The organism is Mycobacterium sp. 1465703.0, from assembly GCF_001672975.1.
Lineage (GTDB): Bacteria > Actinomycetota > Actinomycetes > Mycobacteriales > Mycobacteriaceae > Mycobacterium.
In genome coordinates this window covers 1-57,671 of the sequence record NZ_LZKU01000184.1, presented here as the reverse complement: position 1 = coordinate 57,671, position 57,671 = coordinate 1, and the positions used below count along the sequence as shown (strand labels likewise).

55 protein-coding genes and 1 pseudogene are annotated in these 57,671 nt (G+C 66.1%); 29 read left to right on the top strand and 27 right to left on the bottom strand.

Translation table 11 applies throughout. The features are described from left to right. Positions 1-89 precede the first annotated feature (89 nt). Genes A5625_RS17060 through A5625_RS17035 form a run of 6 tightly spaced genes read left to right on the top strand, consistent with a single transcriptional unit; the run spans position 90 to position 6,385 of the window. On the top strand, positions 90-1,445 hold the full coding sequence (locus A5625_RS17060) for an amidohydrolase family protein (protein WP_066996243.1): 1,356 nt from the start codon (positions 90-92) through the stop codon (positions 1,443-1,445). Between the two features lie 2 nt (positions 1,446-1,447). Beyond that, positions 1,448-3,778 carry a CoA transferase gene (locus A5625_RS17055; RefSeq protein WP_066996240.1) on the top strand — a complete coding sequence of 777 codons (2,331 nt, stop codon included), beginning with the start codon at positions 1,448-1,450 and terminating at the stop codon, positions 3,776-3,778. A gap of 1 nt (position 3,779) precedes the next feature. After that, on the top strand, positions 3,780-4,121 hold the full coding sequence (locus tag A5625_RS17050; protein WP_066996237.1) for a hypothetical protein: 342 nt from the start codon (positions 3,780-3,782) through the stop codon (positions 4,119-4,121). Positions 4,122-4,146: 25 nt separating this feature from the next. Beyond that, complete coding sequence (locus A5625_RS17045) at positions 4,147-5,307, top strand: thiolase family protein (RefSeq protein WP_066996234.1); 1,161 nt, start codon at positions 4,147-4,149, stop codon at positions 5,305-5,307. Beyond that, positions 5,304-5,738, top strand: a complete 435-nt coding sequence (locus tag A5625_RS17040; protein WP_066996231.1) for a Zn-ribbon domain-containing OB-fold protein — start codon at positions 5,304-5,306, stop codon at positions 5,736-5,738. The genes A5625_RS17045 and A5625_RS17040 overlap by 4 nt, the downstream gene beginning before the upstream one ends. Further along, a complete protein-coding gene (locus A5625_RS17035; RefSeq protein ID WP_066996228.1) occupies positions 5,735-6,385 on the top strand; it encodes a PadR family transcriptional regulator in 651 nt (216 codons plus the stop codon). The genes A5625_RS17040 and A5625_RS17035 overlap by 4 nt, the downstream gene beginning before the upstream one ends. On the opposite strand, the gene fadD1 is transcribed toward A5625_RS17035, so the two are convergent. From fadD1 to A5625_RS17020, 3 genes are all read right to left on the bottom strand, one after another. After that, entirely contained in the window at positions 6,324-7,958 is a 1,635-nt protein-coding gene (fadD1, locus tag A5625_RS17030; RefSeq protein WP_066996225.1) for a fatty-acid--CoA ligase FadD1, read from the bottom strand. The two genes, A5625_RS17035 and fadD1, sit on opposite strands and share 62 nt — an antisense overlap. Positions 7,959-8,360: 402 nt before the next feature. Continuing rightward, positions 8,361-9,131, bottom strand: a complete 771-nt coding sequence (locus A5625_RS17025) for an SDR family NAD(P)-dependent oxidoreductase (protein WP_066996276.1) — start codon at positions 9,129-9,131, stop codon at positions 8,361-8,363. 59 nt (positions 9,132-9,190) lie between these two features. Next, positions 9,191-10,021: an alpha/beta fold hydrolase gene (locus A5625_RS17020; RefSeq protein ID WP_066996222.1), complete on the bottom strand. Its 831-nt coding sequence runs from the start codon at positions 10,019-10,021 to the stop codon at positions 9,191-9,193. A gap of 67 nt (positions 10,022-10,088) precedes the next feature. Between A5625_RS17020 and A5625_RS17015 the strand changes: the two genes are divergently transcribed. Further along, the gene (locus tag A5625_RS17015) at positions 10,089-10,697 is read left to right on the top strand and encodes a TetR/AcrR family transcriptional regulator (protein WP_066996219.1); all 609 of its coding nucleotides are present in this window, start codon (positions 10,089-10,091) and stop codon (positions 10,695-10,697) included. Between the two features lie 53 nt (positions 10,698-10,750). On the opposite strand, the gene A5625_RS17010 is transcribed toward A5625_RS17015, so the two are convergent. From A5625_RS17010 to A5625_RS16960, 11 genes are all read right to left on the bottom strand, one after another. Next, complete coding sequence (locus tag A5625_RS17010; protein WP_066996217.1) at positions 10,751-11,311, bottom strand: TetR/AcrR family transcriptional regulator; 561 nt, start codon at positions 11,309-11,311, stop codon at positions 10,751-10,753. 75 nt (positions 11,312-11,386) lie between these two features. Beyond that, on the bottom strand, positions 11,387-12,676 hold the full coding sequence (locus A5625_RS17005) for a lipase family protein (RefSeq protein ID WP_066996214.1): 1,290 nt from the start codon (positions 12,674-12,676) through the stop codon (positions 11,387-11,389). A gap of 196 nt (positions 12,677-12,872) precedes the next feature. After that, complete coding sequence (locus A5625_RS17000) at positions 12,873-13,682, bottom strand: polysaccharide deacetylase family protein (protein WP_066996211.1); 810 nt, start codon at positions 13,680-13,682, stop codon at positions 12,873-12,875. Between the two features lie 260 nt (positions 13,683-13,942). Beyond that, positions 13,943-15,334 carry an alpha/beta hydrolase family protein gene (locus A5625_RS16995; RefSeq protein ID WP_066996209.1) on the bottom strand — a complete coding sequence of 464 codons (1,392 nt, stop codon included), beginning with the start codon at positions 15,332-15,334 and terminating at the stop codon, positions 13,943-13,945. A gap of 175 nt (positions 15,335-15,509) precedes the next feature. Next, positions 15,510-17,822: a cation-translocating P-type ATPase gene (locus tag A5625_RS16990; protein WP_066996205.1), complete on the bottom strand. Its 2,313-nt coding sequence runs from the start codon at positions 17,820-17,822 to the stop codon at positions 15,510-15,512. After that, entirely contained in the window at positions 17,819-18,031 is a 213-nt protein-coding gene (locus A5625_RS16985; RefSeq protein WP_066996203.1) for a heavy-metal-associated domain-containing protein, read from the bottom strand. The genes A5625_RS16990 and A5625_RS16985 overlap by 4 nt, the downstream gene beginning before the upstream one ends. A 64-nt stretch (positions 18,032-18,095) precedes the next feature. Further along, positions 18,096-18,866, bottom strand: coding sequence for an SDR family NAD(P)-dependent oxidoreductase (locus A5625_RS16980; RefSeq protein WP_066996199.1), 771 nt, complete (start codon positions 18,864-18,866; stop codon positions 18,096-18,098). Then, positions 18,866-19,687 carry a mycofactocin-coupled SDR family oxidoreductase gene (locus A5625_RS16975; protein ID WP_066996196.1) on the bottom strand — a complete coding sequence of 274 codons (822 nt, stop codon included), beginning with the start codon at positions 19,685-19,687 and terminating at the stop codon, positions 18,866-18,868. Before A5625_RS16975 ends, A5625_RS16980 begins: the two co-directional genes overlap by 1 nt. Before the next feature lie 18 nt (positions 19,688-19,705). After that, positions 19,706-20,770 carry a hypothetical protein gene (locus tag A5625_RS16970; RefSeq protein ID WP_066996193.1) on the bottom strand — a complete coding sequence of 355 codons (1,065 nt, stop codon included), beginning with the start codon at positions 20,768-20,770 and terminating at the stop codon, positions 19,706-19,708. A 15-nt stretch (positions 20,771-20,785) separates the two neighbouring features. After that, entirely contained in the window at positions 20,786-21,919 is a 1,134-nt protein-coding gene (locus A5625_RS16965; protein WP_066996190.1) for a sulfotransferase, read from the bottom strand. A gap of 34 nt (positions 21,920-21,953) precedes the next feature. Beyond that, positions 21,954-22,829 (bottom strand): SDR family NAD(P)-dependent oxidoreductase, encoded by an 876-nt coding sequence (locus A5625_RS16960; RefSeq protein WP_066996273.1) that lies wholly within the window; start codon positions 22,827-22,829, stop codon positions 21,954-21,956. A 138-nt stretch (positions 22,830-22,967) separates the two neighbouring features. Here A5625_RS16960 and A5625_RS16955 point away from each other — a divergent pair, with 138 nt between their 5' ends. Together A5625_RS16955 and A5625_RS16950 are read left to right on the top strand one after the other, a co-directional pair. Continuing rightward, the gene (locus A5625_RS16955; protein WP_066996187.1) at positions 22,968-23,933 is read left to right on the top strand and encodes a LysR family transcriptional regulator; all 966 of its coding nucleotides are present in this window, start codon (positions 22,968-22,970) and stop codon (positions 23,931-23,933) included. Positions 23,934-23,970: 37 nt separating this feature from the next. Next, positions 23,971-24,441, top strand: coding sequence for an SRPBCC family protein (locus A5625_RS16950; protein ID WP_066996186.1), 471 nt, complete (start codon positions 23,971-23,973; stop codon positions 24,439-24,441). On the opposite strand, the gene A5625_RS16945 is transcribed toward A5625_RS16950, so the two are convergent. Further along, complete coding sequence (locus A5625_RS16945; RefSeq protein WP_066996184.1) at positions 24,442-25,002, bottom strand: pyridoxamine 5'-phosphate oxidase family protein; 561 nt, start codon at positions 25,000-25,002, stop codon at positions 24,442-24,444. Between the two features lie 166 nt (positions 25,003-25,168). On the opposite strand from A5625_RS16945, the gene A5625_RS16940 reads away from it, so the two are divergent. The 4 genes from A5625_RS16940 to A5625_RS16925 all read left to right on the top strand — a co-directional run bounded on the left by A5625_RS16940 (position 25,169) and on the right by A5625_RS16925 (position 29,777). Further along, a complete protein-coding gene (locus A5625_RS16940; RefSeq protein WP_066996269.1) occupies positions 25,169-25,783 on the top strand; it encodes a TetR/AcrR family transcriptional regulator in 615 nt (204 codons plus the stop codon). A 68-nt stretch (positions 25,784-25,851) separates the two neighbouring features. After that, complete coding sequence (locus A5625_RS16935) at positions 25,852-26,367, top strand: DUF417 family protein (RefSeq protein ID WP_066996182.1); 516 nt, start codon at positions 25,852-25,854, stop codon at positions 26,365-26,367. A 36-nt stretch (positions 26,368-26,403) separates the two neighbouring features. Further along, entirely contained in the window at positions 26,404-28,203 is a 1,800-nt protein-coding gene (locus A5625_RS16930) for an NAD(P)/FAD-dependent oxidoreductase (protein WP_066996179.1), read from the top strand. After that, positions 28,200-29,777 carry an NAD(P)/FAD-dependent oxidoreductase gene (locus A5625_RS16925; RefSeq protein ID WP_066996176.1) on the top strand — a complete coding sequence of 526 codons (1,578 nt, stop codon included), beginning with the start codon at positions 28,200-28,202 and terminating at the stop codon, positions 29,775-29,777. Before A5625_RS16930 ends, A5625_RS16925 begins: the two co-directional genes overlap by 4 nt. A 17-nt stretch (positions 29,778-29,794) precedes the next feature. On the opposite strand, the gene A5625_RS16920 is transcribed toward A5625_RS16925, so the two are convergent. Further along, entirely contained in the window at positions 29,795-31,195 is a 1,401-nt protein-coding gene (locus A5625_RS16920) for a DUF2252 domain-containing protein (protein WP_066996173.1), read from the bottom strand. A gap of 153 nt (positions 31,196-31,348) precedes the next feature. Here A5625_RS16920 and A5625_RS16915 point away from each other — a divergent pair, with 153 nt between their 5' ends. Both A5625_RS16915 and A5625_RS16910 read left to right on the top strand, forming a co-directional pair. Beyond that, positions 31,349-32,413: a sulfate ABC transporter substrate-binding protein gene (locus A5625_RS16915; protein ID WP_156748303.1), complete on the top strand. Its 1,065-nt coding sequence runs from the start codon at positions 31,349-31,351 to the stop codon at positions 32,411-32,413. Positions 32,414-32,431: 18 nt separating this feature from the next. Then, on the top strand, positions 32,432-34,207 hold the full coding sequence (locus A5625_RS16910) for a SulP family inorganic anion transporter (RefSeq protein ID WP_082984436.1): 1,776 nt from the start codon (positions 32,432-32,434) through the stop codon (positions 34,205-34,207). On the opposite strand, the gene A5625_RS16905 is transcribed toward A5625_RS16910, so the two are convergent. From A5625_RS16905 to A5625_RS16885, 5 genes are all read right to left on the bottom strand, one after another. Then, positions 34,204-35,040 (bottom strand): SDR family oxidoreductase, encoded by an 837-nt coding sequence (locus A5625_RS16905; protein ID WP_082984435.1) that lies wholly within the window; start codon positions 35,038-35,040, stop codon positions 34,204-34,206. The genes A5625_RS16910 and A5625_RS16905 overlap by 4 nt on opposite strands. A gap of 63 nt (positions 35,041-35,103) precedes the next feature. After that, on the bottom strand, positions 35,104-36,408 hold the full coding sequence (locus tag A5625_RS16900; protein WP_066996162.1) for a sodium:proton exchanger: 1,305 nt from the start codon (positions 36,406-36,408) through the stop codon (positions 35,104-35,106). 232 nt (positions 36,409-36,640) lie between these two features. Further along, complete coding sequence (locus tag A5625_RS16895; protein ID WP_066996159.1) at positions 36,641-37,459, bottom strand: SDR family NAD(P)-dependent oxidoreductase; 819 nt, start codon at positions 37,457-37,459, stop codon at positions 36,641-36,643. Then, positions 37,460-37,873, bottom strand: a complete 414-nt coding sequence (locus A5625_RS16890) for a nuclear transport factor 2 family protein (RefSeq protein ID WP_066996157.1) — start codon at positions 37,871-37,873, stop codon at positions 37,460-37,462. Continuing rightward, a complete protein-coding gene (locus A5625_RS16885; protein WP_066996154.1) occupies positions 37,870-38,913 on the bottom strand; it encodes a zinc-binding dehydrogenase in 1,044 nt (347 codons plus the stop codon). Before A5625_RS16885 ends, A5625_RS16890 begins: the two co-directional genes overlap by 4 nt. 124 nt (positions 38,914-39,037) lie before the next feature. Here A5625_RS16885 and A5625_RS16880 point away from each other — a divergent pair, with 124 nt between their 5' ends. From A5625_RS16880 to A5625_RS16870, 3 genes are all read left to right on the top strand, one after another. Further along, a complete protein-coding gene (locus A5625_RS16880) occupies positions 39,038-39,904 on the top strand; it encodes a helix-turn-helix domain-containing protein (RefSeq protein WP_066996151.1) in 867 nt (288 codons plus the stop codon). 96 nt (positions 39,905-40,000) lie between these two features. Further along, complete coding sequence (locus tag A5625_RS16875) at positions 40,001-41,389, top strand: MmgE/PrpD family protein (RefSeq protein ID WP_066996148.1); 1,389 nt, start codon at positions 40,001-40,003, stop codon at positions 41,387-41,389. Positions 41,390-41,449: 60 nt separating this feature from the next. Then, the gene (locus A5625_RS16870; RefSeq protein WP_066996263.1) at positions 41,450-42,214 is read left to right on the top strand and encodes a DUF2127 domain-containing protein; all 765 of its coding nucleotides are present in this window, start codon (positions 41,450-41,452) and stop codon (positions 42,212-42,214) included. Positions 42,215-42,233: 19 nt separating this feature from the next. On the opposite strand, the gene A5625_RS16865 is transcribed toward A5625_RS16870, so the two are convergent. Continuing rightward, a complete protein-coding gene (locus tag A5625_RS16865; RefSeq protein WP_066996145.1) occupies positions 42,234-42,851 on the bottom strand; it encodes a PaaI family thioesterase in 618 nt (205 codons plus the stop codon). Positions 42,852-42,942: 91 nt separating this feature from the next. Between A5625_RS16865 and A5625_RS16860 the strand changes: the two genes are divergently transcribed. Then, entirely contained in the window at positions 42,943-43,788 is an 846-nt protein-coding gene (locus tag A5625_RS16860) for an SDR family oxidoreductase (protein ID WP_066996260.1), read from the top strand. A 383-nt stretch (positions 43,789-44,171) separates the two neighbouring features. Next, the gene (locus A5625_RS16855) at positions 44,172-44,783 is read left to right on the top strand and encodes a bifunctional 2-polyprenyl-6-hydroxyphenol methylase/3-demethylubiquinol 3-O-methyltransferase UbiG (RefSeq protein ID WP_066996142.1); all 612 of its coding nucleotides are present in this window, start codon (positions 44,172-44,174) and stop codon (positions 44,781-44,783) included. Here the strand turns inward: A5625_RS16855 and A5625_RS16850 are convergent. Then, a complete protein-coding gene (locus tag A5625_RS16850) occupies positions 44,718-45,308 on the bottom strand; it encodes a CGNR zinc finger domain-containing protein (protein WP_066996258.1) in 591 nt (196 codons plus the stop codon). The genes A5625_RS16855 and A5625_RS16850 overlap by 66 nt on opposite strands. Before the next feature lie 148 nt (positions 45,309-45,456). On the opposite strand from A5625_RS16850, the gene A5625_RS16845 reads away from it, so the two are divergent. The 4 genes from A5625_RS16845 (at position 45,457) to A5625_RS16830 (ending at position 49,046) form a co-directional block, all read left to right on the top strand. Next, positions 45,457-46,152: an SDR family oxidoreductase gene (locus tag A5625_RS16845; protein ID WP_066996139.1), complete on the top strand. Its 696-nt coding sequence runs from the start codon at positions 45,457-45,459 to the stop codon at positions 46,150-46,152. A 250-nt stretch (positions 46,153-46,402) separates the two neighbouring features. Next, positions 46,403-46,855: an SRPBCC family protein gene (locus tag A5625_RS16840; protein WP_066996255.1), complete on the top strand. Its 453-nt coding sequence runs from the start codon at positions 46,403-46,405 to the stop codon at positions 46,853-46,855. 145 nt (positions 46,856-47,000) lie between these two features. Further along, positions 47,001-48,050 carry an FtsX-like permease family protein gene (locus tag A5625_RS16835; protein ID WP_066996252.1) on the top strand — a complete coding sequence of 350 codons (1,050 nt, stop codon included), beginning with the start codon at positions 47,001-47,003 and terminating at the stop codon, positions 48,048-48,050. Between the two features lie 3 nt (positions 48,051-48,053). Beyond that, a complete protein-coding gene (locus tag A5625_RS16830; protein ID WP_066996136.1) occupies positions 48,054-49,046 on the top strand; it encodes an ATP-binding cassette domain-containing protein in 993 nt (330 codons plus the stop codon). Between the two features lie 4 nt (positions 49,047-49,050). Here the strand turns inward: A5625_RS16830 and A5625_RS16825 are convergent, their stop codons facing one another. From A5625_RS16825 to A5625_RS16815, 3 genes are all read right to left on the bottom strand, one after another. Continuing rightward, the gene (locus A5625_RS16825; protein ID WP_066996134.1) at positions 49,051-49,800 is read right to left on the bottom strand and encodes a class I SAM-dependent methyltransferase; all 750 of its coding nucleotides are present in this window, start codon (positions 49,798-49,800) and stop codon (positions 49,051-49,053) included. 138 nt (positions 49,801-49,938) lie between these two features. Continuing rightward, complete coding sequence (locus A5625_RS16820) at positions 49,939-51,315, bottom strand: adenylate/guanylate cyclase domain-containing protein (protein WP_066996131.1); 1,377 nt, start codon at positions 51,313-51,315, stop codon at positions 49,939-49,941. 51 nt (positions 51,316-51,366) lie between these two features. Continuing rightward, the gene (locus A5625_RS16815) at positions 51,367-51,960 is read right to left on the bottom strand and encodes a TetR/AcrR family transcriptional regulator (RefSeq protein ID WP_066996128.1); all 594 of its coding nucleotides are present in this window, start codon (positions 51,958-51,960) and stop codon (positions 51,367-51,369) included. A gap of 199 nt (positions 51,961-52,159) precedes the next feature. Here A5625_RS16815 and A5625_RS16810 point away from each other — a divergent pair, with 199 nt between their 5' ends. From A5625_RS16810 to A5625_RS16790, 5 genes are all read left to right on the top strand, one after another. Then, positions 52,160-53,119 (top strand): oxygenase MpaB family protein, encoded by a 960-nt coding sequence (locus A5625_RS16810; protein WP_082984434.1) that lies wholly within the window; start codon positions 52,160-52,162, stop codon positions 53,117-53,119. Between the two features lie 161 nt (positions 53,120-53,280). Beyond that, entirely contained in the window at positions 53,281-54,045 is a 765-nt protein-coding gene (locus tag A5625_RS16805; RefSeq protein ID WP_066996125.1) for an SDR family oxidoreductase, read from the top strand. Positions 54,046-54,057: 12 nt separating this feature from the next. Continuing rightward, entirely contained in the window at positions 54,058-54,906 is an 849-nt protein-coding gene (locus A5625_RS16800; protein ID WP_066996122.1) for an NmrA family NAD(P)-binding protein, read from the top strand. Positions 54,907-55,023: 117 nt separating this feature from the next. After that, positions 55,024-56,124, top strand: coding sequence for an AMP-binding protein (locus A5625_RS16795; protein ID WP_066996119.1), 1,101 nt, complete (start codon positions 55,024-55,026; stop codon positions 56,122-56,124). A 36-nt stretch (positions 56,125-56,160) separates the two neighbouring features. Further along, positions 56,161-57,525, top strand: coding sequence for an aldehyde dehydrogenase family protein (locus A5625_RS16790; RefSeq protein ID WP_066996246.1), 1,365 nt, complete (start codon positions 56,161-56,163; stop codon positions 57,523-57,525). 27 nt (positions 57,526-57,552) lie between these two features. Here A5625_RS16790 and A5625_RS30205 read toward each other — a convergent pair. Beyond that, a pseudogene (locus A5625_RS30205) lies at positions 57,553-57,671 on the bottom strand (cutinase family protein); the annotation flags it as partial.

Below are 57,671 nucleotides of genomic sequence, written 5' to 3'. Positions count from 1 at the left end.
CGCGTTCATCGACGCCCGTCCCGCCGCGGTTGACACTGTGATGGACACCATTATCTACTAGTCCCTATCAACGGCTCGAGGAGCGCGGCATGAACAAGGACGATCTCATTCTGATCAGCGTGGACGATCACATCGCCGAGCCGGCCGACATGTTCGACGCCCATGTTCCCGCCGCGTACAAGGACCGCGCGCCGCGGGTGGTCCTCGAACCCGACGGCATCCAGCAGTGGTATTACGGCGAGATCCGCGGGCGCAATATGGGCCTGAACGCCGTCGCGGGAAAACCGCGCGAAATGTACAACATCGACGCGTCGCGCTATGACGAGATGCGGCCGGGTTGCTTCAACGTCGACGAGCGGGTGCGGGACATGAATGCCGGCGGTCAACTGGCGGGGCTGAACTTCCCGAACTTCACCGGCTTCTCCGGTCAGGTCCTCAACCAGGGCCCCGACCGCGAGACGAATCTGGTGATGATCAAGGCCTACAACGACTGGCACGTCGACGAATGGTGCGGGGCATACCCGGGCCGGTTCATCCCGTGCGGCATCCTGCCGCTGTTCGACGTGGCCGAGGCCGCCAAGGAAGTCAAACGCCTCGCCGACAAGGGCTGTCACGCCGTCACGTTCTCGGAGAACCCAGAAGCGTTGCAGATGCCCAGCATTCACACCAAGTACTGGTATCCGTTGTTCGAGGCGGTGTGCGAAAACAAGACGGTGCTGTGCACGCATGTGGGTTCGGCGTCGCGGTCTCCGCAGGTGTCGACGGACGCCCCGCCCAGTGTGCAAATGACCGCCTCGTCGATGATGAGCATGTTCACCTTCACCGAGCTGATCTGGGCGCAGTTCTGGGCAGACTTCCCGCAACTGAAGTTTTCGCTGACCGAAGGCGACGTCGGCTGGATCCCGTACTTCCTGTGGCGCGCCGAGCACGTCTACAACCGTCACTCGGGTTGGACCCTGGCGACCTTCCCGCCCGGATACAGCGGACCCACCGACGTGTTCAAACGTCACTTCTACACCTGCTTCATCAGCGACAAAGTCGGCGTGCAGAACATGGATTGGTTCAACGAGGACATGCTGTGCTGGGAGTCCGACTTCCCGCACTCCGACAGCAACTGGCCCTTCGCGCCGGAGGACATCATCGCCACCATGGGCCACCTCGACGACTCGGTGATCGACAAGATCACCCACGAAAATGCCATGGCGGCATACTCATTCGACCCGTTCCGGTACATCCCGAAGGAGCAGGCACGGGCCGGCCAGCTGCGCGCGCAGGCCGCCGATGTCGACGTGGTCACCCATGTCGGGCGCCAGGCCAGCCAGCGTGACCGTGACGCGTGGACGCGGATGACGCGGTTCGCCCTGCAGGCACAGGCCTCGGCGCAGGCTCCGGTGACGGTCGAGGCTGCCGGTATCGCCGGGCGCGCCGCCACCCTGGGCAACTGAGCGTGGCAGCCGAGGCGCCGTTCGCCGACTGGCGCGTGCTGGAGTTGTGCAACGGCCTGGCGGCGGCCTACTGCGGCAAGATGTTCGCCGACGCCGGCGCCGACGTGGTGAAAATCGAAGCCCCGCAGGGGGATTCGATGCGGGGCTGGTCGGCCGGAGGGCCTCCGGGGGCGTTGTTCGGATATCTGGCGGCGGGCAAGAAGTCGGTCGTCAATCACGGCCAGGCCGAGATCGCCTCGCTGCTGGCCGGCGCGAACATCGTGCTCACCGACCTCACCGACGGGTGGACGCTCGACGACATCACCGCGCACACCGCCGCTTCGGCCGTGGTGGTGGCCGTAACACCGTTCGGGACCACCGGGCCCTACGTCGACGACCAGGTCGTCGCCAACGAGTTCATTCTGCAGGCGTTGTGCGGCTCGATCGCCGGTCGCGGCTGGCCGGACGACGAGCCGGTGCAGGCCGGTGGCCGGCTTGGCGAGTGGCTAGCGGGCACGTTCGCGGCGGCGGTGGCTGCGGCGACGGCCCGGCACGCCGTCCGAAGCGGCCGCGGCGAGATCATCGATGTGTCGACGTACGAGGCCATGGCGATCGCCATGGGCGGTCTGTCCGCCATGTCGGCCAGCGTGCTGGGCGCCGATTCGCTGCTGCACGAACGGAGTCTGGAACTGCCATCGATCGTCCCGACGGCCGACGGCATGGTCGGGTTCTGCACCATCACCGCCCAACAGTTCCAGGACTTTCTGGTCATGATCGAGCGTGCCGATCTGGTCGACGACGCCGATCTGGCATCGTTCACCGGCCGGGTCGAGCGCCGCGACGAATTTCTGGACATGGTCACCGCGTGGACCCGGAGCCGAACCACCCAAGAAATCGTCGATCTCGCGGTCGCATTCCGAATTCCCGTGGCGCCCATCGCGTCACCGGAGGTGCTCCCCAAGATCGACCATTTCGTGGAACGCGGCGTCTTCGTCGAATCGCCGGCCGGCGTGCTGGCGCCGAGGGTGCCGTATCGCAGCGATGCGATAACCACCAGGGCGCCCGGGGAGCCGCCGCACCTTGGCGCCGACAACGGCTGCGTGCAGTGGGGGCCGGGGCGACCCCCGGCGTCTGCCGGCGCCGACGCACTACCGTTGGCCGACGTCCGGGTGACCGACTTGACCGCGTTCTGGGCCGGCCCGGTCGCCACCCAATTGCTGGGCGCCCTCGGCGCCGACGTGATCAAGATCGAGGGAGTACGCCGGCCCGATGGCATGCGGTTCTCCGCCGGCCGCCCGCCCGACTGGGACCACTGGTGGGAGTGGGGCCCGGTCTTCTTGTGCAGCAACAACAACAAGCGAGGCGTCAGCATCGAACTCGGCACCGACGCCGGACGACAGCTCGCGCTGGAGCTCATCGCCGCAAGCGATCTCGTTGTGGAGAACTTCTCTCCAAGGGTGATGGCGAACTTCGGCTTGGAATGGGAAGCGGTGCGAACGGCCAACCCGCGGGCGATCATGGTCCGGATGCCCGCATTCGGCCTCGACGGCCCGTGGCGCGATCGTGTCGGCTTTGCGCAGACGATGGAGCAGGCGACGGGTATGGCGTGGATGACCGGGCACGCCGACGGCCCACCGGTGATTCCACGCGGCGTGTGCGACCCGATCGCCGGCCTGCACGCCGCCTTCGCCGCCGTCGCGGCGCTGGTGATCCGCGATCGTCACGGCGCCGGAATGCAGGTGGAAGCGACCATGGTCGAGGCCGCACTGAACGTGGCCGCCGAAATGCTGGTCGAGTATTCACGCAACGGAATCATCATGCGCCGCAACGGGAACCGCGGTCCCGGGCCCGGCCCCCAGGGCGTCTACCGCTGCCGCGGTAACGACGAGTGGGTTGCGCTGGCCGCGATGGATACCGCCGCCCGGGAGTCGTTGGCCGGGCTGCTCGGGCACCCGGTCCTCGACGAAACCGCCTGGAACGCAAGCGCCGACGACATAGACAAACTCATCTCCGCCTGGGCCGCCGGGCACTCGGTGACCGAGGCTGTCGACGTGCTGCGCGCGGGCGGGATCTCCGCCGCACGCGTCACACCGGCCGCGGCCCTGCTGACCGATCCGCAACTGCGCGCCCGCGGCTTCTGGGAGACGGTCGACCATCCGGTCGCGGGATCTTTCCTGTGTACCGGAATGCCTTTCGCGTTCGTCGGCAAGCCGCGGCGCTGGATCCGGCGGGTGCCGCCGCTCTACGGCCAGCACACCTGCGAGGTGCTGAGCGATGTCCTGGGACACAGCGAGGATGACCTGGCCGAACTGCGGCGATCGGGAACCATCAGCACCCGGCCGGCCGGGTTGTGAGATGGCGGTCAGCCTGTGTGTGCCGCCCCGCGCTGGGGAGCTTTGCGCGCCGGTGCGCTTCTTGGTGCGCCGCGACTCCGTGGTGATGGAGTTGACCGCGCGTCACCGGATCACCAGCGTCGACTGGGACGAGGACGAGCGCGCGGTGGCGATGGTCGTCGAGATCACCGACCCGCAGACGGCACGGCCGGTGGACGTGCGAATCGATGTCGTGGAAAAGGACGCGGTGGCCGACAGCGAGAACCGCGATGCGCACGCCACGACCATCGGCACCATCACCCGCGACGGGCGACAATACCAGGTTCGAGGCACCTACCTGGGTGTCGTTGCGGACGAAAACTGAAGGGCCATAAGGGAATGGGATATCGGTGACGGTAGCGAGGCGCACCGCGGCAATCGTCGGGGTGCATAACACCCGGCAAGGGCGGCGGCTGGATGGCGAGACCTCACGCGGCCTGGCGATCAAGGCGATCCTTGGCGCGCTCGACGACGCCGGTCTGACCCTCGACGACGTCGATGGCATCAGCGCCAGCCCGCAGTCGACCTCGTTGATCTACGACCTACGGATCGGGCCGGCCTGGCAGGGCTTGGCTTTTGGGGTCGGCATGATCACCGAGGCGGTCACCGCCATCGAACACGGCATGGCCGACGTGGTGGTGCTGGTCGCGGCGCAGGCCGGCGAATACCGAGATCACGAGGCCACGGCGCCGTGGACGCGGCCCGAGAACGAATTCGTCGCGCCCTGGGGCATGTTCACCACCGCCGAATTCGCGCTCATCGCGCGGCGGCACATGCATGTCTACGGCACGACGCGCGAGCAACTTTCGCTGGTGGCGGCGACCATCCGCAACAACGGCTCACGCAATCCCGAAGCCGTCTACTACGATCGTGGACCGTTCACACCGGCGGACATCACTGCCTCACGGCCCATCGCCGATCCGTTCCATCTGCTGGATTGCGCTACCACCTCCGAAGGCGGTTGCGCAATCGTGGTGGCCAACATCGACGCCGTCGACATCGCGAGCCAACCCATCTACGTACTGGGCAGTGGCGCGGACTTCCACGGCCCGTCGTATCAGCACCCGCCTGCCTATGACCTCGCCGGTCGGCGCAACGATCACGTCAACGGTGTGGTGGGCCGGCGCGCGGCCGACCGTGCGTTCAACTATGCCGGCTTGCGCCGTACTGAGGTCGACGTGCTGGAACTCTACGATCCGTTCTCCTTCGAAATCATCCGCCAGCTAGAGGCATTCGGCTTTTGCGGCGACGGGGAGGGCGGACCGTTCGTCGCTGACGGCCGCATCGCCATCGACGGCAGCCACCCGATCACAACCGACGGCGGGACGATGTCGTTCAGCCACGCGGGCGCCAATCCGCAGATGATGCAACGGGCTATCCGGGCCGTGCAGCAGCTACGCGGACAGGCCGGCGATCTCCAGGTCCCCGATGCGCATGTCGCATTGTGCAGCAACGGGGGCGCGGGCGCCCTGTTCACCACTGTGTTGATTCTGGGAGACGAAACACGATGACGTCAGATCCGTTGCGGCCCCAGGCCGGACCGGTTCCACACGCGAGCAGCCACGTCAGCGGCCCGTTCTGGGAGGGGTGCCGATCCCACCAACTGCGCTACCAACTTTGCGACGCATGCGGACTTGCCAACTTCCCCCCGACCGAACACTGCCGCCAATGTCTTTCGGATCGGATCATCTGGCAGCAGGGCAGCGGCCGCGGCGAAATCTACAGTTGGACAGTCGTTTATCGGCCGGTCACCGCCGAATTCGAACCACCGTACGCACCGGCGATCATCACCATGGACGAGGGCTATCAGATGCTGACCAATGTCGTCGGCGTGCCACCGGAGGACCTGGCCATCGGCATGCGGGTGCGGGTGGAGTTCCATGCTGTCGGACCTGACGTGACGCTCCCGTACTTCACCGGCGCGGAAACTGACAGTTCGTGAGCCCCAGAACCAGCAACGGCCTGCCGGTCACCGCCTATCTGGTCCTAGGGGTGCTGGCGGGCAATGACGAGCAACTGACCGCCGGCGAGATCAAGATGCGCGCCGAACTGTCGGTCGGCCACTTCTATTGGTCCCCATCGGTCAGTCACGTGCGGCGCGAACTGACCCGTCTGCTGCAGCGGGGGCTGGTCAGCGAGATCGGCGCACAATCCGGCAAGCGCGCGATCACCCTCTACGAGACCACCGATGCTGGTCTGGATGCGCTGCGCCGCTGGGTCCAGCACTTCCCGGGCCAGGACCAGGTGGTCATCAAACACCCGGTCATCCTCAAAACCTGGCTGGCCCGCGGCCAGGATCCCGAGCACGTCCTCGACGCGTTGGACCGGCATCTCGAAGCGACCCGCGCCCGGCTGGACGAGGCGTTGTGGTCGCGGCAACGGGCGGCCGAACTCGGCATCACCGAGGACCCGGACCAGCGGCACTCGTTCGCCGTACTGGACTACGCGATTCGCGGCCTGTACGCCGAGATTTCCAACATCTCCCAGCTGCGCGACGAGATCGCCGCTGGCACAACACGAGACCCGGTCAAACGGGTGCGACGGTCGAAGGGTCAGATCCGCCGTCGGGCACCAAGGAGCCGGCCCTGACCGTGTAGGCCGTGCCCCGCGGCTCGCGTTCCCACAGCATTTCGCCCGGCCCGACGGTCGTACCCTGAGCGATCAACTGGCGCTTGAGCACTTTGTGGGTGGCGGTGCTCGGCAAGTCGGCCGCGATCCGGACGTAACGGGGACGGGCCTTGGGGGACAGGTCGGGCTGCGCGTCCAGGAACCTCTCGAATTCGGCCGCGGTCAGGGTGTGACCATCGTTGAGGACGATGGCGGCCATCACTTGATCGCCGACGTGACCGTCCGCGACGGCGTAGACTGCGACGCGGCTGATCGCACTGTGGCGCAACAGAATCCGCTCGATGGGCGCCGCGGCCAAATTCTCACCATCCACCCGCATCCAGTCGGCGGTGCGGCCGGCCAGGTAAATCCAGCCGTCGGCATCCCGGTAGGCCAGATCGCCGGACCAATACATGCCGTGGCGCATGCGTTCGGCGTTGGCGTCCGGGTCGTTGTAGTAGCCGGTGAAGAAACCCGAGCCCGCGGTGTTGACCAACTCGCCGACCGCTTCGTCGGCGTTGAGCAGCGCCCCGTCGCTGTCGAACTGGGCCACCGCACATTCGGTGACGGTGTCGCTGTTGTACACCGCCACCCCGTCGGCTCCGCGACCGATGGATCCCTTCGGCGTGCCGGGTTCGCGAACGATGATGACGGCGTTCTCGGTCGACCCGAAGCCGTCCTCGACCTGCACGCCGAACCGGCGGCCGAATTCCTCAATGTCTTTGTCGTTGGCCTCATTGCCGAACGCCACCCGCAGCGGATTGTCGGCGTCGTCGTCGCGTTCGGCGGTGGCCAGAATGTAGGCCAACGGCTTTCCGACGTAATTCATGTAGGTAGCGCCGTAGCGGCGGACATCCTCGAGGAAACTGCTCGCCGAGAACTTCGCCGGCACGATCGCCGCACCGGAGCACACTGCGGGCGCCCATCCGGCGACGACGGCGTTGGAGTGAAACAACGGCATCGACACGTAACAGGTGTCTTGGTCGGTGAGGGTAAACCGGTCGGCCAGGCTGAGACCGGCGACGGTGGCCATGAAGTGAGATACCTGCACCGCCTTGGGATTTCCGCTCGTCCCCGAGGTGAAGATCATCATGAAGGCGTCCATCGCGGTGACCTGCCGGTGCGGTTCCAGCTCCCCGGCGGCGTCGATGAGCTCAGCCCATTGCGGCGTGGAGGTGTCGAGGATCCGCGTGTTGGCCAGGTCCAGTCCATCCAGCAGGGGTCGATGTTCGGCGTCGGTCACCACGAACTGACAGTCGGAGCGCCGCACATCGGCGGCCAGCGCCTCGCCACGCCGGGTGTTGTTCAGGCCGCACAGAACGTAGCCCCCGAGCCCGGCTGCCGCCATCTGGCTCAGCATCTCGGGTGTGTTTCCCAGTAGGGCGCCGATGTGCATGGGCCGTTGCGGGTCGGCGGCGGCCAACAGAGCGGCGGCGCGGGCTGCCGCCCCGGCCAGATACTGACGCCAAGTCCATTGCACGTCACGGTATTTCACCGCGATCGATGGGTCGGACAAGCGCTTCTGCAGCAGCGCTTGAATCGTGTCGTCAGCCATCGATCCGATTCACCCTTACTCTGCCTTATCCTACGAGACGAGACGGTCCGTCTTATACTAGCGGCCGGCCGGGCGGCGCAAAACCGCGGTAATTGTTGAGCGCCGTCGGGAGCCGGCGGTCCAGAGGCGCGCACCACCGCATGTTGTAGAAGTTGTCATGCTGATTTCTCTCAGGATTCCCTATCAAGGACCGCGTGTACAGCGGCTCCGGCTACCTTCAGCGGCCATCATTGCTTCATGCTGTTTGAGTTGCACAGGTCGCTGATCCTGCTCCGGAATCGAGCACGCGAATATCGTCGCGAGGCCGCACAATCGCGATCAGCCCGCTCCTTGAGCCGGCGCCATGGTGGCAGCCGGCCGTCCGCATCGAAAGACAACCACCAAAGCTGATGCGGCGCAGGGCTATCCGCCCACCATCATCAGGCCGCCGTCCACGGCCAGCAGTTGTCCGGTGATGAACCCCGAGCCTGGGCCGGCCAGAAAAACCAGCATTGGTCCGACGTCGCGGGCGGGCTCGCCCAGTGTGCCGCCGAGCGGGATCATCATTTGCATCTGCTGATCGATCATGGCCGCGGCGTCCGGACCGAGGAATTCGCGGAGGCGGTCGGCGCCCGCCGTCTGCACCGCGGGCGCAAGGGCGTTGACGGTGATGTTCTCGGAGGCCCAGGCCTTGGCGGCCGACCGCGTCCACGCCTGCACCGCGCCCTTGGTCGCGGCGTAGACGGCCGAGATCGGGCTTCCCATCACGGCTTCGGAAGATCCGAAGTTGATGATCCGGCCCCCCTTGGGGTTTTGGTCCTTCATCACCGCGTAGGCGGCCTGGTTGGTGAGGATGGTCGCCTTGATGTTGGTGTCCAACAGGAACGAGATCTCGTCGGCGCCGATGTAACCGGGAATCCCGGCTTGCCACAGGCCCGCAGCGTTTACCAGAACGTCGAGTCCACCGAGGCGATGCGCGGCCTCGTGGACCATCGCCGAGACGGCCTCGGCATCGCGCACGTCGCACTGCAGCCACTCGGCCGTCAGGCCGTCCGGCGGTGGGGTCCGGTGATAGGTCGCGGCCACCTGGGCACCCGCCGTCGTGAGAACTGCCACGGCGGCCGCACCGATGCCGGTGGCGCCGCCGGTGACCAGGATTCGCTTGCCGAGCAGGGGAGACGTCGCGTCTGACATGGCCACGACGGTACCGCGAGCGTGGCGCGGGACCGCCTTGGCGTCATGAAGCCCGATGGTCAGGTGCGCACCGCGATCGTCGACAGCAGATCGGCGAGCCGGTCGGGCTGATCGATCATGGAGAAGGTCCGTGCCCCCTCGATGACTTCGAGACGGGCGTTGGGGATGGTCGCGGCCAGCCGCGCCCCGTCTTCCTGCTCGAAGAAAACGTCATCGGCCGACCACGCGATGAGCGTCGGCTTGTCGAAGTCATACAGTCGTGCCGCCACCGTCGTCGTCACCTCGGTGCGCAGCGAAAGCGTGAACTGACGCAGGTCTTCGGCGACGGCCGGATCCGAGAGCCCCGGGCGCACCCAGATCTCGGTGAGCTCGTCGATGTTGCGATGCGCCAGGCCGTCGAAGGCGCGCTTGCGCACGGCCGGCACCCGCATGGCCTGGGCCACGGCCCGGAACGTCGTCTTGGACTTCGCCGCCAGGATCACCGGCTTGAGGATCGGTGGCGGAAAGTGTTCGAACGCATCGCAACTCGTGAGCACCAACGCACCCAGCCGCTCGCGGTGGTGCACGGCCACCAGCTGGGTGACGACGCCGCCGGTATCGTTGCCGACCAGCACCACGTCCTGCAGGTCCAGCGCGTCGAGCACCTCGGCGACCATTCCGGCGACGCCGGTGATGGTCCGGTCGGCGCCGCGGCGCAGCGGCTCCGGATGCGCGCCCAGCGGCCAGGTCGGTGCGATGCACCGCAGACCGCGGGTGGCAAGGCGTTCACTGACCTGACGCCATAGCTGCCCGCCCATCATGTATCCGTGCACAAAGACGACGGGCCTGCCGTTCTCGGGTCCGGTTGCTTCGTAATGGATGGTTCCGGCACTAATGTCGATCGTCGACATAGCAAACTCCTCATTCAGAGATACACTTACAAACAGGCTGCCTGTTCGTAAGTTACCAACAGGTTGTATGGAAAGCAAGAGACGAACCCAGGAAGAGCGCTCCGCGGCGACGCGTGACGCGCTGATCTCTGCTGCCCGCAAGCTGTGGGGGCTGCGGGGCTACGCCGAAGTGGGCACACCGGAGATCGCCGCGGCCGCCGGAGTCACCCGCGGCGCGATGTATCACCAATTCGCCGATAAGGCGGCGCTATTCCGCGAGGTCGTCGAGACCGTCGAGCAGGACGTGATGACGCGGATGGCCGTCGTGGTGGCCGAGTCCGGCGCCAGCGCACCGGCGGAGGCCGTTCGGGCCGCCGTCGACGCGTGGCTCGACGTCTCCGGTGATCCCGAGGTGCGTCAGCTGATCCTGCTGGATGCGCCCAGCGTGCTCGGCTGGGCCGAATTCCGTGATGTCGCACAGCGATACAGCCTGGGTATGACCGAGCAGCTGCTCACCGAGGCGATCCGGGCCGGCCAGTTGGCCGAGCAGCCGGTGCGGCCGTTGGCGCACGTGCTGATCGGCGCGCTTGACGAGGCGGCCATGGTCATCGCCACCGCCGACGACCCGAAGCAGACCCGTCGCGAAACCGGGGAGGTCCTGCATCGGCTGATCGATGCGATGTTCGAGGTGCGGTGATCGGCGCTAGCGGTCGCCGTTGGCCGAAAGTCGCAGGACCAGGCCAACTTCGGTCAGGTCTCGCGGACCCGCGCGACGCCCGCGATGACACCTTGGATGAGCAGGTCCAGGTGCTCGGCATCGTCGACTGCCGGTTGCCCCGCAACGAAGGTCAGCATGATGCCGTTGATGAACGCCAGGGTGGCGATCGCCTGGTCGTCGATTAAAGCCGGATCCGCAGCGCTGTCGTCCGGATGCCATTGGGTGACGACATTGCGGGCCAGCGTGTAAAGCCTGTTCGCGGACTCGTCGAGGATGGCCGCCAGTTCCGGGTCCCGGCCGGCGAGCAGCGCAAGTTCGTAGCGCGCCTTGGCGCGGGTCAGCCACGGTTCGTTGTTGACGTACATGACGATGCGGGCCAAACCCGCGGTGCCGGTGAATTCGGACTCGTTGTCCTCGGCGAGTTCGGCCATCATCGAGAAGTCGGCGACGTCGAGTTCGGCCAGCCGGGTCGCCATGGCGTGCACCAGCGCCTTGCGGGTCCGAAAGTAGAACGACGTGGTGCCGGACGGGACGCCGGCGTGGCCGTCGACTTTTGGGTGACTGATGCCGTGGATTCCGTTGCGGCCCAACAGCTCAATCGCAGCGTCGGCGAGCTGGCGGCGCCGCTCGGGCGCGTTGTGCTTTCTACGTGCAGCGATGCGTCCAGTCTAGAACTGACCGCAGTTCGGTGCGGTGGGTTCCCCATTGAAGCGGGCGGCGATCCATTGCATGGCCGGTTCCCCGTCGACCAGCATCGGCAGCGCGTGGTTGATGATGAGCTTGTTGAGGAAGGGCGGCTCTTCGTTGGTGCGGAATTCCACATCGGCGCCCTGGGCACACCAGTCGCGGCCGAGTTGATTGGCCGCGGTCCACGGCACCAGCGGATCATAACGATTGCTGTCGATCATCACCGGAGCATTGGGTTTGTAGCGACCGATCCGCTGCGCGTCGAACAGCGTGTTGAACGGCTCCTCGTCGACCAATTTGTAGATGTCTTCGGTGAAATAGGGCTGCAGGTGGCGAAACATGAAGTCGAGCAAGGTCTGGCCCACACATTGGCGGGACACCGATTCCAGCATTGCCAGCCCGCGCGGCGTCATCTTGGACCGAATGGTGTCGGCGAACTCCGGATAGGCGGCCATCACGCTGTTGAGCGCGTACCCGACCACCCCGACCAGAACGCTGCCGTCGGCGTAGGGAAAGAGTTCCTTGAGGTCGGCCGGCGGCGCCCCGGCGTAGGTGCCCACGATGTGTAGGTCGGGCGCATACCGCGAGGCGAGTTCGGCGGCCGAGGCGGAAGCGCCGCCGCCTTGCGAATAGCCCCAAAAAGCCACTGGCCCATGCGGATCCAACGATGTCTCGGGCAGCCGCAGGGCAGCGCGGGCGGCATCGAGCACGGCCTGCCCTTCCGCCACCCGCCCGACATAGGTGTGCATCGACGGAGTGCCCAGGCCCTGGTAGTCGGTCATCACGATGGCGAAACCGCGTGCCACCATGGTGGCGACGAACAGCTCCTCGTAGTTGAACATGATGTCCCAGCCACCCGAATAGTGGATGCCCTGGTTGAACATTCGCGACGGGGCGCACTGATTGCCCTGGCCCTGAGTCCCGGGTGCGTAGCTGATCAACGGTCGCTGTCCGCCGCCGGGCCACTCGTTGTAGGGCTCAAAGTAGGTGCCGGTGACCGCGATTGGGTTTCCCCGGGTATCGGTGCTGCGGTACATGATCCTGGTGCCGGTGGCCATGATCGCCCCCAGCTGACCGGAGGGCTCCAGCACCAGCCGCGACGGCTCGGCACGAATCACATCGCCCGGCTGGCCCGGCGGCAGTGGATCCGGCGGGAGGTAGAAGTCCGCATACTGCGGTTCGTCCCCGCCATCGGCCCGCGCGTTTCCGACTCCGACGAGTGTTGAAGCAATTACCAGTAGTACTGCGAAAACGCCCCCGACCCGATGCATTACGGAACGGTAACAATCACGGGCGAGCTAAGGGAAGAGGATCTCTAAATTTTTAGAGATTGGTGTTTCGCCGCGGAAGTTTTCGACTGAAGAATGACGGTGTCGAATCGACGCCGCAGCCCACAGGGAGGTACGTCAAACGTTGTAACGCAGCCGCTTTGGCGACGAGGACGGACAGAAAGTGGACGAGCCGCAGTTACGGTGTCTTGAGGAATACGTCGTTGAGCGTGACGGAGCGAAGGTTCCGATCTCGAATGATGTCGACCAGTTGCGGGTAGACGTGCGTCACCGGCAGATGATTGAGATGCCCGATCACGATGGCCTGTGGGGTGAAGTATTGATCGGCCATCTGCAGAATGTACTCCTCGGTGATCAAGGTCGAATCCGACAACGAGCCCGACCATAGGGTGGGGACCTTGTAACCGAGGTCGCCGGCGACGGCATCCACAGTGGCGTTGCGCTTTCCGTACGGCGGCCGCCAATAGGGTTTGGCGCCAATGCCATAGGTCTTTTTCAGAAACTCGTCGTTGCGGGAGAGCTGTTCGGCGGCTTGCTCTTTTGTCAGTTTGGTCATGTCCGGGTGCGACCAGGTGTGGTTGCCGAGCTGGATTTGCCCGCTGTCGACCAGCGGTCGGAGCAGGTCGACGTTCTCGGTCCACGAGTCGTAGATGCCATTGACGAAATAGGTCAGCCGCACGCCGGTGTCCTTGGCGAATTGGGTGTAGGCGCGCACCACTTCGCTGTTGACACCGTCATCGACTGTCAGCGCCAGCAGATCTCCTTCGCCGGGGATCTTCATCAGTGCGCCCCCGCCCGGCAGTGGTATGCGGGCACCGGGTGGTGGTGGCGGCAACAGTGCCTGCGGGGCGGTGGGCCCTGAAGTCGGTATGCCGGCTGTCGGCGTCTGGGCGAAGGTGCGCGGTTGCGGGTCGACGATGAGCCGGGCAGCGCCTACGCCGGCGACGACTGACGCCGCCAGCGATCCGAGGAACTGACGACGGTTCATCGTTGATGCGGGACCGCGTCGAGCAAATGGTGAGACGCCGTGCGGAAATGCGAATTCGACCCGCTTATTCGCAAATAGATCGTGGCGCATGGCGCACCAAGCGCGTCCCCGCAGGAACCGCCCTCGGTGTACAACATCGGAGCCACAGCAGCGAACCGTACCATTTGCGGCGCCAATCCCTCGGCTCTGTTACGGGTGGGTCAGCTGTGAATTATCGCCGACCCGGTGTTCACCGGTGAACGCGAGCCGACCAGCCGGAATCAACGCGGTACCCCGGCGCCTGGTAGCGGCAGCTGCACGGGTTCGGCGTTGGGTGTGCCCAGCGTTGAAGCCAGCCACGGCAATGCGGTGGCAAACGCCTGGGCGGCGAACGGCCAGTCGTGTTTGCCCGGCTGAGTGACCACCGCGCAAGTGATGCCGTTGGCGGTGCCGACCGCACACAGCGAGTTCGCCGCGACGTCCTGGCCTTCGGGGTTGGCGTCAGGGTCGCCGCTGGACGCGACGAGGGCCGGATTGCCTTCCTGAGCGACGTTGCGGGCCCCCTCCGATCCGGGCACGTCGAACCATCCCGAGAGGCCGTCGTAGTGACCGTGCTTCGTCATGACCGTGACCGGGTCGAAGGCCGCCCACGCGTCATGATTGCCGCCGAACAACCGGGCAACGGTTTGATCTTTCGAGCCGCCGTTGGGCCCGCGGTCACCCGCGATGTCCACGAACGCGCTGAACAGCTCGGGGTGCATGACGGCCAAGTCCACGGCGCAGGTACCGCCCATCGACCATCCGGCCACACCCCAGTTGGCCCGATCAGCGCTGACGCCGAAGTTCGACACCACGAACGGCTTTATGTCCTTGGTCAGGTGATCGGCGGCGTTGCCGCGGGGGCCGTTGACGCACTCGGTGTCATTGTCGAACGAGCCGGTGGGATCGACGAACACCAGCACCGGGGAGAACCCGTGATGCGCGGCGGCGAAGTTGTCGATGGCGGTGAAGGCGCCACCGGGGCCCAGCCAGTCAGCCGGGGTGTTGAAGGCTGAGCTGATCATCATGACCGCTGGCAGCCGAGGTGGTGGGTTGGTGTTGAACCACGCGGGCGGCAGATAGACCAGTTCGCGGCGGTGCTGAAAGTGGGAGCCGTTGTCGTCGATATCCACCGGCACCACCACGCCCTTGGTCGGCTTGGTTCCGGCGACCTGCATTTCGGTGACCCGCAGCCGGTCGATCTGGTCGGGCAACGGCACCGACGTCAGCTGATTCCACGCGGCAAGTGCGGTGGGGAAGTAGCCGACCCAGCCGTTCAGCGCCATGCCCGCACACAGGACGCACAACGGTATGGACAGCACCGCCACCCCGCGGCGCCACCAGCGGGTGCCTCGCCAGCCGACCAGGAAGACCGCGGCGGCCAGCCCGCTCATCGCGATCCACAGCCACAGTGCCGTCGGTGCCGGGTCTCCGGCTACGCCGAGCGACGTGATGTACCAACGCGACAGCAAGGTCACCGCGATTGCCGCGATCAACGCCACCGGCAGCACTCGCTTCAGCCAGCTTCGCGCACGCCATTGGATCGCTACGACCAGCACGAGCAGCGCCAAACCCTGCACGGCCGGCGGAAACCAGCCATGCAGCAAGGACAGCTGTCCGAAGAACTGCTCCAACGGTCGTGACCTTTGCTAGATCGATCGCTGAACGAGGGTGGGGGTGACTGTCAATCGGCCGGTCGGGGGTCACCGAAGGCCGCGGCCGGACCAACTATCCCATACCAATGCGCGCCACCAGCCGACCGTTCGTGCGTGTAGACCGACCAGATCCGCGCGGTCCGGACCGGTTGGCTCACGCGTCGTCGATGACGCTGGTGAACGAGCGCAGCCGCAGGCTGTTCCCCACGACCAGGACGCTGGACAGCGCCATCGCGGCGCCGGCGAACATCGGGTTGAGCATGCCGAGCGCGGCGAGAGGTATCGCGGCGAGGTTGTATCCGAACGCCCACAGCAAGTTGGTCTTGATGGTCGCCAGCGTTCGCCGCGAGAGCCGGACCGCGTCGACGGCGGCGCGCAGGTCACCGCGCATCACGGTGAGGTCGGCAGCCTGAATCGCGACGTCGGTGCCAGTGCCCATGGCCAGGCCCAGATCGGCGGCGGCCAGCGCAGCGGCGTCATTGACGCCATCGCCGACCATGGCGACCACCTTGCCCTCGGATTGCAGACGTTTGACGGCGGCGACCTTCTCGGCGGGCGTCGCCTCGGCGATGACCTGCGTGATGCCGAGTTCGCCGGCGATGCGGGCGGCGACCTTGGTGTTGTCGCCGGTGAGCAGCACCGGCGTGAGGCCCAGTTGGGTGAACCGCCGGACCGCCTCGGCGCTGGACGGCTTGACGGTGTCGGCAACCACCAGGACGCCCCGGGCCAGGCCGTCCCAGCCGACGGTGACAGCGGTCTTACCCTCGCCCTCGGCGCGGGCCCTGGCGGCCGACAGCATGGCGTCGAGGCGCAGGCCGTGTTCGGTCAGCAGGCTCTCGCGCCCGACGACGACGGCTCGACCGTCGACCGCGCCGTACGCGCCCCTCCCGTTGACCCCGGTGAAGCCGGCGGGGGTGGGGAGCGCACCGAGCTGCGCCCGGGCGCCTCGGGCGATCGCTTGTGCGATGGGATGCTCGGAGGCGTCTTCCAGGCCCCCGGCGTAACGCAACAGCGTGCTGCGGTCCGTCTCGGCCGCGGCGATCACGTCGACCAGCGTCATCTCGCCGGTGGTGACGGTGCCGGTCTTGTCGAGCACGATCGTGTCGACGCTGCGAGTGGACTCCAGGACTTCAGGCCCGTTGATGAGCACGCCGAGCTGGGCGGCGCGTCCGGTACCGACCAGCAGCGCGGTCGGGGTCGCGAGTCCCAGCGCGCACGGGCAGGCGACGATGAGGACCGCGACGGACGCCGTCAGGGCGGTGGTGAGCGAGAAATCCGCCGCGAGCCAGCCGGCCAGGGTCGCCGCCGCGAGGGCCATTACGACGGGGACGAACACCGTCGAGACGCGGTCGGCGAGACGCTGGGCGCGGGCCTTGCCGGATTGGGCCCGCTCGACCAGCCTGGCGATCTGCGCGAGCCGGGTGTCGTCGCCGACGCCGGTGGCACGCACCACGAGCCGACCGCCGGCGTTGACGGTGGCGCCGATGACAGCGTCACCCTTGCCGACCTCCACCGGGACGGACTCGCCGGTCAACATGGCGGCGTCCACGGCCGAGGACCCCGCGACAATGACCCCGTCGGTGGCGATCCGTTCCCCGGGACGCACGACGAACTCGTCACCGACCGCAAGCTGTTCAATCGGGATGCGGGTCTCGATCCCGTCACGTAGCACAGCGACGTCCTTGGCGCCCAATGTGAGCAGCGTGCGCAGTGCGGCACCGGCCGTCCGCTTAGACCGTTTCTCGAAATACCGGCCGGCGAGGACGAACAGCGTGACGCCCGCGGCGACCTCGAAGTAGACGTGACAAGGGGCGCCGTCGCGCCCGACGGTCAGCTCGAAATCGTGCTGCATGCCCGGTTGGCTGGCCGAGCCGAGAAACACCGCGTAGAGGGACCACAGGAATGCCGCCAGAGTGCCGATCGACACCAGGGTGTCCATAGTGGCGACGCCGTGTTTGAGGTTGGCCCAGGCGGCCGCGTGAAAGGGGTGCCCGCACCACACGACGACCGGCGCGGTCAGGGCCAGCGACACCCAGTGCCAGTGCTCGAATTGCAGGGCGGGCAGCATCGGCATGGCGATGACCGGTCCGGCCAGCATGATCGCGGCGATCAGTCGCCACCGCAGCGACGTCAACTCGGGGTCGCTGGGTGCCGTCGCCACCGGAGTCGCCTCGTCCGGGTTGCGTTCCGGCGAGCGTTGTGGGGTGGCGGCTGCGTAGCCGGCCTTTTCGATCTCGGCGATGAGAATCCGCGTGTCGTAACCGGCGGGGACCGTTACGGCAGCCTTTTCGGTGGCGTAGTTGACGGTCGCCTCGACGCCGTCGAGTTTGTTGAGTTTCTTCTCGATCCGGGCGGCGCAGGAGGCGCAGGTCATCCCGGTGATCTCCAGCTCGATCTGAGGCGGCGCGGCTGAGGCGGTGTTATCCGGAAGAATGCCCTCGTTGAGATGCCTTGGGGGCGTGCTCATGCGACCAGGACGGCCTCATAGCCGGCCTCGTCGACCGCGCCAAGGACGGCGTCCGTGTCGATGGGCTGCGCACTCGTGACGACGAGCGTGCCGGTGGCGGCGTTGACCGTCACGCCGTCGACGCCCGGGATCTGGACCACTTCGCTGTGGACTGCGGCCTCGCAATGCCCGCAGCTCATTCCGCTCACCCGATATTCGCTGGTGGGCATGCCGCTCCTTCTCGATCCCCCGGCAGGTCTTGACCAGACCATTCTGCCTGCTAGGTGTAGCGGGCTATTGCCGCAGGTGCGATCCGCCGCCGATGTACCAGACCTGACCGGTGATCCACTCGGCCTCGTCGGACAGCAGGAACGTGCTGATCGCGGCCAAATCGTCCGGTTTACCCAGCCGCGTCGTCTTGCCGAAGGTCAGGAAGGCCTGCTGGAGGGCGAGGTCGTTTTGCCGTTCCTGGGTCTCGCCCATCACCAAGCCGGGCATGACGCCGTTGCTGCGGATGTTGTGCTTGCCCCAATTGACCGCCACGTGCCGGGTCAGGTGGTTCACCGCGGCCTTCGAGGCGCCATAGGCGACGTGTGCCGGGTCGCTGCCCAGGGCGGCGCCCGAGGAGGTGTTCACGATGCTGCCCCCACCGTGGTCGAGCAGATGGGGCAGGACCGCGCGGATGGTGCGGACGTATCCCAGCAAGTTGACGTCAAGGGTGCGATGCCAGACGTCCATCCCGGTATCGAGGATTGTGCTGTCGCGTCCCAGGTTGTCCTCGGAGAGATCGGCGCCCACATTGTGCAGACCATGCAGGGCGCCGAACTCGGTGATGGTGGTCTGGACGAGGCGTTGCACGGACCGTTCGTCGGCAAGGTCGAATTCGATCGCGATGGCCCGGCCGCCGGACGCCGCGATCTGTTCGGCCGTGGCGGTGGCGCCGGCGATGTTGTTGTCCCCGATGGCCACCGAAGCGCCTTCGGCGGCAAGGCGTTTGGCGGTGGCCGCACCGATTCCGGTAGCGCCTCCGGCGACCAGGAATGTCTTGTCGGTCAGGCCGCGCATCAGACGTAGCCCACTCCGATGTCGACCGAAACCTGGGTTGCGGTAACCAATCTGGATTGGTCCGAGGCCAGCCATGCCACCGCGTCGGCGATGTCTTCGGGCTGCGCGATACCTTCGGGCAGCAGTGGTTTGTGCATGCCCCGCAGGTGCGGGTAGTCGTCGGCGGCCGCTTGGAGCGCGTCGCGCATCCGGCCGGTGCCCATCGGGGTGGCGACCGCTCCGGGGTTGAGGCTGTTGACGCGGATGTTGTAGCGGCCGAGTTCGGCGGCGAATGCGCGGGCCATCCCGACGACGGCGTGTTTGCTTGCGGTGTAGTGGATCATGAACGACTGCATTTTGATACCGGCGGCCGACCCGATCAGGATGATCGAGCCGCCGCGATCACCGTCGATGATTTGTTGCACGCCGGCCATCACGGTGTTCCAGGTGCCGATGACGTTGGTGTCTATGGTGTCCCGGAACGCCTGCGCGGTGATCTGGTTCCACGGCGCGGGACTGCAGATCCCGGCGTTGGCGACGATGACGTCGAGCCGGCCCAGTTCGCCCACCGCCTTGTCGACGGCGGCGGCCAGTGCGTCGAGATCGCGGATGTCGGCCTCGGCGGCGATGACCTTGCGGCCGTTGGCATTCACCAGTCGCGCGGTCTCGGCCAGGTCGTCGGGCGTCGGCGAGTCGTACGGAACGCTGGGCGGCAGCGGCCCGGCGATGTCAACCGCAATGATGTCGGCGCCCTCGGCGGCCAGGCGTACCGCGTGCGCGCGGCCCTGCCCACGCGCGGCGCCGGTGATCAACGCGACCTTTCCCGAAAGTGGCTGGCTCATAAGTGGTGGGGGTTCCTTTCAGTCGCGCGCGATCTTGTCGAGCGGGTTGGAGCGTTCCAGCATGCCGTAGGCCACTTCGCCGTCCCAGGTATAGCGCACGCCGGCTTGCTGCACGGCGGGGAACTGGGCCATCTCCTGTTTGAGGGCGTTCATGGAGTACATGTCGTCGTTGTGATTGATGTCGTGAGTGGAAAAGACTGTTACGCCGTCGATTTCGACGCGGCCGTCGGCGGCCTCCAGCACCAGCGGCACCTGTTCGCCCAGCGCGCGCAGCCGTGTCAGCCACGGCGCATGCACCGCCCGGGCCGGGACCAGGCCGCCGTCACCGGTGAAGATGAATCCCTCGTTGAAGGTGGGCTGGCCATCGGAGCGCGGTGGATAGGCGATATAGCCGAACGCGCGGCCACTGCCGAACACGGCCGACTGCCAGCAGTGCCCCCAGAAGCCGGCGAGCCTGCGGACGCCGGTGCGACGAATGCGCAACCCGCTGCCGGTGAACGTGTGCCGCTGGTCGGCTACCCGGAATTCGCCGGCGGCGGTGAACAATTGCTCGTAACGCGGGCCGCCCATGATGGCGCCGACGGAGGTGGTTTTGAGCTGGGTGTCGGCATCGCGCTGCAATGCGCCCTGAATCCACGGGGGTACCGCCATCTTCGCTTCGACGTGGAAGCTGATGTCGACCGTCGGGCCGTCTTTCTTGCCCTCGACCAAATCGGTGGACGAGGTCTCTACAGCCGGTCCGGCATAGGACATGGTCCAGGTGTCGAACGGCTCGATGCACTCAAACGCCAGGCCGCCGGCACCGAGCACGGTGGGCCGCCCGCCGGCACCGCGGGTGGGCAGCGACGGCCCGTTGGCGCGCAGTCGGTAGACGCGACCGTCAGGAAAGGCGGCATTGACCTGAATGTCGTGGGAATCCCAATTGGCGCCCACCGCCTCGATTCCGATGCGCGGCAACCCGATCGCGCCACGGTCATCGACAACCCAGAAGCTCACCGAGTCACGCATCTCCGGATCTTCGGGGCGTTGCGCCAGCACGTACTCGCGGGATGCGTCGATGCCGCCGGTGAGGTCAACAGCCATTGCTCTGGTCACTCCTTAGCTTCTGTGCGCCGTCCACCGCCGGGCGCTGTCCACATAACGTGCGAACCGGGGCCGCACCTCGTCGAGGTCGATGCCGAATTCCACCGGGTCGGCGTGTGTACTCGGCTCGCGCTCCGCGGCGGCATGCTCCCACCAACTTTGCATCCGCGCCTCGAACTCCGCACCCACCGGGGCGCCCAGCCAGGTGTACAAGCCGACGACCTCGCCGATCGGGTCGGCCTGCATGGCGCGAAAGTCGATGTCGTAGAACCGATCTTCTGCACCATCGGCACGGAAGCGCAGCGCCCGCTGCATCCCCAGCGACCAGTGTTCGACGTTGAGCCTACCGATGTACCGGCGGTCGATTTCGCTGTTGAACGATCCGATGATGTCGGCATACAGATCGGCCACCGACAACAGCACGTCGGTGGGATCGCGATGGGTCATCACGAAGCGCGCGTCGGGGAACACCGCGTTCAGGGCGTCGAGCCACAAGACGTGTGACGGGCATTTGAGCCGCCACGGCCGCACCGGCTCACCCCACTGCAGTAGCTGCATCACCCGACGCTGATATCGGAAGGTGGAGGTGAGGTCTGCGTGCTGCACCAACCACGCTGAGTATGAGGGTATTTCGGCGAATGACTGAAAAATGTGCGATTTGAAATCGAGCGCCATCAGCTCGTGGCACTCCATCGGGCCATGAGTGTCGGCTGGGACGTGATAGCGCGTGCCGACCATCTCACCCCTGTCGGGCGGCACCCGCGGGTCTACGCCGCGCACCGTCGAGGGTGGCGGACAGGGTTGTGAAGACTCCCATCGCCGCAGGTATCGCACATCGGGATCCTGCGCCAGCAGCATCGACAGCGCGGTGGATCCGGTCCGGGGCAAGCCCAGGCCCACCAATGGTGCCCGGATGGGCACATCGGCGATTTCCGGGTGTCGTTGAAACCAATCCTCGACCTGGAGTCGGTGCGCGAGATACCCCACGATTCGTTGATGCAGAAAGGCTTCGCCGGGCTCGTTCAGGTGCGCCTCGTCACGCAATGCGGCCAGCAGAACATCCAGGCCCTCGGTGAAAGAGGCGTCGCCGAAGTCGGTCAGGCCGGTCTGCGTGGTGGCCTCACCCATCACGCCATCAGTGGTCAGCACGGCATCTCCCTGATGAAAGTTGCTGGGGCAGTGGTCAACCCATCCACTGGCCGCCGGCGACGTCAATGGTCTGCCCGCACATGTAGTCGGCCGCCTCGGAGGCCAGGAAGGCGACCATGTTGGCGGCCTCCTCGGGCAACGACGCGCGCCCGAGCTGGACCTGGTGGGTGATCGCTTCCTGGATGGCGCCGCGGCCGGCGCGCTGCCTGTCGTCCTGGGGATCGAGCAGGTACTGGCGCATCTCCGGTTTGATCATGATGCCCGGTGCCACGCCCAGCACGTTGACACCGCGCGGTGCGACCTCGTGGGCGAGGTTTCGGGTGAAGCCGATGACTCCGGCCTTGCACGCGTTGTAGACCACCAGGCCGCGCTGCTGAATGCGGCCGCCGACCGATCCGATGTTGATGATCTTGCCGGAGCCCTGGGCAAGCATGTGCTGCAGTGCGGCGTGCGCGCCGTACATCATCATCGTCAGGCTGCCCAGCACGGTGTAGTCGATTTCTTCCTTCGTCTGCAGCTCGAACGGGCCCGCGGCGACCATCACCGGGTTGTTCACCATGATGTCGAGCCCACCGAGTTCGCCGTGCGCGTGCGCGACCGCGTCGTGCACCTGGTCCCAGTCGGACATGTCGGCTTTGACGGGAATGGCGCGTACTCCCCAGCGCTGCTCGACTTCTTTCGCGCGGCGTTGCACCTTCTCGAGGGTCCGGCCGATGAGCGCCACCTCCGCGCCGCAGCCGGCCAGCCGGTTGGCGATCGCCTGCCCCAGGCCGTCGCCGCCGGCCCCGGTGACGAAGGCCTTCTTGCCGGACAGGTTCATCAGCTCGGTCACCCGCTTGCCGATGATGTGCTCGGGCAAGCGATCCAATCCGAGCAGTTGCGCCCAGTCCCGCTCGTCTTGAACCGTCATCGTCACCCCTTCGTGCCAGACCGGGACGGCATCGCCACCGCCACCTGGCTGACGATATGGCGGCATCGGGGCCAGCAGGTAATACCAATTCGGGAAAACAGTCATGCCGAATTTGTATGGCTGGTAGTTGTGGGAGCAATGGACACCCACCGGCTGAAGTATTTCCTGCGGATTGCCGAAGAAGGCTCGATCACGCGGGCGGCCACCGCGCTCGGGATCGCACAACCGGCACTGAGCCGCCAGGTGCGCCTGCTCGAAGACGACCTGGGCATCACGCTGTTCCACCGCACCCGCCGCGGCGTGCAACTCACCGAGGAGGGCGAGCGGTTGCGCTCCTCGACGGCCGCGCCGTTGCGTCAACTCGAGCTTGCGGTGCAGTACGCCGGATCGCCGTTGGCGCGCATCGAACGTGGCCTGCTGTTCGGGATGCTGCCCAGCACCGCAGGCGTGCTCGCGGCGCCGCTGTTGGCCAGCCTGAGCGCCGCGTTTCCCAACGTGCATTTTCACGTCGCCGTCGCCGACACCGACGAGTTGGTGCAACGCATGCTCAACGGCGCGATCGACCTCGCGGTCATCAATCCCGTACCGGACGACCGGTTGTTCTACCGCCCCCTGTTGGTCGAGGACCTCGTTGTCGTCGGAGGTCGTGCGTGCGACCTGTCGCCGGACCGGCCGATCCGGTTCGTGGAGTTGGCCGAGTTACCGCTGATCATGCCCAGCGCACCGACCGGTATCCGAAACACGTTGGAGAACACCGCTTTGCGCCTCAGGGTCGCCATCGTCACCCGCTTTTCAACCGACTCCCTCGAGGCATCCAAGCAACTTGTCGAAGCGGGGCTCGGATACGCGGTGATGCCGCCGGCCGCATGTGCACCCGAGGTCGAGGCGGGACGACTGCGTCACACCACGGTGTACGAACCCGAGATCCACCACCATCTAGGCGTGGCCGCCAGCTCAGCGCTGGAGGTGCCCCGCGAATTCGCGACGAAGATCGGCATCGTGTTGCGTGAAGAGGTCGCCCGGCTCACCAAATCGGGCTTCTGGCCGGCGCGGTTCGTACCGTCGCCGGTGTGGGATCCGAACATTCCGGATCCGCAGACCTAGACCGGATTACGCTGCCGGGTAGCGGAAAGGAGAGATCATGACTGTCACCGTTGTCGACCGTGGGCCCCGCCAGGTGAGCCGCCGGGTTGAAGTGGCCGCCCCGGCCGCGGAACTGTATGCCATAGTCGCCGATCCGCGGCGGCATCACGAACTGGATGGGTCCGGCACGGTGCGCGACAACATCACCATGCCCGCGCAACTCCTTGAGGGCTCGAAATTCTCGACGCACATGAAGATGTTCGGCTTGCCGTACCGCATCACCAGCACGGTCACCGCGTTGAAGCCCAACGAAGTGGTCGAATGGCAGCACCCGCTGGGCCACCGCTGGCGATGGGAATTCGAGCAGCTATCTCCGACCCTGACCCAAGTGACGGAGACGTTCGACTACCGCGACGCCGGCGAACTCAAGAACAAAGTGAAGTACTACGAGCGGATGGGCTTCGCAAAGGCGAATGGGAAGGGCATCGAAGCGACGCTGGCCAAGCTGCGCGACCGCTACGCGGGGTGATCAGCCCGCCATCGGATCTGCTGCGTCCCAAGGCATTACGCCGGATACCCAGTGGCTGAGTTCTTGGGCCTGGTCGTTGCGGTGCAGATGGCGCGGCGGGGTGGCAAAGGTGGAATAGGGCCGGCAGCGGATGACGACGCGGTTCTCGCGTTCGCACATCGCTTGGATGTGCGGCCGGGCCTCGTCGCCGAGCGGTTGGCCGGACATCCGGCCGCCGACGGCCATCATCACGTCGACCGCCAGGTCCGGGTCTTGGTCGATGGTGGCATCGGCGTAGACCTGCAGATAGCTGAACGGCCACCGCTCGTCGAGCACGCACAGGCTCACCTTGCCGTCACGTTGGACGATGCGAGCCTTGCCGCGCCCGGCCATGGTGGAGACGAGCAATTCGCCGGCGTCGGTGGGGATGTAGTACACGATCGACATGGCCGGGCCGTCGTTGCGGCGACGGTAACCGAACACGCAGGTGCGATGTGTGCGGACGAACTCGCGTCGTTCGGAGGGAAGCATGTCGCGGTCGGTAGGCGCGGTGAAGGGTTCGGCCGCCAGGGGGAGAAGCATGGCGAATGTTCCTCGCTGTCATGGTAGTTGATCTTCCGGATATTTATGGATACAGTGTCTCCGTAATAGGGCGGGGTGTCAAGCGCGTCAGGAGAAGGCATTGAGTGAGGTGAATGACACCGGCCGGCCGCAGCAGCGCCGGACCCGTGGCCGCCCGGCCCTGCCGATCGAGCGCATCCTGGGCGCCGCCGTCGAACTCCTCGATGAACAGGGGCCCGACGCGCTGTCGATGCGCTCGTTGGCGCAGCGGCTGGAATCCGGCACTGCCACGCTGTATCGCCACTTCTCCAATCGATCCGAACTGGTCTCCCTGGTGATCGACGAAATCCTCGGAGAGGTCGACCTCGACGCGCAACAGCTTGCAGCGCTGCCGTGGCAACAAGCGTGTACCTTGTTCGCGCAGCACATGTTCGACGCGTTGAGCCGGCACGGCAACGTCGCGCCGCTGTTGATCGAGTACACCCCGATGGGGCCGAATGCATTGGCCAATCGCGAGCGGTGCCTGGCCGTCCTCCTCGACAACGGCTTCGGCCCAGAGATCGCGGCCCACGCGTACGCGACGCTGGCCCGTTACGTTTTGGGCTTTGCGATACAACTCTCCGGAGCAACGGCAGAAGGCGGTCAACACGACGCGCAACTTGCGGCCGCATTTCACCGACTCGACCCGTCGCGCTTTCCCGCGACGCTCGCTGTCGCCGACGACCTGCCGGTCCCGTTGGCGGACGAGTTCGCGTTCGGGTTGCGGCTCATCGTCGCCGGACTCGAGCGATTGCGGAAGTGAACGCTATCGCACTCTGAACCGTGGGTTGGGTGGATGCCCGCGCTTCAGCCCGGAAAGGACATCGCCCGATGATCGACGCTCTAGCCATTTATGCGGGGCCGCCGCTGGCCCGGTGGGGCCAATTCTTCAGCCGCTACGGCCTGGTCGTAGTCCTGGCGTGGATCGGATTTGGCAAGTACGTGAAGATGGAATCCCGTGTGCTCATCCAGCACAGCCCGTTGATGAGCTGGGTTTACGACGTATTCAGCTTCACGTTCGTCGCGCGTGCCCTTGGATCGATGGAAATCATCGCCGCCCTTCTCATCGCGCTACGGCCGCTGTGGTCGCGGCTCTCGGCCGCGGGCAGCGCACTGGCGGTGGTGCTGTTCTTGGGTACGCTGAGTTTTCTGTTCACCACGCCCGGGGTGATCGTCACGCACGCCCACGGGCTTCCGGTGCTCTCAGGGATGCCCGGCCAATTTCTGCTCAAAGACCTGGTATTGCTTGGCGTCTCGTTGTGGACGTTGGGCGAATCACTGACGGCTCGGGTGGCCGCGGATAATGAGGTTCCCTTCGGCAACTCCGTGGCCCAATCCAGCGATTGACTATAAGGTCGAGGCCACGGAGAGGAACCCGAGGCCGTGACCGAAACCGTTGGCCAGGCGCTTGACGTCGACGCGCTGCGACGCAAGTACGCCGAAGAACGCGCGCGCCGCCTGCGTGCGGACGGCATTGCCCAGTACGTGGAGATGGCCGGCGTGTTCGCCCGATTCGCCGAAGACCCCTGGGTGAACGGTGACCTTGCCCGTGAACCCCGCACCGACGACGTCGTTGTCGCCGTCATCGGCGCCGGATTCGGTGGACTGTTGACCGGTGCACGGCTCCGTCAGCACGGCGTCGAAAGCGTGCGCCTGATCGATCGGGCGGCCGACGTCGGCGGCACCTGGTACTGGAACCGCTACCCCGGAATCGCCTGTGACGTCGAGTCGTACGTGTACATGCCGCTGCTCGAGGAGCTTGGTTACACGCCAACCGCAAAATACGCCAAGGGTCCCGAGATCTTTGCGCACTGCCGGCGCATCGCCGAGCACTACGACCTCTACCGCGATGCCTGCTTGCGGACCGAGGTACGCGAAATCCGTTGGGACTCCGGCGAGTCACGCTGGATCATCCGTACTGACCGGGGCGACGAAATGCGCGCCACGTTTGTCTCCATGGCCAACGGCTATCAAGCCAAGCCCAAGCTGCCGGGCATCGACGGGCTCGGCGCCTTCCGCGGGCATGCGTTCCACACCAGCCGCTGGGACTACGGCTACACCGGGGAGGGGTTGCAGAACCTGGCCGACAAGCGCGTCGGCATCATCGGAACCGGCGCCACGGCCATTCAGTGTGTACCGCACCTCGCCGCCGCGGCCCAGCGGCTCTACGTCTTTCAGCGCACCCCGTCCTCGGTGGATGTGCGGGCCAATACCGCAACGGATCCGCAGTGGGCCAGCACATTACAGCCGGGTTGGCAACGCGAGCGGATACAGAATTTTCAGATCCTCACTGCCGGAGGCCAAGCCGATCAGGATCTGGTTGCCGACGCCTGGACGAGTATCACCCGCAAGCTTCCTGTCATGCGCCATGACGGAGACGGCTCCGTCGATCCCGAACAACGTGGCCGCGACATCGAACTCGCCGACTTCGTCAAAATGGAGGAGATCCGGGCGCGTGTCGACGCGATCGTCACCGATCCCGCTACCGCCGAAGCACTCAAACCGTGGTACGGATACTTCTGCAAAAGGCCCTGCTTCCACGACGAGTATCTGAAAACGTTCAACCGCGGCAACGTCACCCTGGTGGACACCCAGGGCCGCGGCGTGCAGCGCATCACCGAATCCGGTGTGGTGGTCGACGACGTGACGTACGAACTCGACTGCCTGATCTTCGCGACGGGCTTCGAGGTGGGCACCGACTATTGCCGACGCAGCGGATTCGAATTGATCGGCCGTGACGGCGTGACCCTAACTGAACACTGGGGTGACGGCGTGCGCACCTTCCAAGGCTTGTGCACCACCGGATTTCCGAACTGCTTCATCGAAAGCATCGCGCAGGCCGGCCTGACGGTGAACTTCCCCTACCTGCTGGACGTGCAGGCAAGCCACGTCGCCTGGATCATCGCGAGGGCACTCGCCGAAGGCATCACCGAGATCGAAGCGACGGCCGCCGCCGAAGCCGCCTGGGTCGACACGGTGGTGGCCAGATCCGTCGCGAGCGCCGAGCGCGCCAAGACGTGTACGCCCGGTTACTACAACCGCGAGGGGAAGGCCGACGCCAAGACCCGACAGGGCAGCCTCTTCTTCGGCGCACCAACCGAATACGCGGACATCCTGCAGCAGTGGCGCGCCGACGCCGACCTGGAAGGGCTGTCGATCCGCCGCCCGCAGGACCGCTCATGACAAGCCGAAAAGCTCGATCGCTCTACGCTATTGGGCGGATGCGAGCCGCGACACGGCGTCGGCGCGGACCGAAGGTGGCGATCATCGGTGCCGGCTTCGGTGGTCTGGGTGTGGCCGTGGCGTTACGCCGCGCGGGCATCGACGACTTGGTGATCATCGAAGGCGACGACGGTGTCGGCGGTACCTGGCGGCGCAACACCTATCCCGGCGCCGCCTGCGATATCCAGAGCCACCTCTACTCGTTTTCCTTTGCCCCCAACACGTCCTGGAGCCGGACCTACGCGCGGCAGCCCGAAATACTGGCCTACCTCGAGTCCGTCGCCGACGATTTCGATCTGCGTCGCCATCTCATGCTCGACACCACCGTGCGCTCGCTGCACTGGAATTCGCGGAGCGGCGGGTGGGATTGTCAGTTGGAGCGTGACGGGCAATCGGACACCCTGGCCGCTGACGTCGTGGTGTGCGCGGCCGGGCTGTTCGGGTCGGCCAAGCTGCCCGATATCGACGGCCTGACCGACTTCACCGGCGCGCTGCTGCACACCGCGCAGTGGGACCACGACCTCGATGTGACCGGACGCCGGGTTGCGGTGATCGGTACCGGCGCCAGCGGAGTGCAGGTGGTGCCCGAATTGGCGAAGACCGCCGGACACGTCACCGTCTTCCAGCGCACCCCGCCCTGGATGGTGCCCAAGGACGATCGCCCGTACAGCACAACCGAACTGGTCCGCTTCAAACGCAGCCCCCTCGCGCTGCGCCAAACCCGCTGGCAGATCTGGAAGTTCCAGCACGACAACACCGCGACCTTCGCCGACGACCCGGTGGTGACGGCACGCACCCAGATCGCGACGTCGTTTCTGGCCCGCACCGTCGACGACGAGCCGTTGCGCCAGGCGCTGACGCCGGACTATCCGTTCCGTTGTAAGCGGGTGCTGCTGGGTGACGACTATTACCGGGCGTTGCAGCGCGACAACGTCGAGTTGGTCACCGACCCGATCGCTCGCATCGGCAAGACGTCGGTGACCACCGCCTCGGGCGCACAGGTCGATGTCGATGTGATCGTGCTGGCCACCGGTTTCGAGACGTCTCGCTACCTGTCCGGAATCGAAGTCGTCGGCGACGGTGGGCGCCGACTGCACGAGCACTGGGGCGACGACCCGTCCGCCTACCTGGGGGTCGCGGTCAGCGGCTTCCCCAATTTCTTCATGCTCTATGGCCCCAACACCAACCAGGGCGGCAACTCCATCGTCTACATCCTCGAGGCTGGGGCGCGACTGGTCGCCAGCGCAGTGAGCCGCCTGGCGCGCCATGGCGGACACCTCGACGTGCGGCCTGAGGCCGAAAAGCGATACAACGACGCGCTTTCCGCGGACCTGGAGCGCACCATCTGGACGCAGTGCGACAGCTACTTCCGATCACCCTCCGGCCGAATCGTCACCCAATGGCCCTACACCGAGCTGGAGTACGCGCGCCGGACCTGGCGGTTACGGACCAAAGACTGGCTGCATCGCACGGGCGGTCGAGAATCAGCACAGGCCGAAATCGTGCGCCCCGCAGATCAACTCACCGGCGGCTAGCTCGGATAAACCCACGCTCAACGTGCGGGGTCGGCGGCGACCTCGATATCACCGGCCGCTGCCGCGGCACGCAACTGGTGAAAGTCGTCAAGTGATTTGTCGGCGTAGGCATAGGACCACTCGGCCACCGCGTCGTGCACGGCGCTACTGGTGCCGACATATCCCCGCAGGATTGACGCGTTCGCACTCTGCGCGTGCGCGCGGGCCAGCAGCACCGCACAGGCAAGGACATATTCGGAGAAGACCGAGGCCGACATGCCTTCGGTGTCGATACTGCCTTTCATGTCGTGGAACTGTCGGACGTAGTAGTCGCGGCTGTCCTTGCGGGTGGTCCCCAGGAACACGTCCGACATCGCCTGCAGGATCCGCTGACCGTCGACTACGCGCACTCCTTGGCCCTTGGCGTCGACCGCCGCGGTGAGGGTGTCCGGCTGCGGCCAACCGCCGTATTCGTCGAGCACCGATCGAGTGGCCTCTTTGATCTGCATGATCAACGGTGTTCCGTTGGGGCCGACCAGGATGACCAGATAGCACCGGGTGCCGACGCTGCCGACGCCGACGACCCGCAGTGCGAGGTCGGTGACGCGAAAGTGCGACAGCAGCAATGCCACGTCGGCCGGGACCGCGGCCAGATATTCCTGAACCGACTCGATCAAGGAAGCTTCGATGTCCTCCTCGATGTGCTGCAGGACGGGAGGTGCCTCACGCAGCCGCGGGGTTCCGTCTGCGTCAATTTCCATGATCTGCTTGAAGACTCGCTCTGACGTTCGGGTGCGCGCCCGCGATATCGTTTTCTCGATCACCGTCTGCAGGCCCTTGGACACCTTGCCGGTGTAGTGCTCGGGTTCCACCCGTAGGTAGTAGCGGTCCAAAACGTTCATTTCCTCGAGCATTGCCTCGAGGCCGGTTTGATAGCCAGTCAACGCCTCTTCGACACAGCGGCGGATGGCCCTGTCCCGATATCCAGCGTGACGGCCACCGACGATCGCGCTGGTGATCAAGCGTTTCACGTCCCACTCCGCGGGCGCGACGGCGGCCTCATCGAAGTCGTTCAGGTCAAAGACGATCGAGCGGTGGGGAGCGGCGTACAGGCCGAAATTCGATATGTGCGCGTCGCCGCAGCACATGACTTCGATCCCGCTGGACGGGCTCGCGGCGAGGTCGGCAGCCATGACCGCCGCCGAACCCCGGTAGAAGGAGAACGGGTCGGCCAGCATGCGCGCGAACCGGAGCGGGACGAGTTCACTTAGCCGCTGTGCGTTTTGGGCGACGAGAATTTCGGTCGCTGTTCGGGCGGATGGTGTCAACCGCGCAAGAGACCGCCGGGGGGCGGTCTTGCGCAGCGCCCGCCCGCGGGCCAGATCCTCGCTCGGAACCTCGATGTCGATCAGGCGATCGCGCAACGCCCGTTGCGGCATTTGACCAGCATAGTCACCGCCGCGGGTATTTACGTCAGAGTGATTCTCATGGCTGTCGTCGAGTGGCCCGATCGTTAACATTCTTAAAAATGTTTGGTGCCACACGGGGCTGTTTGGCACATCACATGGTCGGTGATGGAAGGTGTGGTTGGCGTGGTGAAATTGCGGCCGCCCGATCCGGGCCGCCGGTCGTTACGCCTTCCTTGGCTCAGCATCCTCGGCGTTCTCGCCATCGTCGTCGCAGCGACCGCGATCGTGATCAAGAACCTGCCGGCGGCAGGTTCCAACGAAATCCTCAACGTCTCCTACGACCCGACGCGCGAACTGTATGCGGCGCTGGACAAGCAATTTGTCGCTGAACATCACGCAACCACGCTGACCATCAAGGAGTCTCACGGCGGCTCGGGGCGGCAGCTACGCAGCGTGCTGGACGGCAGCCAAAAAGCCAACGTCGTGTCGCTCGCGCTGATCAGCGACATCGACACACTCAGCAAGCGGGGCCTGATCGCCGGCAACTGGCAACAGCGACTCCCGAACGGCTCGGTGCCATACACCTCGACCATCGTCTTCGTGGTCCGCAAGGGCAATCCGAAGGGGATTCACGACTGGCCCGACCTGGTCAACCCCGATGTGTCCGTGGTGTCGCCGAACCCACGGACGTCTGGCAACGGTCAACTGAGCGTGCTGGCGGCCTGGGGGGCGGTCACCACGCGCGGCGGCAGCCCGGCGCAGGCAACCGGCTACGTGAAGTCGCTCCTGCAGCACGTCACGGTTTCCGACGCCGGTGCCCGCAGCGCCGGAGACAACTTCGCGCTGGCCAAGATCGGCGACGTCCAGCTGACATGGGAGAACGAGGCGCTGCGCGAGGTTGCCGCGAACAAGGACGAACTAGAGCTCGTCTACCCACCGGTGAGCATCCTCGCGCAGCCAGCAGTGGCCTGGGTCGATGCGAACCTCACCGATCCCACCACCGCGGCCCATGCCAAGGCCTATCTCGAGTACCTGTTCACCGATGCCGCCCAAGAACTGGTGGCGCACTTCGGGTATCGACCCTTCAAGCCGGCGATCCTGGCCAAGCACGCCGACCGGCTACCCCCTGTCGCGTTGTTCCCGATCACCGCCATCGCAAAGGACTGGAGCGACGCGCGGGAACAGTTCTTCGGCGCCAACGGAATCCTGGACACCATCTCGGCGCCTGGCGCGGCGTCGGGCGCTTAGCGGAAAGACATCGAAAACGTGGCTGTGCGTGTGCATTACGACCTGGTGAAGGGCCGCCATGATGTGATCGCCGGTCTGACCGTCGCCGCCATTTCGTTTCCCCAGGCGATGGCGTACGCGTTGATCGCCGGTGTAGACCCGAGGTTCGGCGTGTATTCGGCAATCGTCGTGACCATTGTCGCCTCGATCTTCGGGTCGTCCTCACATCTGATCAACGGACCGACGAGCGCCATCTCGTTACTGGTTTTCACAGCGCTGGCCTTCATCGACTCGGAGAATTCCAAGGAACTCTTCGAGGCACTTTTCCTGCTGGCCGTACTCGTTGGCGCATTCCAGATCGTGATCAGCTTGTTCAAGCTCGGCAATCTCACCCGATACATTTCCGAGTCGGTCATCATCGGCTTCATGGCGGCGGCGGCATTTCTGCTCGCCATCGGACAGTTGGGCAACGCGCTGGGTGTGCGCGACAAGGGCAACGGCCACATGCAGGTGCTGCGCCGCGTGTGGCTCACCCTGACCCATGGCGATCACATCAATTACCGCGCACTGACTTTGAGTGTGGCGGCGGTGATTCTGGCGGTGGTGTCGCGCAAGCTGGTGCAACGCTTCGGGTGGCCGCAGTTCGACATGCTCGCGGTGCTCATCATCACAGCACTCATCGCGTACGTCGCGGGATGGTCCACCCCGGGCGCAGGCGGCCACACCGCGGTGTCGGTGGCCGCCAAGATCCCGCGGAGCCTTCCGGGACCGCACGTCCCCGAGGTCCACACCGAGTGGCTGCCCCACCTGTCGACGGGTGCGCTGGCCATCGCCTTCGTCGGCATCATCGAGGCGCTGTCGATCGCCAAAGCCATTGCGTATCAAACTCAACAGCAGATCGACTACAACCGCCAGATCATGGCCGAAGGGCTGGCCAACCTGGCCGGCGGCTTCTTCCAGAGCCTGCCCGGCTCGGGTTCACTGTCCCGGTCGGCGATCAATTTCCAGTCCGGCGCCGCAACCCGGTTCTCCGGAATCGTCTCGGCCGCAACGGTTGCCGCGGCGCTGCTGTTGTTCGCCCCGCTGCTGCGCTATGTCCCGCAGCCGGCGCTGGCCGGGCTTCTGCTCGTCACGGCCGCGCGCCTGGTCGATTTCAAGCGCTTGATCTACACCCTCAAGGCGTCCCGCTACGACGCGGGGTTGGTGGTCGTCACCGCCGTCACCGGTATCGCCGTCGACCTCGACAAGTCGGTCCTGCTTGGCGTGATCCTGTCGATCCTGCTGTTCGTACCGCGGGCGGCCAAGCTGAAATCCAAAGAACTGGTCGTCACGCCCGAACGGGTTGTCCGCGAACGCATTCCGGGCGACTCGGTGGATCCTTCGATCGTCATCTATGACCTCGAAGGCGAGTTGTTCTTCGGCGCCGCACCGGAACTGGACCGGTATCTGGCTGGGATCAGCGGGCGAATCTCGGACGGCCAGGTGGCATTCGTGGTGTTGCGGCTCAAGCGGGTTCGTCATCCCGACGTGGTCTGCATCGAGCGCATCGAGCATTTCCTACGGGAGACGGCCGAGCGGGGCGTCACCGTACTGCTCGCCGGGGTGCGCCCCGATACGCTCGGCGTCCTGCGCAATGTGGGATTCCACAACTGGTTTCCCGCCGAGCATGTCTTCCCCGAGGAGGACGAGGAATTCTCGGCAACCCTCAAGGCGGTGCGCTACGCCCACAACAAGCTGGCCGAGAAGAGAGTCAAGGAACCCTTTACCAGCACGCCCGAACTCGCCCCGCACGCCGAGCTGTATTACCTGGTCTAGCCGGCGGCAGCGGCCCGAGCCCGTTCGGCCATTGACGCGACCACGCCGCCGTCGTTGAGGATGTCGGTGCCGGTGAGGTATCCGGCTTTGTCGCTGGCGCAGAAGGCGAGCAGCTCGGCCATCTCTTCGGGCTTGCCCCACCGCGGGACCGCGGCATCGGCAACCATGGCGCCGGCGCCGGCCTGCTCTTCGAGCCTGCCCATCTCGGTGTCGATGGACCCCGGCGACACCGAGACGATACGCAATCCGCGCGCGTTGAACCGCTCCGCCTGCGACTGGCTGTACCACTTCACGAAGCTCTTGCTCAGTGCGTACGCCAGACCGGATCGCGCCTGCTCGGGAGCAATGTTGCACGCCGTCAGCATGGTGTCCATGAAGGCGTCGTCATCGTCCAGCGCCTGCGGAAACTGGCTTGTCGGAATCATTTCCGCGGGCAACAGGTGTGCCGCCATCGATGCCACATTGACGATCACCGCGCCCTCGCCGGCGACCGCGAAAAACTCCTCGTTGACGTTGAGGGTGCCGATGGCGTTGGTCCGCATGACGTAGTCGGCGGGACCCATGCTCGGGCTTACCCCCGCGGTGTGGATGACCGAGACCACCGTGCCGAGGTTATTTGCGGTGCCGAGTAGCCCTGCGACGGCTCGCCGGTCGGTGACGTCACAGTTGACGGCCGTGGCAGTGATCCCGAGATCTTGCAGAGTCGCGGCCGCGGCCGTCAACCGGTCCTGCCTTACGTCGCACAACACCACGGTGTGGTCGCGACCGACGATCTTCGCCGTGGCCAGGCCCATGCCACCCGCCCCGCCTGTGATCACCGACACTCGATTCATACCTGGACCGTATACGCAACGTGATGTCGAATCGGGGCGCGGGGCGACTTTGGCTATCGGGGGCTAGTGCGGGCTGATGGCGCCGGCGGGTTCGTGATGGATATGCCCGCTGTGCCGGATGGCCGTGCCGAAGAACGGCGCACGGAGGGCCGCAGCAACGTGGCGGCGATTGATGATCAGCGCGACGACGGCCACCGCGATGTAGACACCACAGAGCAGCAGCCGTCCCTGCGTGGTGAAGATCGGGAACTGCACGACGAACAAGCCGAGCAGCGTGCAGGCCGCGGCCCGGTTGAAACGCAGCGCCAGGATCAACGCCACCCCCATCATCGTTTGGGTTGCGGTGAGCAGCACTTCCTCCACCTGGCGGGGGTCGAGGTGCAGGGAGAACCCGCCGCCCCCCAGCAGATGGGCGATCGGCAGCGAGCCGATCAGCAGGGTCCACTGGTTGACCTTGGAGGAGATCAGCGTGGCGATGGCCGCCGTGCCCTTACCCCGGGTGGCGAAGATGGTCGCGATGATGAACTCCGGTGCTTCCGAGGCCAGCGGAGCCAGCCACTGCACCAGCAGGAAGCGGTTGATGCCCAGTTCGGTGCCCGCGGCGACCAGGTTGTCGGCGAAGGGTTTGGCGCACAGCAGGATCACCGCGCCCGACACCAGGAAGAGGCCGACGACGGCGACGCGCCGACGGCCGTCGGGCAGCTCGCCCAGCGCCGCGGCCGTACCTATCAGGTCAGGCTCCTCGACGTCGCCGTGGCTGATCTTGTAGAGATAGAAGCCGAACCAGGCCAGCAAAGCCAGCCCCAGTCCGAAATGGATCTGGCCGCTGGCCGGTATGACGAATGCGATGACGCCGGCGACCAACAGGAACCCGAGTTCGACGCGGTTTGCTGGCTCGAGCGTCAAACCGGTGCTCTTCGCCGAGCCGGACTTACGCGCGACCAGGATGCTCACCAGCACCACGACGGGCCAGCCCAGACCCATCAGCAACCGGTTGGATCCGGTCATGTTGGCCGCGGCGTATTGCGTGTAATCCGCGTTATGGCCGGACACGTAGGCGTAGTAAAGGTCGACGGCGTATTCGGGCAGCACCGCGATCAAGGCGAGCAATGCCGTCGCCAGCCCGCCGGACACGTCGATCTGGGCGGCCTCGGCGGCCCACGCCAGCAAGAAGCTGGCCGCCACCACCGCGGCTCCGAAGATCAGCAGGGCCGCTATCGCGCCGGTATGCAGGCCGGCGACCCGGACGACCACGGCCGGGACGACGAATGCGCCGGTGATCAGTCCCGAACGAGTCAGGGTGCGGCGCCGCGAGCGCGCCGTCGTCGAGCCCGCGGCTGCGGGCCTGTCTATGGCGAGCATCGTCATCCTTCGTAGGGGGTGGCGATCGGGGTTGCTTCGGCTCGGTGCCGTGAGGAGTGATTACCCAAGTTACCCGCGTTGCATGCGGTCAGCAACGAAGCGGGTGAGCGAAGATGGCGGCGCCGCTGACCCTATATTTGCTGACCAGGGGCCTGCTAACGACAAAGTTAGGGTGGCCTGATTTTGATCTTTGGCAAACCTCGCTGAGCTCTCTCCAGGTAGCGCAGCGAACAACCCGCTAATTGTCCGGGCCCATGGCCGCGGCGGCTGCCTGAGTGAAAAGTTCGACGGCCTGATTGCGGCTCAGCGACGCCAGCAGTTGCGCGGCGGCGCGCATGGTCTCTCCGACCATCAAGGTGGGGCCGTTGCCCAGGTTCTCGAACGCTTCGGCGATGACGTCGGAGACGGCCGCCGCGTCCGGCGGAACCTCGTCGGGGGAACCGAGAATGCCGCGGCTGTATTCGAGTGTTCGCAGTGCCGGCGTGTTGGTCTTGCCCAGGATCAGGCCCAACACGTCGACGCCCTTGTCGTGCAGTTCGGCCCACAGCGCCTCGGCGAAGACCATGTCGAACGCCTTTGAGGCGCCGTAAGCGACCATGTTGGGGCCGCCGGCCAGCCCGGCGCCGGAACCGAAAATGACGATGCCGCCGCTTCCTCGCCGCACCATCGTGGGCGCGAAATGGTGGCACAACTGCATGGGCACCATGCAGTTGCGCTGCACCATCGCTTCGGCGGCTTGGATCGAATTGGCAAGGAACGGCTTGAAATTCGGGTCGGCGCCCGCGCAGTACACCAGCATCCCGACGGTCAGGTCGTCGGTGGCGGCGGCAACCGCCGCAGCCGCACCGGGCTGCCCGAGATCGATTGCGACGGTGCGCGTTTGCACCGACGTCTTGGCTTCGATCTGCGCCGCCACCCGATCGAGAACGGCTTGCCGGCGGGCCAGCAGCACGACGTTGACGCCGCGCTCGGCGAGCCCTTCGGCGAACGCCGCACCCACGCCGTCGGATGCTCCGGCCACCAGTGCCCATGGCCCGTACTTCGTCGCGAAACTCATCTACCCGCCCCCCACCGTCGTGATGCGGACCTGGGTGTAGCGACGGCGGGCGATGCGCCACCCCGCCGGGGTGCGCACCATCTCGTCGTCGTAGAAACCGATGGCATTGACACCAGAGCTGTTGTCGCCGGTCATGATCAGGCCGTCGATGTAGGTGCGTGCCGTGGCGCGATCGCCGTCGACCGTGATGGCCTGGTTGGTCAGCCGGTGCAGCGTGTGCCCCGCCAGGGCATGCACCTGCTCCATGAAGTCTGCGACCGCGTCGACGCCGTTCCAGCTGCCGATCTCGCCGTAGTCCAGTGCGCAGTCGTCGGTGAACACAGTGCGGAAAAGCGGCCAGTCGCGCCGGTCGATGCCGGTGGCATAGCGCACCAGCAGCTCGGAAATGTCTTGCCGGTCATCTCGTTCGGTCACCGGATGTCTCCGTTCGGACGGACGACGATCCGGGGCGGACCGTCGGACCTGCGGGCCAGATCCAGGGCCTCGGGCACCTCGTCGAGGCCGATGATCTTGCCGACACTCGGCAGCGGGTCCAATCGACCCGCCGCGATGGCGTCGAGTGTGCCGTACCAGTCCTGCGGGTGCGGACCGCCGCCGAACTGAATCGTCACGCCCTGGCGGGTTGCGGTGGTGATGTCGAGAGTGTCGCCGGTGTACCAGCCGCCCGCACAGTAGATGCGGGTGCCCATTTCGGCGGATTCGACCAGCTTTTGTATCAGTCCGGGCGCACCCACGCATTCGAATACCACTGCGGGTCCGGGCAATCCGCGTTGCGCGCGAACCTCGTTGAACGCATCGAATGGGGACTTTTGGCTCGCGTCGACCAGAACGTGTGCCCCGAAGCGGTCACCGGCCAGCTGGAGCCGATCGGGTTTGTAGTCGCTGACGATGATGGGTTCGATGCCGCGTGCGGTCAGGGCGGCGACGGCCGAAAGCCCGATCGCTCCCGCGCCGATGACGATGGGGATCTCGCCCGGTTGCAGCCGAGCGGACCGCACATAGAACTCGCCGACGGCGAACGCGTCGGTCAGCGCGACGGCGTCGCTGGACACGTCACCGGGGACGGGTTTGGCCGCCACTTCCGAAACCACCAGCAGCTCACCGAAACTGCCCTGTGCTTCGGGATGCTGACCGATGATGCGCATCCCGCCGGCACCGCCGTCGATCAACCGGACCGGCATCGCCGTGACGCGGGTGCCGGCGGCGAACTGGTCGGTGCAGCCGGGTCCGTGCCCGATGACCTCGCCCACGAATTCGTGGCCGAGCACGATGTCGCGTTCGGTGTCATACAGGGAGCGGCCGGTCGGGTCGTCGACGGCAAGTTCGGGGTGGTCCATGAAGTGCACGTCGGACGCACAGATCGCGGTGCTCAACGTGCGCAGCAACAACTCGCCCGGCCCGGGCCGGGGGTCGGGTGTCTCGCGAACCTGTAACCGACCGTCTCGCAACACCACAGCGCGCAATAGGTTAACCTTCTCGAATAATCGATATAAAATCTCGAATGTTCGTCCAACTCTAAAAATGGCGCCGCAAAGGAGTCAAGCGATTCGCGGATCGACGTCAGCACCGACGGCCCGGGTGCTCGATGTTGTGGAGCTGCTGGCGCGCGCTCCAAACGCGCGGCTGCGCTTCTCCGACGTGGTGCGCGAGCTGGATCTGACCCAGGCGACCGCGCACGCAATCCTGAAGACGCTGTGCGACCGCGGATGGGCCAGCCGCGATCCGGTCGCCAAGACCTTCGCGCTCGGCCCCGCCCTCGCCGTGGTGGCCGCCCGCACGGACACCGCCCGGCCGCTGGCACATGCCGCGCGTTCGGCGGCGCTGCGACTCTCCCGCGAGGCCGGGTATGCATGTTCGGTGGTGGAGAAGTTCGGTGATTCCTTGGTGGTCACCGCCTTTGAGGGCGCACCTGCCACGCAGCCGTCGGGGATACCGGGGGATCGCATTCCCTACGCGCCACCCTTCGGCGTCGCCATGGCGGCCTGGGACACCGAGGAGGAGCAGCGCGCATGGATCCGGCGTGGCGCGGGTGACAACGCCGATCGCACCCAGCGCCTGCAGCAGGTGCTGGCACACACGCGAGACCGGGGATTCGACGTCGACTGGACCACACCGGCGCTCGCGCAGGCGGTGCAGGCGGTCGGCACCCTGGACAGCAGCGAGATGCCGACGCCGGTGCGTCACATCATGGACCAGTTGCTGGTCGAGTTCACCACCATCGGTTTTCTCTCCGACGACAACCCGGGCCGCCGAAAGCAACCCGTGGTGACCATCGCCGCACCGGTTTTCGAAAACCGGGGTCGCGTCGCGCTGATGGTGGCCGTACACCCGCTATGCGCGCTGAGCGCGCGGCAGATCCGGGACATCGGAAAGCACCTGACCGACGAGACGACCTCCCTCAGCGAATCGCAACCGCGGCCGGGCGCCATTGACACCGCCCTGTAGCGCATTTCAGAGACCAGACCCGGACGGAGGTCGTCGTGGGCTCGCGTCGGGGTAGCCTCGCCGGGGAGGCGAAAAGTGGTGGCACATAACTACGTTGTGGACGAGCTGGCCGAATTCGTGGTCGGTGCGCAGTCGGCGGATCTGACCGGACCGTCGCGCGCACTGTTGAGGCGCAACGTGCTCGACAGCATTGCATGCGCCGTCGGTGCATTGGACGGGCAGCTCATCGCGACCATCCGCGAGCACACCACCCAGTTCGGTGGCGCCGCGACGGCCACCCTGGTGGGCGGCGGGCGGGCATCGGTGGATCAAGCCGCGTTCTTCAACGCGGTGCTGGTGCGCTACCCCGACCTGCTCGACACCTTTCTGACCGTGGGCGGGCTTTGCCATCCCGCCGACAACCTCGGTGCGGTTTTGGCGGTGGCCGAGCACGTCGATGCCGGCGGCGCCGATTTCCTGCTGGCGCTGGCGGTTGCCTACGAGGTCCAATGTCGTTTCAGCGCAAAGGTTCCCGTCATGGCCCGTGGGCTCAACCATGCGCTGCAACTGTCGATGTCGGTTGCGGCGGGCAGCGCCAAGCTGCTGGGGCTGAGCGCCGAGCAGACTGCCAACGCCATCGCCGCCGCGGCCGCCGACAATGTGTCGCTGGCAACGGTGCACGCTGAACCGGTGTCGCACTGGAAGGGCATCTCGCCGGCGATCACCGGCATGCGCGCGGTCTACACGACGATGCTCGCCGCGCGCGGTGTCACCGGTCCCAAGTCGCTGTTCGAGGGCCCACATGGATTGATCCAGCTGTTCGATCAGCCCATCGATCTGCGCACCGCCGACCGGGGTCTGAACTGCGTCGAGCAGACCTACTTGAAGCAGTACTGCGCGCTCATTCATGGGCAGGTGGTGATCGATGCGGTGCTCGCCGTTCGCAGCGACAACGATCTGCGCGGTCGGGATGTTGCGCGGGTGATCCTCGAGGTTTTCCAAGGCGCCTATGACTTCGCCGGCGGCGGCGCGTATGGCGACAAGGGGCATCCGATCACCAAGGAGCAGGCCGACTACAACCTGAAGTACTTGACGGCGGTCGCGCTACTCGATGGCGGGGTCGGACCCGAACAGCTGGAAAACGAACGGGTTTCGCGAGGCGACGTCCAGGACCTGTTGTCGCGGGTGGAGGTTCGACCAGCAGCCGACCTGACCGCGGACTATCCGGAACGCACGGCGGCGCGGGTGCACGTGATTACCAACGACGGGCGCCAGTTCAGCCGCGAGCAGTCGGACTACGAGGGGTCACCCACCCGCCCGATGTCCTGGGAACGCGTGGTGGACAAATTCGGCTGGCTTGCCGAACCCTTCTGCGACGAGCCGCTGCGTGACGAGATCGTCGCCGCGGTCGCACGGCTCGACGAGATCCCGGTCGCCGAACTCACCCGACTTCTCGGATCGGTGTCGTCCACCGCGCTTCGTCCGCGCGGTAAGCCGCGCTTCTGACGCGCTTCTGACGTGCGCGCCCCCTTGCGCGGCCGGCCTGCCGCCATGAATGATCCGGCCATGGCCAAAGAACACCGCCACAATCGGTGGGAGTTGGTGACCTGCGCTGTCGCTGGGCACGTCACCTATGCACCCGACGACCAGTCACTCGCCGAGCGGCTGAGCGGCACCACCGGGCTGGGTGAGGTCTGGCGCTGCCTGCGGTGCGGCGAATACACCGTCGGCGCGCCGCACGGACGTGGCCGTGCCGAAGACGCGCCGATGATTATGCGCGGCAAGGCTTTACGGCAAGCCATCATCATTCGCATCCTGGCGGTGGAACGTCTGCTGCGGGCGGTGGTGATCGCGCTGGCCGCCTACGCGGTGTGGAAGTTCCGCGGAGCGCGCGGCGCCATCCAGGCCACGCTCGATCGGGACCTGCCGATCTTTCGCACCGCCGGCTTCAAGGTCGACCAGATGACCATCGTGCACGAACTGGAAAAAGCGTTGGCCGCCAAGCCGTCCACCCTGGCGCTGCTGACCCTGATGCTGGCCGGCTACGCGCTGATCGAAGTCATCGAAGGGGTGGGCCTATGGCTGCTGAAACGCTGGGGCGAATACTTCGCGGTGATAGCCACCTCGGTCTTCTTGCCGCTGGAAATCCACGATCTGGCCAAGGGCATCACCATGACCCGCGTGGTGACGTTCACCATCAACATAGCTGCGGTGGTCTACCTACTGATATCGAAACGGCTGTTCGGGCTGCGGGGCGGACGCAAGGCCTACGACGAGGAACGACGCGGCGAGCAGCTGCTCGACGTCGAGAAGGCCGCGGCAGGGACGTGACCCGCTCCCAGGGGCGCAGTCAGTTATCCGCGACCGGCTTGGGGTGGATGAAAATGCCCTCGGCTTCCACGGTGACGCCGTCCTCGTCGGCCAGGTGGCCGACGGCGAAGATCTTGACCCCGTCAATGCGCTCGACATGCGCCTGCGCACGTAACGGCCGCCCCAGCGCGGTGGGGCGTCGATAGCGCAGCGTCAGAGTGCCGGTATACGCGGGCCGATCAGGCTGATGCGCGGTCGCGCCCAGTACATGATCGAGCACCAGAGCGCACACGCCACCGTGCACCGTGCCTGGCGGGCCTTCGTAAGCGGCACCGAGTACGAACTCCGACCACACCAATCCGTCCGGATCGTGATGGATGACCAGCGGCGGTGCGACCGGGTTGCGCAGACCAACCACGGCATTGCCCCACGCGACGGTCTGGCCGTCCGGGGCGCGGTGCACGCCGAACGGGCCGGGCAGCAACGCCTCGCTCAACTCGTCTGCCGCACCGTCGATTTTGGCTATCGCCGCCGCCACCGCCGTGGGGCCGGCTTCGCTGCGGATGCTGATGTCGAGGAGTCGGCGGACCGATTCGGCCAGCGGTGCGTACACCGACTCGAGCTGGCTGAAATCAATGCAGGGCGATGGGTCAGGCATGCTGGCAACTTAACAGTGCGTCCATCCAGTGGGCCGCGCCAGTCGCGGCAGTCGGTCCCCACGGCATACTGCCCTGGGAATGGAGGAGTCAATGGGGACGTATGCGATTACCGGTTCGGCTTCCGGGATGGGCCGCGAGACCGCCCAGCGCCTTCGCGACAACGGGCACACGATCATCGGTGTCGACATCAAAGATGCCGATATCGTCGCCGACTTGTCGACACCCGACGGGCGTAAAGAAGCTGCCGACCGCGTTCTGGCGGCTTCGGAGAACAGACTTGACGGCGCCGTGCTGGCCGCCGGTCTCGGCCCCAGCCGCGGCCGTGATCGCGTGCGCCAGATCGCCGCGGTCAATTACTTCGGGGTCGTCGAACTGCTCGAGGCGTGGCGCGCAGCGCTGGCCACCGCCGAACGCGCGAAGGTTGTTGTGATTGCCAGCAATTCGACGACGACGGTGCCCGCGGTGCCGCGCCGGGCCGTAAAAGCCCTGCTTGCCCACGATGCCGACAAGGCGCTGCGAGTGGTCCGGCTATTGGGCCCGGCAGCGCCGACCATGATGTACGGGGCTTCCAAAATCGCGGTGAGCCGCTGGGTGCGGCGACACGCGGTGCTGCCGGAATGGGCCGGGTCGGGCGTGCGCCTGAACGCCCTTTCTCCGGGCGCCATCATGACACCGCTTCTGCAAGAACAGTTGTCAGACCCACGGCAGGCCAAGGCCGTCCGGTCGTTTCCCGTCCCGGTAGGAGGTTTCGGTGCCGCCGGGCAGATGGCCGACTGGATCTGCTTCATGCTGTCCGATGCCGCCGACTTCCTTTGCGGCAGCATAGTATTCGTCGACGGTGGAACCGACGCGTATTTTCGGCCGGACGATTGGCCCAAGGCGCTACCGGCACGTCGGGTGCCCGGTTATCTGCGCCGGTTCAAGGGATTTCACTAAACCGGTCGGTTAAGGCCAGGGGCTACCGACGGGGCCCGGGTTGCGTGGCGTGGCTTTCGTTCTGCCAGCGGTGTGCCGTACACCACAAACTCGCTTTTCGCCACGTTTACCCCGGCGCGGCACCGACGTAAAACGGCTGCGGTGCAATTGGATGAGTCGGCGCATCAGCCGAAAGAACAAAGGAACATACTGTGGCCACACTTCCGGCCTGGGTCAGCCAGGCTCCCGCCACTTTCGACCTGGTCGCGCCGCTGAAGTCGCGCGCCTTCCACGTATTACACGCGGTGCTCAGAAGCAATCGGCGCTCAGCCGACGCAGGTCCGCGCCTGATGTCCAGGGGCGTCGAGCGCTGCTGACGGGTCGGTCGGGCAGACTGGTCGACGGTGGATGACTACACGACGCCCGACGACTATTGGAACCACAACACCGCCTATCACCGTTGGCTGGTCGACATCGCCTCCCGGCACCGCGGCGACGTCCTGGACGTCGGATGCGGGGAGGGGCTGCTGGCCGCGCGGTTAGCCGAGGTGTCACGCAGCGTCGTGGGGATCGATGCCGACCCCCGATCGGTACGGCGCGCATCGGAGCGATTGCAGCCGTTCGGCAACGCCACGGTGCGGTTGCTGCGTTTCGAGGACGTCGAGCAGGCCGGACGTTCCTTCGACCTCATCACCTTCGTCGCCAGCCTGCATCATCTGCCGCTGCGCGACACAATGCGGAAGGCACGCCAAATGCTTCGTCCCGCAGGGCAATTAACGGTTGTCGGGCTGTCGGCTAACAAAAGCATCGCCGACTGGCTGTGGGCCGGCCTGTGTACACCGGCGGCGCGCGCCGGGTCGCTGCTGCACCGGGAAACCCGCAACATCGGAGTGGCCGTCGCCGATCCGCGCGAAAGCCTGGCCGAAATCCGGCAGGCAACCGCAGACGTCCTACCGGGGGCCCGCATCCGACGGGGCCTGTACTACCGGTACCGCCTGCTCTGGCAAAACGCCTGACTCCGCCGCCCGATCTCGTTCGCGCCGGCGCGCCCGGGAGGCCCGCAGATTGATGGCGTTGCCGCATGTTTTGACGTCATGCCAGACGCCGCTGTTGTTCTTCGAGCGGTCGTAGAACGTCGCCCCGCAGCGGTGGTTGTGGCATTGCTTGATCCGCCGCCAAGTGCCGGCCTGCTGGCTCAACAAGATCTCGCCCCACAGCGCCGAAGCCAGCCAACGCCAACCCCTGCCGCTGGGGTCCAGCCGCACCTCGCCGGCATCGGTCAGCGTGAAAGACGCGACAACAGCACCGGCGCCCCGCGCGCTCGACGGTTCGCCGGACAGCAGCTGCTCGACGGTGGTCCGCAAGGCGCGCAGCTTGACCAGATCCGCGCCGGCGAGCTCCGGCGGCTGCAGATCGACGCCACGCGCCGACGACCACACTCGCACCGCGCTCGCCGCCCAATCGCCGGCGAGCCGGACGTCGGCCAACAGATCCGGGCCATAACCCCTGATGGCCCTGGTGTTGAGGAAGTCCTGGACCAAGCCCAAGCCGCCGGGCGCGGCGGCGCACCCGTATCGCTGTGACGCAGTCCACGACATAGACATAACCAAATAGTAGTTGACTATGTCGAGCCGGTCAACTAGCGTGACGCAAGCAAAGTAGGTTTGCCTAAGTCAAGGGAGTAGGGTCATGGTCAACGTCAAAGGGGCGACCGTATTGGTCACCGGCGGGCAGCGCGGTCTGGGCAAGGCAATCGTGGCGGAGTTGCTGGAACGCGGCGCCGACAAGGTCTACGCCACGGCGCGGGCGCCCAAGCCCAGTCAGGACGCCAGAGTCGTCAGCGTCGAATTGGATGTCACCCGGCCGGATTCGGTCGCGGCACTGGCGGCCACGGCAACGGATGCCGACATCGTCATCAACAACGCCGGTGTTCTGGGCGCCCGGAGCCTGCTCACCAGCGATATCGAAGAAGTGCGAGCGGTCTTCGAGACGAATTACTTCGGAGCGCTGCGCATCGCCAAGGCGTTCGCACCGATCCTGGCCGATAACGGCGGTGGGGCACTGGTCGACATCGCCTCGATCTTGTCCTGGATGCCGGGTTCCGGCGGCTATGGCGACTCCAAGGCGGCACTGTGGTCGACGACGAATTCACTGCGTCTCGAACTCGAGAAGCAGGGCACCCTGGTCGTTGCCGCGCACCTGAGCTTCACCGACACCGACATGACCTCCGGCTTAGATGCACGCAAGAATGACCCGCGCCAGGTGGCGCGCGCGATCGTTGACGGCATCGAGGGGGACGACACCGAGGTGCTGGCCGACGACGACACCCGCTACATCAAGTCGGCGCTGTCCGGACCGATCGAGGCGATGCCTCGGATGCGGTGAACCGCCTGGACGCTCGAAGGTCTGTCCGAAGGCAGAACCCCGTGTATGGCGGCGGGTCAAGCCGGCCCCTGCGGTGGCTTTACTTGGCGGGAGCCCAAACTGGGCTCTTTGCACTTCGGGCAGATCACCGGGTTGTCCTGGTGTGACCACCGCTTACCGCACACCCGCCGGGCGGCGACGGCCAACCGTCCTCGACGCCGAGCCCAAAGTCACAACCACACCGACCGGCCCGGCGTGTTTGGATAACGACATGGATGAGGAACGCATCGTGAGCGCCACTCGTGTCATCTCGGCCAGCGCCGCCCGCATTTTCGAACTGATCGCCGACCCCTCTCAGCAGCCGAGATGGGACGGCAACAACAACCTCGCCTCGTCCGCTCCGGGGCAGCGCGTCCGTCAGGTCGGCGACGTGTTCACAACGACCCTGACTAATGGCGCGGTGCGGGAGAACCACGTCGTGGAATTCGTGGAGGGCAGCAAAATCGCTTGGTGCCCAGCCGAACCCAGAAAGCAGCCGCCCGGCCACCTGTGGCGTTGGGAGGTCAGCCAGATCAATTCCACGCTGACCACCGTGACGCACACCTACGATTGGACGGCGCTCAACGACGCGAGCCGCATCGATCGCGCTCGTTCCACAACGGCGGAAATGCTGCGCGAGTCGATGGACAAGCTCGCCATGCTCGCACAAGACCTCGATAAGTAGCAGTCGGTTCCCGCCCGGAAGTTGCGCGGTCGGAAAACGATCGTGTGGCGATGAAACGCAAGTAAGCCCGTAGCCGATCGAACCGATAACACGAGCGCACAGCAAACCCTGCCCGGAATGCGTGCAGCTCGGTAACGTCTCACCCATGCTGTTCGCAGCATTGCGGGACATGCAGTGGCGAAGGCGGCGCCTGGTGATCGCGATCATCAGCACCGGACTGGTCTTTGCGATGAACCTGATCATGGTCGGACTGGGAAACGGTTTTCGGGTCGAGGCGCAGCGCGCGGTCGATTCCATGGGCGTCGACGCATTCGTGATCAAGTCCGGCGCCGCAGGACCGCTCCTGGGTGCCACGCCGTTCGGCGAAGCCGAATTGAGCCAGGTGGCCGCCACGCCCGGCGTCACCGCTGCGGCACCACTTGCCTGTGCGGCGACGACGGTCGTCGAGGGCACGTCGAGGCGAAGCGTCACCGCGTTCGGGGCGCCGGAGCGCGGTCCGGGCATGCCGCACATGTCGCAGGGTCGCCCACCGTCGACGCCGGACGAGGTCGCGGTGTCCAGCACCCTGGGCCGGCGGCTGGGCGAGGACCTGACGGCCGGGGCCCGCACGCTGCGGGTCGTCGGCATCGTGCCCAATTCCACAGCGCTGGCCAAGACGCCCAACATCTTTCTGACCACCCAGGGCTTGCAGCAGCTGTCATACAACGGGCAGCCAACGGTCACGTCAATCGCGCTCAAGGGCACACCTGAGCACGTCCCGGCCGGCTACGAGCTTGCCGACCGGGCGGCCGCTGTCAACGACCTGCTGCGCCCAGAGCACGTCGCCGTCGGCGCGATTTCGATCGTGGCCACGATGATGTCGATTGTGGCGGTGCTGATCGTCGGATCGGTGGTGTACCTCTCCGCGCTCGAGCGGCTGCGCGACTTCGCGGTGTTCAAGGCGATCGGCGTGCCGACGCGGTCGATCCTGGCGGGGCTTGCGGTGCAGGCCGTCGTCGTCTCCCTGCTCGCGGCGCTGCTGGGCGTCGCGTTCTCGTTGTTGCTTGCGCCGGTGTTCCCGATGATCGTCGTGGTTCCCCCCAGTGCATATGTGGCCCTACCGCTTGCCGCGATCGTGATCGGTCTGCTGGCCAGCCTCGCCGGCTTCAGGCGTGCGGTCGCCGTCGATCCCGCCCTCGCATTCGGAGGTCCCTGAGCGATGAGCGACCTGCGTATCAAAGACCTTGTCGTCGAATACTCCAGCGGTGGGTACGCGGTCCGGCCGATCAACGGTTTGAACCTCGAAGTGGCGGCCGGGTCGCTGGTGATCCTCCTCGGGCCCAGCGGCTGCGGGAAGACGACATTGTTGTCCTGCCTAGGCGGCATTTTGCGGCCCAAGTCCGGGGCTGTCGAGTTCGACGGCATCGACATCACCAAACTCGAAGGCGGCGCACTGGCCCAGTACCGGCGCGACAAGGTAGGCATCGTGTTCCAGGCATTCAACCTGGTGCCGAGCCTCACCGCGTGCGAAAACGTGATGGTTCCGCTGCGCGCGGCCGGTAACTCGCGCGCGGCCTCACGTCAGCGCGCCGAGGAGTTGCTGACCAGGGTCAACCTCGAAGACCGGATGAAACACCGCCCGGGCGACCTGAGCGGCGGGCAGCAGCAACGCGTCGCGGTCGCTCGCGCGATCGCCCTGGATCCGTTGTTGATCCTCGCCGACGAACCGACCGCGCACCTTGACTTCATCCAGGTGGAGGAGGTGCTGCGGCTGATTCGCTCGCTTGCGCAGGGCGACCGCGTGGTAGTGGTGGCCACTCACGACAGCCGGATACTGCCATTGGCCGATCGTGTCGTCGAGCTCGCGCCCGCCATCTCATCGACGAATCGGCCACCCGAAACCGTGCGCCTGAAGGCCGGCGAGATGTTATTCGAGCAATGCACGATGGGCGAGCTGATTTATCTGGTCGCGGATGGCGAACTCGATATTGTGCGCGAATTAGCCGACGGCGGTGAGGAATTGGTCAAGGTAGCCAAGCCGGGCGACTACTTCGGTGAAATCGGTGTGCTGTTTCATATGCCGCGCTCGGCGACAGTACGCGCCCGCACCGACGCGACTGTCATCGGCTACACGGCCCAGGCGTTCCGTGAACGGCTCGGCGCATCGGGGTTGGGCGAGCTGATCGAGCACCCAGAGCTTGCCCACGACTGATCGGTCACGGTTGAGTCTTCGCCCGCACCGACTGAAACGTGCCGAAGCTCTTGACCCGCACGCTGGCAAAGCCGTTGTCTTCCAGGATGTCTGCGATTTCGTCGTCGCCGAACACGTGCGCTCCGACGCTCGGCAGCAGCCGCCAGAGCTGAGCCAGGCGTCCCACGGTCGGGACGGCGATCGCCAGCCTCCCGCCCGGTCGCAGCACCCGCGCCATCTCGGCGAGAGCGGCCGCCGGATCGGGGACCAGTTGCAGCACGGCGGTTGAGATCACCGCGTCGACGGTGTTGTCGCGCAATGGAAGTCGCTGCGCATCAGCCTTGATGAAACCGACCTGCGGTCCGGCTTCGTTGCGAACGGCGCGCGCCAGCATCGGCTCGGAGATGTCGACACCCAGGGCCAGTCCATCAGGGCCGGCAGGACGTGCCAGCGACGCGGTGACGTTGCCCGGACCCGAGCCGACGTCCAAAGCAATCCCGCCCGGCGGGATGTTCAACCACTCGATAGGCAGCTCCCACACGCTGAGCAACCGGCGTGAAATCGCCTGGGCGTTGTCATACAGCATCGAACCGATCGGTGACGCCCACGCCGCCTGGATGGGGCCGGTGTTCTTCTCGATGGCGCCGGCCGCGGCCGAGTCTTCGCCGAGCAGGTCGAGATAACCCCGGCTCACGTCGGGGTCGGCCGGCGGATCGATGAGAAGATCCAGCGCTCGCCGGAGCGCGGGAGGCAGCGAGATGTGCACGTCGGTCATGCGTACTCCTTTGATCAAATACCAAGATAGACGGCAAAATCCAAGGAAAAGCCGGCGATGCCGCCGCTCCGGTGAGTCCCCGTCCGCAGCCTACGCCGAGGCCCTCGACGCTTCGACCGCTGCGAGTTGTCGGCTTGGTTACCGGCGCACGACGGCGTGCTCGCGAACCAGGGCGTACAGCCGCCAGTAACCGGGCACGCCCTTGAGGGCGGTCTCGCCGCGGTCGCCGAACCTGTGCCGCGAGCCGGTGACGATATCGCGCAGCGTCGACGACACCAGCACCTCACTGGGCCCCGCGAGCGCCGCCACCCGCGCGCCGATGTGGACGGCCATGCCCGCGACGTCCGCGCCACGGACTTCGACTTCGCCGGCGTGAATGCCGACCCGCACTTCGATGCCCAGCACGCGGATGGCGTCGACGATGGCGTCGGCACAGGCGATCGCCGCGCTCGGGCTGCTGAACGTCGCGACGAATCCGTCTCCGGCCGTGTTGACTTCGCGGCCGCCGAAGCGCTGCAGCTCGTGGCGCACGATGCTGTCGTGGTTGTCCAGCAGGTCGCGCCAGCGATAATCACCCAGCGCCGCGGCACGTTCGGTGGAGCCGACGATGTCGGTGAACATGATGGTGGTGAGCAGCCGTTCGGCTTCGGAGCCGCCACGCACCCCAGTGATGAACTCTTCGATCTCGTCGAGCATGGGAGCGGTGTCACCGACCCAGTACAGGGCATCTTCTCCGGGCAGTTCGACGAGGTGCGATCCGGCGATGCGCTCGGCGAGGTAGTGCGCGTGCTCGACGGGGCTGAAGTCGGGGTTGTCGCGATGCAGGATCAGCGTCGGCACGGCGACGCGAGGCAGCCTGTCCCGGACATCGCCCTGCCTGACCTTGTTGATGAACGCACGGGCCATGCTGGGTGACGCCGCCCGGTTACCGGCCATGTCCCACCACGCCCGGAAGGCGGCGTCATGCGCCACAGAGGGCGCGATGATGCCGAGCATGTCGAAACCCTGCTCGACGGCGTCCGGCTCCATCCCGACCGAGGTGAATCGCTCGGCGGCGTCGAGTTCGGCGCCGATGGGATAGTCGGGCCCCCGCAGCGTGCGCGCCGCACCGTTGGCGATGACAAGGCTGTTCACTCGATCGGAGTGGTCGGCCGCGAGAACCAGACCGGCCAGTGCGGTGAAACCCGGGGCGAAGATAGTGGCCCGCTCGCAACCGACCGCGTTCATGACCGCGAGCGCATCCTGTGCCCACGATTCGGGGCCGAGCATGTCCAGCGAGGGAACCCGGGACGATAGGCCGATGCCGCGCTGATCGAAGCGGATCACTCGGCAGAATGACGCGAGCCGGCGATGAAAGCGGTACATCGAGGGCTCGAGGTCGACGCAGTCGATCGGGATCAGCGGGCCCGGCAGCATGAGCAGGTCCATCGGGCCATCGCCGAAGACCTGATAGGCGATGTCGATCTCGCCGCAACTGGCGTACCGGGTCCGCGGAGCCGCAGAACTCCCAGCCACGGCTCAAGGCTAGTTCAGGATGCCGACAATGTGAGCCCGTCAGCGGGCCGGCTAGCGGCTGATGATCGGCACCAGATACCGGGCGGCATACTCGCGGACGGCCGCGGGATCCGCGGTGTCCAGGCGGTCGGTGGGAAAGACGATGATGCCCAGGGCGACGCGCAGCAGAATGTCGGCGATGTTGTCCAGGTCGGTCTGGGCCAGGTCGGCGCCGCAACGGCGCAGGGTATGGGCGATGCCGTCGGCGAACTGGCGAATCGGGAACACCTGCGATCGGGAGAACATGCCGAACAATTCGGGTTCGCTCTCGGCGATCCGCGAATACAGCGGAGAGTCCTTGACCAGCCGCACGCCGAGCGCGAACGCCTCGACCACCGCCCGTTGCGGGTCACAGCCCGTGGTCGCCTGGTCCAGTGTGCTGAAGAAGCGTCCGGCCTCCCGCCGCACCACGTTGGCGAACAAATTCTCCTTGGTCGGGAAGCGACGGTAGATGGTGCTGCGGCTGACCCCGGCTCGGGCGGCGACGTCGTCGATGTTGGCGCGACGCACGCCGTAGGTCTCGAACACGCTGCGGGCGGTGTCCAAGATGGTGCGATCAAGGTCGGTGAGCGCCTCGGCAATGGCAGAGCCCGGTTCGGACTGCATGATTGGCGGAATCGTATCAACCCCTTGGCATGGTTCATCGTCGACTTTTCGTTGCCCCATCTCGTCCGGAAGCATGCCGCGATGTGCGACGCCGGTGGGCGCTTGCTAGGCTTCTGGAACAAAGATACGGCTTTGTGTCATTGATTCATAACTTGGTGGGTATGCCAACTCGCCGCACGCATGCGACAAGGAGGTGGGCATGGCCGCCCAGAACGACGAGTTGGCCACGGCGACCGCGGGCACGCGTTTTGACACCGGCGTACGCGAAGCGATGCCCATGCCGATCGACGACGAGATCGACCCCGCTTCCCCCCGGCTGGGACCAGACTCGCTGATCTGGAAGTTCTACGGGGACAACCGAACTCAGCTCTTCGGATTCCAGCGCACCGCCGGGGTGGAGAACTGTATCGAGCAGCTCGCCCAAGGCGTGCTGGACCATTCGGTGATCTTCAGCGACACGCTGGGCCGGGCCAAGCGAACCGCTCCGCCCCTGATGAACACCGTTTACTCCGAGGCACCCCACGAATGGGGCCGCAAAGTGCGCGACTTCCACAAGACGATCAAGGGCACCGTCAGCGACGGCTCGAGGTATCACGCGCTGAACCCGGAGCTGTTCTACTGGGCGCACGCCAGCTTCGTCGACCAGGTCATCTACAACACCGACATGTTCATCCGGCGGCTCTCGCACGCCGAAAAGGAACAGATCTTCAACGAGGGCAAGCTCTGGTATAGCCTCTACGGCGTCAGCGACCGGGGGCAACCGCAGACCTACGACGAGTTCGTCACCTACTGGGACGAGATGCTCGAGCGGTTCGTCCCGCACAAGACCGTGCTGTACGGCACCGGCTACATCCGCAAAGGCATCCCGGGACCGCGGCGGGTCCCCGGGCCGGTGTGGAAGATCTTGTCGGCACCCTTGAACGCCTACACCCGGCTCATGGTGGTGGGCACCCTGCCGCCACAGATGCGCGAGGTGTGCCAGTTGCGGTGGGATGCCAAGAAGGAGAGGCACTTTCAGCGGATCGCTGCCATCATCCGGGCGCTCAATCCGCTCATCAACCGGCTGCCGGTCCGGGCTCTCTACACGCCCTGGGCGGCCGAGGCGTGGGACCGCGTGGGCATCGACCCCCGACGGCTGCACAACCGCGCCGCCGGGTAAGCCCCTTTCTGAGTTCGGCCCATCATCTCGGCGCAAGGCCGTGACACCGCACCGGCGCATAAGGCATCGTGGTTAGCCGGCTCCGCATTGGGGCATTCCGCAGGTCGGCCCGGACTGGGCCGGTCGAGCGAGCCGGCAGTGCGACCCGAAGGAGAACCGCGATGCAGATGACGGGCAATACCGTGTTGGTCACCGGCGGCGGTACCGGAATCGGCCGCGGCCTGGCCGAATCTTTGCACCGGCTGGGCAATCAGGTCATCATCGCCGCCCGGCGCGGCGACCAACTGCGCGCCGCCACCGAGGCCAACCCGGGCATGCAAACCATGTCGCTCGACCAGGGTGACCCCGCCGACATCCGGCGATTCGCCACCGAGTTGACCGACCACTACCCGGACCTCAATGTGGTGATCAACAACGCCGGCATTCAGCGCGTCGAGGACCTCACCAGCAGCAATGTCGGCTTGGCCGAGCAGACCATTGCGGCCAACCTGCTGGGCCCGATCCGGCTGACCGCGGCCCTGCTGCCGTCGCTGCTGCGCAGACCGCACGCCGCGATCCTCAACGTCACGTCCGCTCTGGCGTTCATGCCCAGCGCGCTGACCCCGACCTATTGCGCCACCAAGGCGGCGCTGCACTCCTACACCCAGTCGCTGCGGTTCCAGCTGCGCAACACCTCGGTGCGGGTGATCGAGATCATTCCGCCTCAGGTGCAGACCGCGCTGCAGGGCGAGCGGGGATTCGACCCCCAAGCGATGCCGCTGGAGGAGTACATCACCGAGACGATGACGCTGCTGCAGACCCAGCCGGAGGCCGACGAGATCGTGGTCGAGCGGGCCAAGTCGTTCCGGTTCGCCGAGCGTGACGGCACCTACGACCACATCTATCCGAGATTCAACGAGGCGATGACCGCCGGCGCCGGCCGTTAACCGCTACCCGCGATGCGTGTCTTGACGGTGGGCGCGACCGGGCGCCACGCCCACTTGGTGGTGCCCGAGCTGAAGCGGCGCGGCGCCACGGTGCGGGCGTTGGTGCGCAACGAGGAGCGGGCGCAGCTGGCTCGGCGCAACGGCGCCGACGAGGCGGCCATCGGCGATCTCACCGTGCCCGACAGCCTCGCCGGCGCCGTCGCCGGGATGGACGGTGTGTTCCACATCGGCCCGGCGCACTCGGCGACCGAGGCCGAGATGGGACTGGCGCTGGTCGACGCGGCCCGAGCCGCCGGGGTGCGAAAGTTCGTCTATTCCGGCGTCATTCACCCGTCGATCTCGGCAATGACCAACCACGCCGCCAAACTGCCGGTTGAGGAGGCGCTGTACGGCTCGGAGATGGACTTCACCGTGCTACAGCCCGCCCGGTTCATGCAGAACTTCGAGCAATCCTGGCGCGACATCGTCGAAAACAACCGGCTGGCACAGCCGTACGCGCTGACGTCGAAGATGGCTTCGGTGGACTACCGCGACGTCGCGGAGGTCGCCGCAATGGCGATGACGGGCGCCGAACTCAGCTACGGCACCTTCGAACTGTGCGCGCCGGGGATGCAGGACACCCACCAGACGGCGGCGCTGCTCAGCGAGGTACTCGGCCGGCCGATCGCCGCGGTGCAGATACCGCTGGACCAGTACTCCGCACGCCTGCCGGAGGGATCCTTCCGCGACGGCATGACCCGGATGATGGCCCACTACGACCGGCACGGCCTGCCCGGCGGCAACCCACTGGTGCTGCGCGCAATTCTGCGCCGCGAGCCCCGGACGCTGCGGGACTACTTTCGCGAACTGGCATCGCGCTGAACACCGCGTGCACACCGGTGAAACATGCTGTGAAATAAGGCAATAGGTCGACTCGATGACGTGCGCAGACGCCCGATGTCCTTGGCGTACCGGCGGCGATAAGGCAGGATCGAGGACATGGCCGATGTCGATTTCTCGTTGTTGGACGTCCCACGAGCGGCATCCGTCCAGGATCCAGAGGCCTATCTGCGCGCGGCGATCGCGTGGCATTTCGGCGACGACACCGGTTCGCCGTTCTGGCTGCGGGCCGCCCGCGACTTGGCCTTCGACCCGATGACCGACGTCAAGACCTTTGCCGATCTGCGGTTGTTTCCCAACCTGGTCAACGAATTGCGCAGTGTCGCAGTGGAGGATCTCATTCCGCGGGGTTACCGAGCCCAGCAGTCCGCCACACCGCTGCCCCAGATCTTCGAATCCGGCGGCACCACCGGTGCCCCCAAACGCACTGTGCAGATGCCCGATTGGGTCGCACAGGTCGTCGAATGGCAGACCGAGGACTTCGCCACCGGCGGGTTCGTCCGGGGCCAGGGTTTTCTGTGCCTGATGCCGAGCGGGCCGCACGGTGTCGGCTACTTCTCCCGGCTGGTATCGCAGCGACTCGGCGCGATCTTCCACGCGATCGACATCGATCCCCGCTGGGTCAAGAAGCTCGCCGCCCGCGCGGCGACTGCCGACGTCGCGGCCTACGTCGACCATGTCGTCGAGCAGGCCGTCTTCGTGTTGCAGACGCAGCATGTCGCGAACCTGCACACCACGCCTCCGCTGCTGGCGGCGATGGCCCGCGACGATCGAGTGGTCGACTTGGTCAACGACAAGATCCGCTACCTGCTGCTCAGCGGTGCGCACGTGGACGCCGACACGCTCGACCTGCTGCGCGGCATCTTCCCGGCAACGACGATCACCATGGCGTTCGGCAGCACCATGGTGCTGTCGCAGGCTGTCACCCGGACGGTCGACGACGCGTTCATCTTCGACCCGCGCACCCCGTACGTGGTGTTCTGGGTGGTCGACCCCGACACCGGGGAGCGGGTGCCGTACGGGCAGCCGGGCCAGGTGGTGATGAACCACATCAGCAAGGGCATGTTCATACCGAACAACCTGGAGCGCGACCTGGCGATCAGGATGCCCGGTCCGGCGGGTGAACTCAGCGATTCGGTGAGCGAGGTGCGGCCGGTGCCCACTTTCGAGGGCGAGGCCGTCATCGAAGGTGTGTATTGAGCCGTGATGGGTGAAAGCATCAGTGCTGCAACGGGTTTGGTAGCCCTCGATGCGCTCGGCGTGGACGGCGAATACCGGACCCGCAAGCGTGAGGTCATCGCCACCACCGCCGGTGTGGCGGTCGCGGAGTTGAGCATGGTTCCGCCGCTGTACGTTTCGCGTACGCTGGGCGCGCAGCGCAGGGCCGCACCGCTGCCGGCGGCGCAGCGCGCGAAAGCGCTGTCCCGGGCCGCCGACATCTTTGCGGGCGGTGTCATCGCCGGACTGGATTTCGATTCCTACGTCAGGTTGGCCAGCCGGATTTCGGGAATGCCGATCGCGATCACCCGCGCCGGGGCGCGGGGTGTGGCCGACGCGGTAGCCGGCGCGTTCGATGCGGTGCGGCCGGCGCGCCCGGTGGGCGCAACACAGCACTGGCGCGACGAGCACACCCGCGCGGGCGGCGCAGTGTGGGTGCGCCGCGGGGAGGTGTTCGCCGTGCACGCGGCGGGGAACGGCCCCGGTGTGCATGGACTGTGGCCACAGGCGCTCGCGCTGGGTTACCGGGTCGCGGTGCGTCCATCGCGGCGCGAGCCGCTGACGGCGCACCGGCTGGTGTTCGCGCTGGGGGAGGCCGGATTCCGCGCCGAGGACGCCGTTTATCTGCCCACCGACCACGCCGGCGCCGACGAAATCATCCGATCGGCCGACCTCGCCATGGTGTACGGCGGCCAAGAGGTGGTCGACAAGTACGCCGGCAATCCGGCGGTGATCGTGAACGGACCGGGCCGCACCAAAATGGTGATCACCGCCGACCAGGACTGGCGGGATTGCCTCGACGTCATCGTCGACTCGATCGCCAACCACGGCGGAATGGCATGCGTCAACACCACCGCCGTGCTCTACGAGGGCGATCCGGCTCCATTGGCCCGAGCGATCGCCGAACGGCTGGCGGCGATCGAGCCGCTGCCCACCGATGACGAGCGCGCGGTGCTGCCCACCCAGCCCGTCGACAAGGCCCGCGCCCTGGCCGAGTATCTGGCCGCCAAGGCCGCCGGCTGCACGGCATTGCTCGGCCCCGATCGGGTGGTCGCCGACCTCGGCGACGGCTACGCCGCGCTGCGGCCGGCGGTACACCTGATGGCCGAACCCGACGTGGACAAGCTCAACGTGGAGCTGCCCTTCCCGTGCGTGTGGGTTTCGGGCTTCTCACGCGGTGCCGGAGTGGAGCCGTTGCGGCATTCACTGGTCGTCACCGCAATCACCACCGACGAGACCTTGATCGACGATCTGGTCGCCGAGCCGACCGTCGGCAATGTCTACTGCGGCCGGCATCCGACGTGGCTGCATGCGCCAGAAATTCCACACGACGGGTTCTTGGCCGACGCCCTGATGCGCAACAAGGGCTTCATCCGGGACTAGCGGCGCCGGGCCACAACCCGCGTGCCGTTACTCTCCGAAGCCTCCGTGCGGCGACGCGACCGATGTTGGACCGGGCCCGGGTGCGGCCAGGTGGCTGGAGGCGAATGCGACGCCTTTGTCGATCATCGAGCTGTCGTCGGCGTAGG

Bases quoted from the DNA above. Each gene is read 5' to 3' on its own strand.
- A5625_RS16835 (WP_066996252.1), top strand. From the start codon at position 47,001: ATGCTGTTCGCAGCATTGCGGGACATGCAGTGGCGAAGGCGGCGCCTG.
- A5625_RS16810 (WP_082984434.1), top strand. From the start codon at position 52,160: ATGGCCGCCCAGAACGACGAGTTGGCCACGGCGACCGCGGGCACGCGT.
- A5625_RS16980 (WP_066996199.1), bottom strand. From the start codon at position 18,866: ATGCGCGGCCTGACCGACAAGACATTCCTGGTCGCCGGAGGCGCTACC.
- A5625_RS16895 (WP_066996159.1), bottom strand. From the start codon at position 37,459: ATGAGTTTCGCGACGAAGTACGGGCCATGGGCACTGGTGGCCGGAGCA.
- A5625_RS17005 (WP_066996214.1), bottom strand. From the start codon at position 12,676: ATGCATCGGGTCGGGGGCGTTTTCGCAGTACTACTGGTAATTGCTTCA.
- A5625_RS17015 (WP_066996219.1), top strand. From the start codon at position 10,089: ATGGAAAGCAAGAGACGAACCCAGGAAGAGCGCTCCGCGGCGACGCGT.
- A5625_RS16925 (WP_066996176.1), top strand. From the start codon at position 28,200: ATGACAAGCCGAAAAGCTCGATCGCTCTACGCTATTGGGCGGATGCGA.
- A5625_RS16920 (WP_066996173.1), bottom strand. From the start codon at position 31,195: ATGCCGCAACGGGCGTTGCGCGATCGCCTGATCGACATCGAGGTTCCG.
- A5625_RS16845 (WP_066996139.1), top strand. From the start codon at position 45,457: ATGGTCAACGTCAAAGGGGCGACCGTATTGGTCACCGGCGGGCAGCGC.
- A5625_RS16935 (WP_066996182.1), top strand. From the start codon at position 25,852: ATGATCGACGCTCTAGCCATTTATGCGGGGCCGCCGCTGGCCCGGTGG.
- fadD1 (WP_066996225.1), bottom strand. From the start codon at position 7,958: ATGGCTGACGACACGATTCAAGCGCTGCTGCAGAAGCGCTTGTCCGAC.
- A5625_RS16830 (WP_066996136.1), top strand. From the start codon at position 48,054: ATGAGCGACCTGCGTATCAAAGACCTTGTCGTCGAATACTCCAGCGGT.
- A5625_RS16865 (WP_066996145.1), bottom strand. From the start codon at position 42,851: ATGCCTGACCCATCGCCCTGCATTGATTTCAGCCAGCTCGAGTCGGTG.
- A5625_RS16800 (WP_066996122.1), top strand. From the start codon at position 54,058: ATGCGTGTCTTGACGGTGGGCGCGACCGGGCGCCACGCCCACTTGGTG.
- A5625_RS16900 (WP_066996162.1), bottom strand. From the start codon at position 36,408: ATGACGATGCTCGCCATAGACAGGCCCGCAGCCGCGGGCTCGACGACG.
- A5625_RS16985 (WP_066996203.1), bottom strand. From the start codon at position 18,031: ATGCCCACCAGCGAATATCGGGTGAGCGGAATGAGCTGCGGGCATTGC.
- A5625_RS17000 (WP_066996211.1), bottom strand. From the start codon at position 13,682: ATGAACCGTCGTCAGTTCCTCGGATCGCTGGCGGCGTCAGTCGTCGCC.
- A5625_RS16955 (WP_066996187.1), top strand. From the start codon at position 22,968: ATGGACACCCACCGGCTGAAGTATTTCCTGCGGATTGCCGAAGAAGGC.
- A5625_RS16805 (WP_066996125.1), top strand. From the start codon at position 53,281: ATGCAGATGACGGGCAATACCGTGTTGGTCACCGGCGGCGGTACCGGA.
- A5625_RS16970 (WP_066996193.1), bottom strand. From the start codon at position 20,770: ATGGCTGTTGACCTCACCGGCGGCATCGACGCATCCCGCGAGTACGTG.
- A5625_RS16990 (WP_066996205.1), bottom strand. From the start codon at position 17,822: ATGAGCACGCCCCCAAGGCATCTCAACGAGGGCATTCTTCCGGATAAC.
- A5625_RS17040 (WP_066996231.1), top strand. From the start codon at position 5,304: ATGACGTCAGATCCGTTGCGGCCCCAGGCCGGACCGGTTCCACACGCG.
- A5625_RS16905 (WP_082984435.1), bottom strand. From the start codon at position 35,040: ATGAATCGAGTGTCGGTGATCACAGGCGGGGCGGGTGGCATGGGCCTG.
- A5625_RS16860 (WP_066996260.1), top strand. From the start codon at position 42,943: ATGGGGACGTATGCGATTACCGGTTCGGCTTCCGGGATGGGCCGCGAG.
- A5625_RS16945 (WP_066996184.1), bottom strand. From the start codon at position 25,002: ATGCTTCTCCCCCTGGCGGCCGAACCCTTCACCGCGCCTACCGACCGC.
- A5625_RS16795 (WP_066996119.1), top strand. From the start codon at position 55,024: ATGGCCGATGTCGATTTCTCGTTGTTGGACGTCCCACGAGCGGCATCC.
- A5625_RS16960 (WP_066996273.1), bottom strand. From the start codon at position 22,829: ATGACGGTTCAAGACGAGCGGGACTGGGCGCAACTGCTCGGATTGGAT.
- A5625_RS17050 (WP_066996237.1), top strand. From the start codon at position 3,780: ATGGCGGTCAGCCTGTGTGTGCCGCCCCGCGCTGGGGAGCTTTGCGCG.
- A5625_RS16950 (WP_066996186.1), top strand. From the start codon at position 23,971: ATGACTGTCACCGTTGTCGACCGTGGGCCCCGCCAGGTGAGCCGCCGG.
- A5625_RS17025 (WP_066996276.1), bottom strand. From the start codon at position 9,131: ATGTCAGACGCGACGTCTCCCCTGCTCGGCAAGCGAATCCTGGTCACC.
- A5625_RS17020 (WP_066996222.1), bottom strand. From the start codon at position 10,021: ATGTCGACGATCGACATTAGTGCCGGAACCATCCATTACGAAGCAACC.
- A5625_RS17060 (WP_066996243.1), top strand. From the start codon at position 90: ATGAACAAGGACGATCTCATTCTGATCAGCGTGGACGATCACATCGCC.
- A5625_RS16840 (WP_066996255.1), top strand. From the start codon at position 46,403: ATGGATGAGGAACGCATCGTGAGCGCCACTCGTGTCATCTCGGCCAGC.
- A5625_RS16815 (WP_066996128.1), bottom strand. From the start codon at position 51,960: ATGCAGTCCGAACCGGGCTCTGCCATTGCCGAGGCGCTCACCGACCTT.
- A5625_RS16825 (WP_066996134.1), bottom strand. From the start codon at position 49,800: ATGACCGACGTGCACATCTCGCTGCCTCCCGCGCTCCGGCGAGCGCTG.
- A5625_RS16975 (WP_066996196.1), bottom strand. From the start codon at position 19,687: ATGAGCCAGCCACTTTCGGGAAAGGTCGCGTTGATCACCGGCGCCGCG.
- A5625_RS16870 (WP_066996263.1), top strand. From the start codon at position 41,450: ATGGCCAAAGAACACCGCCACAATCGGTGGGAGTTGGTGACCTGCGCT.